This is a genomic window from Streptomyces sp. ME19-01-6 (assembly GCF_033793745.1).
GTDB lineage: Bacteria > Actinomycetota > Actinomycetes > Streptomycetales > Streptomycetaceae > Streptomyces.
Genome location: NZ_JARAXF010000004.1, coordinates 496,193 through 550,071, shown reverse-complemented (window position 1 = coordinate 550,071; position 53,879 = coordinate 496,193). Strand labels below are relative to the sequence as shown.

Below are 53,879 nucleotides of genomic sequence, written 5' to 3'. Positions count from 1 at the left end.
CCAGCATGCGGCGCCCCGTGGCCACCGCCCGGCGCTCCCGCAGCTCCTTCAGCAGGCGCTGCACCATCTCCCGGGAGGCGCCGATGGAACCGGCGAGCTCCTGCTTGCTCAGCGGTACGGCCAGCTCGATGCCCTCCGGGGTCCGTCGGCCGTGGGTCCTGGCCAGGTCGAGCAGCAGCACGGCGAAGCGCTCCCGCACGGTCAGCGAGGCGAAGTCCAGACGGCGCCGGTCGGCGGCGCGCATGCGGTCGGTGGTGAGTTTGAGCAGGGTCAGCGAGGCCTCGGGGGAGTGCCCGAGGAAGTCCCGGAAGCGGTCGTGTTCGACTGCCACGGCTTCGACGGCCTCCAGCGCGGTGACCGTCGCGGCGCGCGGGCGCCCGGTGAGGGCGGAGGACTCGCCGATGATGTCTCCGGGGCCGCGGAGCGCGAGGAGGGCCTCGTAGCCGTTGGCCGCCGCGGCGGTGACCTTGGTCCAGCCGTGGAGGATGAGCAGGATGTGGGACGACGGCTCGTGCTGGTGAATGAGGGGCACCCGAGGGGTGAATCCGAGTACCCTGCCGAGGGCGAGGAGCGCGACGCGGTCGTCCCGCTCCAGCCGGGCCAGGAAGGGCACTCGGTCGTCCAGGCCGCCTTCGAGGCCGCCGTCCTTGAGTATGTCCGCTTGCGCCATGTCATCTCCCCGTCACACGGAGTGCCGCAGAAGAACAACAAGGTACAGAAGCCGACCGACAGGTAATGGCGACACGCCGCGGGGACCTGTGGAGGGGCGAGACGCAGGCGGGCAAATCCGGCGTGTCGGGGCCCGCCGCATTTGTTTTGACCGAAGTCCATGAGGTAGGTACGCTCAGACCTTGTGCCTGGGGTGTGCCCGGGTCCTTGCGTGCGCGCCCCCGCCGACTCAGGTCGGAGGGCGCCAAGTACGCGGGACGCCGAGGCCGACACGCCGATCCGATCGCACTTTCCGCCCCGCGGGAAGCGTGTGGAGATCGCGACACACCCGACCTCGTGGGTCGGAGAAACCCCAGGTTAGCTTTATCGAGACTGGCACACAGAAACCGGAGAAACGGTGCCTACGATCCAGCAGCTGGTCCGCAAGGGCCGGCAGGACAAGGTCGAGAAGAACAAGACGCCCGCGCTCGAGGGTTCCCCCCAGCGCCGTGGCGTCTGCACGCGTGTGTTCACGACCACCCCGAAGAAGCCGAACTCGGCCCTGCGTAAGGTCGCGCGTGTGCGTCTGACCAGCGGCATCGAGGTCACCGCTTACATTCCGGGTGAGGGCCACAACCTGCAGGAGCACTCCATCGTGCTCGTGCGTGGCGGCCGTGTGAAGGACCTGCCGGGTGTTCGGTACAAGATCATCCGCGGCTCCCTCGACACGCAGGGCGTCAAGAACCGCAAGCAGGCTCGCAGCCGCTACGGCGCCAAGAAGGAGAAGTAAGAATGCCTCGTAAGGGCCCCGCCCCGAAGCGCCCGGTCATCATCGACCCGGTCTACAACTCTCCTCTGGTGACGTCCCTCATCAACAAGGTGCTGCTGAACGGCAAGCGCTCCACCGCCGAGCGCATCGTCTACGGCGCCATGGAGGGCCTGCGCGAGAAGTCCGGCAACGACCCGGTCATCACGCTCAAGCGCGCGCTGGAGAACGTGAAGCCGACCCTCGAGGTCCGCTCCCGCCGTGTCGGTGGCGCCACCTACCAGGTGCCGGTCGAGGTCCGCCCCGGCCGCTCCTCCACCCTCGCGCTGCGCTGGCTCGTGGGCTACTCCCGCGCCCGTCGCGAGAAGACCATGACCGAGCGCCTGATGAACGAGCTGCTGGACGCCAGCAACGGTCTGGGCGCCTCCGTCAAGCGTCGCGAGGACACCCACAAGATGGCCGAGTCCAACAAGGCCTTCGCGCACTACCGCTGGTAGTCGCTACCCCATCGAGAACCGAGAGAAGACTGAGCCATATGGCCACCACTTCACTTGACCTGGCCAAGGTCCGCAACATTGGGATCATGGCCCACATCGACGCGGGCAAGACGACCACCACCGAGCGGATCCTGTTCTACACCGGCGTGAGCTACAAGATCGGTGAAGTCCACGATGGCGCTGCCACCATGGACTGGATGGAGCAGGAGCAGGAGCGCGGCATCACGATCACGTCGGCCGCGACGACCTGTCACTGGCCGCTCGAGAACGTCGATCACACCATCAACATCATCGACACCCCGGGCCACGTCGACTTCACCGTCGAGGTGGAGCGCTCGCTGCGCGTGCTCGACGGCGCCGTGACGGTGTTCGACGGTGTGGCCGGTGTGGAGCCGCAGTCGGAGACTGTGTGGCGTCAGGCGGACCGCTACGGCGTGCCGCGTATCTGCTTCGTCAACAAGCTCGACCGCACTGGTGCCGAGTTCCACCGCTGTGTGGACATGATCGTGGACCGCCTGGGCGCGGTGCCGCTGGTCATGCAGCTGCCGATCGGTACCGAGGCCGACTTCAAGGGTGTCGTCGATCTCGTCACCATGAAGGCGCTGGTCTGGTCCGCCGAGGCGACCAAGGGCGAGATGTACGACACCGTCGACATCCCGGACACCCACCTCGAGGCCGCCGACGAGTGGCGCGGCAAGCTCCTCGAGGCCGTCGCCGAGAACGACGAGCAGATGATGGAGCTGTACCTGGAGGGCGAGGAGCCCACCGTGGAGCAGCTGAACGCGGCGATCCGCCGTATCACCATCGCCTCCACCGGCACCGAGGGCTCGCCGACGATCACCCCCGTGTTCTGTGGCACCGCCTTCAAGAACAAGGGTGTTCAGCCGCTGCTCGACGCGGTGGTGCGCTACCTGCCCTCGCCGCTGGACATCGAGGCCGTCGAGGGCCACTCGGTGAAGGACCCCGACGAGGTCCTGAAGCGGAAGCCGTCGGACGACGAGCCCTTCGCGGGCCTGGCGTTCAAGATCATGAGCGACCCGCACCTCGGCAAGCTCACCTTCGTCCGGGTGTACTCGGGCCGCATGGAGACCGGCACCCAGGTGCAGAACTCCGTGAAGGGCAAGAAGGAGCGCATCGGCAAGATCTACCGGATGCACGCCAACAAGCGTGAGGAGATCGACTCGGTGGGTGCCGGCGACATCGTCGCCGTCATGGGTCTGAAGCAGACCACCACCGGCGAGACCCTCTGCGACCCGGCGAACCCGGTGATCCTTGAGTCGATGGACTTCCCGGCCCCGGTCATCGAGGTCGCCATCGAGCCCAAGTCGAAGGGCGACCAGGAGAAGCTGGGTGTGGCCATCCAGCGCCTCGCTGAGGAGGACCCGTCCTTCCGGGTCAAGACCAACGAGGAGACCGGCCAGACCATCATCGCGGGTATGGGCGAGCTGCACCTCGACGTGCTGGTCGACCGTATGAAGCGTGAGTTCAAGGTCGAGGCCAACGTCGGTAAGCCGCAGGTGGCCTACCGCGAGACGCTCCGCAAGAGCGTCGACCGGGTCGACTACACGCACAAGAAGCAGACCGGTGGTTCGGGCCAGTTCGCGAAGGTCCAGATCGCCATCGCGCCGCTCGAGGGCGACGGCTACGAGTTCGAGAACAAGGTCACCGGTGGCCGCATCCCGCGGGAGTACATCCCGTCCGTGGACGCGGGCTGCCAGGAGGCCATGGAGTTCGGCGTGCTCGCGGGCTACCCGCTGACCGGCGTCAAGGTCACGCTCCTCGACGGTGGCTACCACGAGGTCGACTCCTCCGAAATGGCCTTCAAGATCGCCGGCTCGATGGCCTTCAAGGAGGCCGCCCGCAAGGCCTCCCCGGCCCTGCTGGAGCCGATGATGAAGGTCGAGGTCACCACGCCCGAGGACTACATGGGCGACGTGATCGGTGACATCAACTCCCGCCGTGGACAGATCCAGTCCATGGAGGACCGTAGTGGCGCCAAGCTGGTCACCGGCCTGGTTCCGCTGTCGGAGATGTTCGGTTACGTGGGCGACCTGCGGAGCAAGACCTCCGGTCGCGCAAGCTACTCCATGCAGTTCGACTCCTACGCCGAGGTTCCCAAGAGCGTCGCCGAGGAGATCATCGCGAAGGCCAAGGGCGAGTAAGGCGGATTCATCCGCGTTTCTCACCCTTTAGGCTGGAGCAAAGGCATCGGGGCAATCCGCCGCAGATCGCTCATCGTGGCGTCTGTGACGGGCCCCGGCCGCCGGCCCCCACACGAATACGGCGAAGGGGATCCCCCTCGGGGTCCTGGCCGGTTCGGTAAGACCACCTGAACCCATCCGCAAAGTGTGGATGCGTACAGAACCACTCCCCAGGAGGACCCCAGTGGCGAAGGCGAAGTTCGAGCGGACTAAGCCGCACGTCAACATCGGCACCATCGGTCACATCGACCACGGTAAGACGACCCTTACCGCGGCGATCACCAAGGTGCTGCACGACAAGTACCCGGACCTGAACGAGGCCTCGGCCTTCGATCAGATCGACAAGGCTCCTGAGGAGCGCCAGCGCGGTATCACCATCTCCATCGCGCACGTCGAGTACCAGACGGAGTCGCGTCACTACGCGCACGTCGACTGCCCGGGTCACGCGGACTACATCAAGAACATGATCACCGGTGCGGCGCAGATGGACGGCGCCATCCTGGTGGTCGCCGCCACCGATGGCCCGATGCCGCAGACCAAGGAGCACGTGCTCCTGGCTCGCCAGGTTGGCGTTCCGTACATCGTTGTCGCCCTGAACAAGGCCGACATGGTGGACGACGAGGAGATCATGGAGCTCGTCGAGCTCGAGGTCCGTGAGCTCCTCTCGGAGTACGAGTTCCCGGGCGACGACCTCCCGGTCGTCAAGGTCTCGGCGCTCAAGGCGCTCGAGGGCGACAAGGAGTGGGGCGAGTCCGTCCTCAAGCTGATGGAGGCCGTGGACGAGGCCATCCCGCAGCCTGAGCGCGACGTGGACAAGCCGTTCCTGATGCCGATCGAGGACGTCTTCACCATCACCGGTCGCGGTACGGTCGTCACCGGCCGTATCGAGCGTGGTGTCCTGAAGGTCAACGAGACCGTCGACATCATCGGCATCAAGACCGAGAAGACCACCACCACGGTCACCGGCATCGAGATGTTCCGCAAGCTGCTCGACGAGGGCCAGGCCGGTGAGAACGTCGGTCTGCTGCTCCGCGGCATCAAGCGCGAGGACGTCGAGCGCGGCCAGGTCATCATCAAGCCGGGCTCGGTCACCCCGCACACCGAGTTCGAGGCCCAGGCGTACATCCTGTCGAAGGACGAGGGTGGCCGCCACACGCCGTTCTTCAACAACTACCGTCCGCAGTTCTACTTCCGTACCACGGACGTGACGGGCGTTGTGACCCTCCCCGAGGGCACCGAGATGGTCATGCCGGGCGACAACACCGAGATGTCGGTCAGCCTGATCCAGCCGGTCGCCATGGAGGAGGGCCTGAAGTTCGCCATCCGTGAGGGTGGCCGGACCGTCGGCGCCGGCCAGGTCACCAAGATCGTCAAGTGACCTGACGCTTACGCTCTACGGAGCGGGCTGTCCAAGGGCCCCGCACCCCGTCCGCGAGGACGGTGGAGCGGGGCCTTTGGCGTGCCCAGGGCTACGGCGCCTCAATGTGCTCGATCACATGGTCGCGGAACGCCGCGACCGCGGGCGGCAGCACCCGGCGGGCCATGGACTGGATCTGCACGCTGCGGCGGGACAGCTCCGGATTGCTGAGGGGAACGAAGGCCAGCCCCTCGGTGTGCAGCAGGCGCCGGAAGGTGAGATATCCGGCGAGGGTCACGCCCCCGCGGTTCTGTACGAAGCCCTGCAGCGCGCCGGAGTAATTGCTGACGAAGGCCGGCTCGAAGGTCAGCCCCTCCAGGCTGACGCAGATGTCGAACAGCTGCCGGATCGTCGTACCGGGCTCCATGAGGGCGAGGGGGTACGGCAGCAGATCCGCGAGCGACACCTCGTCGCGCTCCGCGAGCGGATGGTCCGCGGGCACCAGGGCATGGATCGGCTGCCGTCGTGAGTACTCCACCCTGACCCCCTCCTCCGGGGCGACGGAGTAGGTGACGGCCAGGTCGGCGGTCCCGTCGCGGACCTCCCGGGTGGCGTCCGCGGGGGAGGCGACGCGCAGCCGGAACCGTACGCGCGGAAATGAAGCGCGGAACGCGACAATGGCTTCCGGGAGAAAGTCCCTCGCGAACCCCTCCGAACTCGCCAGTTTGATGGTGCCCTGGCTCAGGGCATCCAGGCCGCGCAGGTCCGCGAGAATCTGCTCGGATTCCAGCTGGCTGCGGCGCGCATAAGCGGCCAGCATCTCTCCCGCGTCGCTGAGCGCCATGCCGCGCGGCTGCCGCTCGAACAGCGGGACGCCGATGTCGTGCTCCAGCTTGGCTATCTGCCTGCTGATGGCGGAGGCCGCGACCAGCAGCCGCTCCGACGCCTGGCTGATCGAGCCGGTCCGCGCGACCTCCAGGAAGTAGCGCAGCGATGTCGCGGTCAGATCCATGCCGCGCGTCACCCCGACCTCTCGGCTCGATGCCTTGCCCACGGGGCAACGCCGCCTTCGAAATTCGGTCATTGTACCGGCGATCCGGTCTCACTAGCCTCTGGTCGATATCGGAATTCACGTCGTTCCGGTAATTCCCACATTCTGAGAAAGGGGCACGGTGACGCGCTCCACGGCGATCCGGCATGCCTGCGATTACTTCGACTCCGGCGCATTCCGCGCCGATCTGGAGCGGAGGGTCGCCATGCCCACCGAGAGCCAGGACCCCGAGGGGCACGGCCGGTTGCGCGGGTACCTCGAAGCGGAACTGCTCCCGGCCGTGGAGCGGCTCGGCGCCACCGCCCGGATCGTCGACAACCCCGTCCCCGGCGGCGGCCCGTTCCTGCTCGCCGAGCGCCGCGAGGGCGACGGGCTGCCGACCGTGCTGATGTACGGGCACGCCGACGTCGTCCCCGGGGACGCGGAGCACTGGCGGCCCGGCCTCGAACCCTGGCGGCTGGTGGTGGAGGGCGACCGCTGGTACGGGCGCGGCGCCGCCGACAACAAGGGGCAGCACACCATCAACCTGGCGGCGCTCGAACACGTGGCGCGCGCCCGCGGCGGGCGGCTGGGGTTCAACCTCAAGGTCCTCGTCGAGACCGGAGAGGAGATCGGCTCGCCCGGCCTGCGCGCGCTCTGCGCCGAGCGGCGCGCCGAACTCGCCGCCGATCTGCTGATCGCCTCCGACGGGCCCCGCGTCCGCGCGGACCGCCCGACGCTGTTCCTCGGCTCGCGGGGCGGGGTCAACTTCACCCTGCGCGTAGCGCTGCGCGAGGGCGCCCACCACTCCGGGAACTGGGGCGGGCTGCTGCGCAACCCCGCGACCGTGCTGGCCGCGGCCCTGGCGACCCTGGTCGACGGCCGGGGCCGGATCCTCGTCCCCGGGCTGCGGCCGCCCGAGATCCCGCCGAGCGTCAGGCGCGCCCTTGCCGACCTCCCCGTCGGCGGCGGCGCCGACGACCCCGACATCGACGAGGACTGGGGCGAGCCGGGGCTCACCCCGGCCGAGCGGCTCATCGGCTGGAACACCCTCGAAGTGCTGTCCCTGTCCGCCGGGAACCCGGACGTGCCGGTGGGCGCGATCCCCGGCACCGCGACCGCGCACTGCCAGTTGCGCTTCGTGGTCGGCACGGACGCGGCGGGCGCCGGGCAGGCCCTTCGCGACCATCTCGACGCGCACGGCTTCCCCATGGTCGCGGTGGAGGTCGGGCGCGTCATGGCCGCGACCAGGACCGACCCCGATGAGCCGTGGGTGCGGTGGGCCGCGGAATCGGTGGAGCGGACCTGGGGCGGGCGGCCGGCCATCATGCCCAATCTCGGCGGCACCATCCCCAACGACGCTTTCGCCGAGGAACTGGGCCTGTGCACGGTCTGGCTGCCCCACTCCTACCCCGCGTGCGCCCAGCACGCGCCGGACGAGCACCTGCTCGCGCCGCTGGCGCGAGAGGCGCTCCAGATCATGGCCGGTCTCTTCTGGGACCTCGGAGAGCCCCGGGACTGAGAGGGAGAATGTTATGGACACGTCGGCCGCCGACACGAGAGCCGCCGCGGAAACGGACGACCCGCCGGGGCCGGGCATCCCGCCCAAGGCCCATCGGGTGATCATCGCCGCGTCCGTCGGCAACGCGCTCGAATGGTTCGACATCGCGATCTACGGTTTCTTCGCGGCGACCATCGCCAAGCTGTTCTTCCCCTCCTCCGACGACACGGTCTCCCTCCTGCTGGCGTTCGGCACCTTCGGCGTCTCGTACGTCGTACGGCCGCTGGGCGCGGTGGTGCTCGGACGGTACGCCGACCGGGTCGGCCGCAAAGCGGCGCTGATGGTGTCGATCAAGCTGATGATGCTGGGCACACTGCTGATCGCCGCCATGCCGACGTATGACGTCATCGGCGCCGCCGCCCCGGCCGCGATCCTGCTGGCCCGGCTGATCCAGGGCTTCTCGGCGGGCGGCGAGTTCGGCAGCTCGACGGCCTTCCTGGTGGAGCACGCGCCGCGGCTGCGCGGCTTCATGTCCAGCTGGCAGTTCGCCAGCCAGGGGGTCTCCACACTGCTCGCCGCGACATTCGGCACCGTCCTCACCGGCTCGCTGTCCACCGCGCAGATGGAGTCGTGGGGGTGGCGGGTCCCGTTCCTCTTCGGGCTGCTGATCGGCCCGGTCGGGTACTACATCCGCCGCCATGTGGACGAGGCCCCCGCGTTCGTGCGGTCGGCGGACGCGGAGCCCGAGCGGGGGCCGGTGGCGGAGGTGCTGCGGCACCACAAGGGGCGGGTGCTGCTCGCGATCGGCGTGCTCGCCGTGTCGACCGCGATCACGTACCTCATCACGTACATGCCCGTCTACGCGGTCAAGGAGCTGGACCTCCCGGCCTCCACCGGGTTCGCCGCGACCATGGTGACCGGCGCCGTCCTGACCGTCGTCACCCCGCTGATCGGCCTGTGGTCGGACCGGGCGGGCCGGATCCGGATCATGGCGGCCTTCGCCGCACTGATCCTGGCGCTGCTCTACCCGACCTTCGCCTTCCTGGTCGCACACCCCGGCTTCGGGGTGATCCTCGCGGTGATGTTCCTGGTCGGCGTGTTGAAGGCGGGATACTTCGGGGCGCTGCCCGCGCTGCTGTCCGACCTCTTCCCGGTCTCCAGCCGGGCCACGGGGATGTCGCTCAGCTACAACCTGGGCGTGATGCTCTTCGGCGGCACCACTCCCGTGGTGATCGTGTGGCTGGTCGACGCGACCGGCAACAGCCTGGCCATGACCTGGTACCTGTCGGCGCTGGCCCTGCTCAGCCTGGCCTGCGTGCTGCTCGCGCGCCGACGCTACGCCGTGCGCTGACGTCTGCGGCGGGCGCTGTGTCGGCATGGCGGCGGAGGGCGCTCGGTCACGCGCCGGCGGAGAGGACGATCTTTCCGGTGGTGCGGCCGGTTTCCCCCAGCGTGTGGGCGGCGGCGGCTTCCTCAAGAGGGAAGACCGCGTCCGCGATCACGCGCAGGCGCCCGCTCTCGACCAGGTCGCTGATCTCGCGCAGCCCCGTCTGGTCGGGTTCGACGAGCATGAACACCGCGCGCACCCCGGCCGCTTCGGCCTCCGCGCGGGGGAAGGTGTCGTCCAGCGGCAGGATCGAGACCAGCGTTCCGCCCGGGCGCAGGGTGCGCAGGGAGCGGGCCCAGTCGGGGCCGCCGAGGCTGTCCAGGACCACATCCACGTCGCGGACGGTCTCGGCGAAGTCCTGGGTGCGGTAGTCGACGAGTTCGTCGGCGCCGAGCGAGCGCAGCAGGTCGTGCTTGGCGGCGCTGGCGGTGCCGATCACATGGGCGCCCCGGGCCTTGGCGATCTGGACGGCCAGGTGGCCGACGCCGCCCGCGGCGGCATGGATGAGAACGCGTTGGCCGGGCCGGATGTGCGCGGTGTCGACCAGGGCCTGCCAGGCGGTGAGCGAGGCCAGCGGGAGGGCGCCGGCCCGGATGTGGTCCAGGCCCTTGGGGCGCGGGGCGAAATGACGGGTCGGGGCGGTGACGTACTCGGCGTAGGCGCCGGCCGGGTGCGGGAAGCGTGGCATCCCGAAGACCTCGTCACCCACCTGGAAGAGGGTCACGCCGTCGCCGATCTCCGCGACCACCCCGGAGACGTCCCAGCCCAGAGTGAAGGGGGGCTTCGCCCCGTCCGCGAACACACCCCGCTCGCGGGTCTTCCAGTCAGCCGGGTTCACGCCCGCCGCGTGCACCCGGACCAGGATCTCGCCCCGTCCCGGCCGCGGGCGGGGCATCTCGACGGCCTTGAGGACGTCGGGGGCTCCCGGGGCGTCCTGGGAGACGGCGCGCATGGTCGCGGGGGCGGAGCCGGTGGTGGCCTGAGGCATGGTCACGTTCTCTTTCCGGTGGCTTTTCTTGTCGTACGTGCCCGTTTCCTGATTCCTGGGGCTCGGTGGGGCACGTTCTCAGGCTGCCGGAGCCGCGGGCGCCCCAGTAGCGGCCTGATGGTCATGGCCTGAAAGGATCCGGCCATGCATCACGTCGGCGTTCTGGCCCTCGACGGAGTCGTCCCGTTCGAACTCGGCATCCCCGCCCGCATCTTCGGCGCCGCCCGCGACGGGGCGGGCAACCCGCTCTACACCGTGACCACCTGCAGCCTGGACGGCCGCCCGGTACGCGCCGAGGCCGACTACGGCCTCACCGTCGCCCACGACGCCTCCCTGCTGGCCGGCGTCGACACCGTCGTCATCCCGCCCTCCCACGCCCTCGGCCCGATCCGCGAGGAGGGGCGCCTGCCCGGGGCGCTGCGCGACGCCCTGGCCGCCATCCGCCCCGGCACCCGGATCGTGGGCATCTGCACGGCCGCGTACGTCCTGGCCGCCGCCGGGCTGCTCGACCACCGGCCCGCCACCACCCACTGGCGGGAGGCCGACCGGCTGCAGCGGATGTTCACCACCACCCGCGTCGACCCCGACGTCCTGTTCGTCGACGACGGCGACATCCTCACCTCCGCCGGAGTCGCCGCGGGCATCGACCTGTGCCTGCACATCGTCCGCCGCGACCACGGCAGCCGGACCGCCAACGAGGTCGCCCGCTCCTGCGTCGTACCGCCCTGGCGCGACGGCGGCCAGGCCCAGTACATTCAGCGGCCCGTCCCCGACCCCCGGGCCCCCGGCACCGCCGCCACCGCGGCATGGGCCCTGGAACACCTCGCCGAACCCCTCACCCTGGCCGACCTCGCCGCCCACGCCAACATGAGCGTGCGCACCTTCACCCGCCGCTTTCGCGACGAAGTCGGCACCACCCCCGGCCAATGGCTCACCCGCCAACGCGTCGACCTCGCACGCCACTTGCTGGAGACCACCGACTGGCCCGTCGACCTCGTCGCCCACCGCGCCGGCTTCGGCACCGGCGTCTCCCTGCGCCAGCACCTCCACGCCGCCATCGGCGTCACCCCGCAGGCATACCGCCGCACCTTCCGCCCCGCAGCCGCCTGATCGGGGGAGACAGGGCCTACGCGTCGGACGTGGCGCGGGGGCGCCAGATCCAGGGGGTGGCCCCGGGGGACATACCCACCACGCGTACCTCCCCGCCCTCGCCCGCCAGCAGCGCCGGGGCGCCCACCGGCACCAGCCGGCTCGTGGGCCGCAGCGGTTTGGCGGCGGGCGTCGTGCCGTACTGGACCTGGACATCGCCGTTCAGGTCCCGGCCCAGCAGCAGGAGCGGGCCCTGGCGGCCCCCGGACGCGGCCAGGGCGTGGGCGGTGACCAGGCCGTAGCCCTCGAAGTGGCGCAGCGGTACGGAGGTGCCGCCGCTGTGGAGATACGGCACCGCACCGGCGGGCGGGCGGTAGACCAGCGCGATCGACCCGTCCGGGGAGGGCGCCGCGCCCGGCTGTTCGCCCGGCACCGGCAGCCCCGCGAGCGGCCGGAGCATCACGGGGCCGCCCGGCCGGTCCTGGGCCCAGTGGTGCACGGTGTCACGGCCCGCCGCGACGACATGCACCCGCGCCCGCCGGTCCAGCAGCACGGTCAGCCCGTCCTGGACCTCGCCGCCGTCCAGCCGCTGCCAGGGCCCCCAGGCCCCGGCCGCGTCCCGTACCCGGGTGGCCAGGCCCTTGTCGGCGGTGCGTACGAAGAGGTGGACCCGGCCGTCCGGGGTGGCCACGGCCGCCGGGCAGCCGACGCGGCGCCCCTGCTCGGGGTCGGAGTCGGGGGTGCCGAGGCCCGTCCAGGCCCGGAACGGCCCGCCCGGGGTGCGCTGCTCCAGCGCCACCAGCTCGCGGGTGTTGGCGCCGCCCTGCCCGTCCAGCGCGGAGAAGCGCAAGCTCACCAGCACATGGCGGCCGCGGGAGTCCCGCACCGCGCACAGCGCCGGGGCCATTGGCCCCCCGCCCAGGCCCTGCGGGGCGCCGAAGCGCCCGCTGCCGGGTGCGGTCTCACGCCACCGCACGGCCTGCGCGCCCAGCGCGCCGTACGCGACGAGGCGGCCGTCGGCGTCGGTGAGCGGCGTGGGCAGGGCGCTGGGGTAGCGGTAGTGGGTGGAGCGGATCCAGCCCTTGCGGTTGGTCAGCGAGTGGGTGCCGCCCTGGCCGTAGTCGCCGCAGCCGGCCGTGTTGCCGCAGTTCCACAGCGGGCTGCCGCCGTACGCGGCCACGGCGCGGGCCTTCTGCGCGAGCACGGCGGGCGGCAGGTTGTGCGGCCAGCGCTGGTTGTAGTAGCCGCGGAACGCCGTGGTCGTGAAGCGCGGCGCGCGCTTCTCGCGCCGCGCCACCTCGTCCGCCCACTGCGCGATGGCCTTCCAGGTGAACAGCGCGACCGGGGTGTGGTCCCGGTGGTCGGAGCAGCCCGGCTGGTCGTTGTCGCGGGGGTGGGTGGCGTCGTGCACCTGGAAGTCGGGGTCGGGGTCCAGGGTGTGGATCACGGTGGGCCGGTAGCGGTCCATGATCCCGGCGAGGACGTCGACGAGGGTCTGGTGGCGGTAGGTGCTGGGGGTCCGGACCGGCGAGTCGGCGGCGATGAGCGTACGCATGAGGATGCCCGGGAGATCCCACAGCTGTGGGATGCGTACGTTCCCCGCCGACAGCATGGCGATGTTGAGGAAGATCAGCCGCACGCTGCGCCCGCCGTTCCCCAGGACGTTCGTCTCCGCCGTGACGCCGCCGGGCAGCTCCATCGCCGAGCGCCGCCAGCGGGTGAACTTGTCGAGCCCCAGCATCTGTGCGTACGCCTGGCGCAGCCCCTGGTGGCGGGCGGCCGAGTAGGCGGCCTTGTCCGCGCCCGGCCGGGGCGTACCGGCCTCCCGGTTGACCCCCGCCGCCTCGCCCGCCGTGACGTACACGCAGACCACGGGCACCCCGGCGGTCAGCATGTGCTCGGCGTCCGGGTTCATGAAGTACAGGTCGTCGTCGGGGTGGGCGAGGATCTGCAGCAGCAGCGCGTTCTCGGTGTTCGCGAACGACTCCGCGGCGCGCGGCGACAGCGGCCGGGCCGGGACGGCGGAGGTGGGCGAGGCCCCCGAGGAGCCGCTGCAGGCCGCGGTGGTGGCGGCGGTGAGAGCGGCCAGCGCGGCGAGTGCCTGCCTGCGCGTGGCGGCAGGCGCGAAGGATCGAATGTTCAAGCTGGTGACCTTGTCCCGTTGTGCAGCACGGGTGCCTCCGGCTGCTTCTCCGTGCTAGGGGACGGTCGGTGATCTTGGAAGGTTGTCCGTCTTGGGCATGGTGTCGGTCACGAATCGGGCAAGAGTTGGTTTGCGGAGGCCCGGTCCGGGCAAACGAGGCGGCCCCGTCTGCGCTCGGCTGACGCGGCAGGGAGTAGGGGCGGGAGTGACGGCTGCGCCCTCGGCGCCCGGCCGCTACGCTTCGCTCATTCCGCTTGGGGGGCACGAATGGTGGCGCGGGTTCTGGTCGGGCGTTACGAGCTGGTGCGGTTCGTCGGCCGCGGCGGTATGGGCGAGGTGTGGGAGGGCCGTGACCGGGTGATCGGGCGGCGGGTGGCGGTCAAGCTGCTTCCGCACGACAGGAGCGATACCGCCGCTGCCGACTTGTTCCGCCGCGAGGCCAACACCGCCGGAGCGCTGAACCATCCCGCCGTGGTCACCATTCACGACTTCGGTGAGGACGCGGCGGACGGGACGCTGTTCCTGGTCATGGAGTTGCTCGTGGGGCGGGACCTGGCCTCGGTGCTGCGCGAGGACGGCCCCCCGCCGGTGGCCACCGCGGTCGACTGGGTCGCGCAGGCGGCGGCCGGGCTGGCCCGGGCGCACGAGGCAAACGTCATCCACCGGGATCTGAAGCCGGCGAACCTGCATCTGGCCGCGGACGGGCGGGTGAAGATCCTCGATTTCGGCATCGCCCGATTCATGGAGGCGCTGCCGTCGAGCAAGGTGATGGGGACGTTCCCGTACATGCCGCCCGAGCGGTTCGACGGGCACTCCGGCGATCCACGCTCGGACCTGTACTCCCTCGGCTGCGTCCTCCACGAACTTCTCACCGGGCGGCTCCCGTTCCAGGCCACCAGCCCGGCGTCGATGATGAGCGCCCACCTGAACCAGCTCCCCGCGCCCCCGGGGCGGATCCGGCCCGGGGTGTCGGCGGCCCTGGACGACCTCGTCATGGAGTTGCTCGCCAAGGCGCCCGAGGACCGGCCGGTCTCCGCGGCCCAGGTCCACGACCGCCTCCGCGCCGCCCTCTCGTCCCCGACACCCTCCGGCCCGAGCCTGCACGACAGCCTGCATGACATGGCCACGCGCACCGCCGACGCCAGGGGCGCCAGGGATATCGCACCCGCCGGCCCCGCTGCGCCCGCGACGGCGGACGCACTGACCGAGACGGCCGGGCCACCGCACACACCGGGACCGGCCCGGGCAACCACAGGCCGGGCAGGGTTCGTCACCCGGCGCAGGGCCTTGTGGCTCGGTGGCGCCGCCATCGCGGCCGGTGCGGGCGTCACGACCGGCTTCGCCCTTCTCAACGACGGGGCTTCTCCCGACGAGGGGAAGTCTCCCGACCACGGGACGTCGGCAACCGGGGCATGGTTCGCCGCCGGTGGCCAAAAGCTCTCACCCCCGGTGGTGGACGGCAAGGTGGTGTACATCAAGGGGCAGGACATCCAGGACGCCACGGTGTACGCGCTGGACGGGGCCACCGGGAAGAAGAAGTGGTCCCACCCCCTCAAGAACGGGGGCTACGGCCAAGCCGGCGCCAAGGAGGGCGACTCCCTGAACGTCCCGCCTCCGGCGGTGATCGGCGGAGCGGTGTACGTCATGGGCACGGACCAGGAACTCCGCGTTCTGGACGCGGCCACCGGAAAGAAGAAGTGGGATTTCTCCCCCGGCGGCAGCATCACCTGGTTGACGACGGTCGGCAGGACGGTGCAGGTGTACGTCTTGGACGATGACGCCATCCACTCCTTGGACGCGGCCACCGGGACCGAGAAGTGGGCTACGCGACGCGGAATCGGCGGTGTCAAGGACTATCTGGCAGCGGACGACGGGGCGGTGCACGTCTACATCGACGACAAGGGCGACATGCGGGCGCTCGACGCGGCCACCGGCAGGAAGAAGTGGGAGTTCACCGGCCGCTGGGCCGATCGGCTATGGGCGGTCGGCGGGCTGGTGTACACCCGTACGGTCGTCGAGCCCATCAGTATGTATGCGCTGGACGCGGCCACGGGCGCGCGGAAATGGGAGTTCGTCAGTCCCACTAACCAGTTTGCGGGCGGCTCCTCCAGTGCGCACAAGGGCACGGAGGTGGTCGGCGGAGTGGCATATGTCGTCGGGTCCTCCGTCAAGGATTACGACCAGAAGGTACATGCGCTGGATGCTGCCACCGGGAAGCAGAAGTGGTCCGTGTTCCTGGGAGACCACCTGGGCTTCGGCACGCTGACGGCAATCGATGGGGCGTTGTACGTACGTGGGCGCGATCAGACGTATGCTCTGAACGTGGCCTCGGGGAAGACGGAGTGGTCGATCACCAGCCCTGAGCGTCAGACGTTGGTGGGTGCCGACGGGGTGGTGTACGTCAGCCAGACCGCCGACAACCCCCACGTCCAGGCGCTCCATGCGGCCACCGGCACGAAGAAGTGGACCTCGGAGATCAGCGGCAGTTCCCTGCGGATCGCCGGGAAAGTGCTGTATGTCACCAGCAAGAACAAAGAAGCCGTGTATGCCCTGGACGCGGCCACTGGGGCAAGGGCAAGAGCCTGAGATATCGGGCGATGCCATAGGGGAGCCCGGCGGCCGCATGAAGGGCGTCGGCTGTCAGTTCTCCGCCGGGTAGCGGGGGAGGTCGTCCAATCAGCTCGGCGTGGCGTATACGTTGCGCTCTGTCAGGTCCGGGAGGAGACGTGCGGCCGCGCGGAAGTCGGCGTCGTCGTGCAGTACAACAAGGCCGTGGTGCGCGGCCGTGGCACAGATCAGCCAGTCGACAGCGGACAGGCTCTGGTGCTGACCGCGTTGAGCGAGGCGGTATTGGCTGGCTTCGATCCATTTCCAGGCGGTCTTTGGGACAGAGACATCCGGATACAAATCGGCGAACATCGCGTCCATCCCGTCGTACTCGTCGAGACTCCGCGCGGACTGCCTGAATTCTGTGCGCTGTGCGGCGCATGAGCCGATCGCACCCTCGTCGAGTTCGTGTTCCCATAGATCGTTCAACTTGCGATCTCGCTCGAGGCGCCAGACGGCGGTGGAGTCAGCGAGGTAGCGGATCATGGTCAGGCGGCGCCCTTCTCCGTGCTGTCAGCGGCGCCCTTCTCGGCCGCATGGCGCTGCCAGAACCCTTCCTCGTCCCAGTGCTGGGCCGCTTCGAAGTGGCGCAGGCGCGCCTCGGTGCGCGCGCGCCGCTCCGCGTATTCACGCAGGGCGATATTGACCATCTCCTTCTTGGTCCTGGCGCCGGACAGCCGCATGGCTTCCGCGAGGGCTTCGTCATCGATGTCGATCTGGGTGGCTGACACCGCTACCTCCGTAGCATGGGATACATACAAGGCTAGCGGATATTCCATACAATGGGAGAGTGCTTCGCTCAGGTGCCGGATCCGCTCAGGCGGCGACGCGCGTCCGGGCTTGTTGGGCCTCTCGGCAGTCTCGGCAGAGGCCGGGGCGGGGTGCGCGGAAGGCGCGGTCGCAGCCGCCGCAGTTCTGGAGGGGAGCTGGGCGCGACCTGGCTTTGGCTGTCGGCAGAGGTGGCGGGAGCTGCGCGGTGAGGCGGTGGGCGAGGAGCGCGGCCGGGTGGCGCAGGTTGGGTGGGAGGCCGACGGCCAGGGTGCGGCGTACGGCGTCGGGGGCGGCCCCGCGTTCCAGCCAGGCGGCCACGCCCGGGGCGAGGCGGCGTACGTCGCGCTCGGCCAGCAGTAACCGCTCGTCGTCGCGACGCAGCTCGGCGAGGAGCGCGGCGGCGGTGCGGTGGAGCTGCGGCGCGGGTGTATTGGGCTCGGGGAGCGGTGGCGGTGCCGTGGGGGTGGTGACGCTGCTCGGCGGCGGTGGCGGCGTGGTGGCCGCCGGGGGGCGTACGGCGTGCTCGGGCGCGGGCAGGGTGGGCCGCTCGACGACCGGCTCGGTCACGGAGGTCACGGGCTCGGCCGCACGGCGGGTGCCGGTAGCTCCGGGGACGTTGTACGACAGGGTCCGGGTGACGATCCGCCCCTCGGGCGTACGCTCCCGGACCCGCTTGAGATACCCGTGGTCCTCCAACTCCCGCAGCGCGGCGGCGATCCGGTCCCGCCCCTCGTGGAACTTCCCGGCCAGCGTACGGATGTCCACGGCGGCGCCGTCGGGCAGCGACTGGATGTGCGCGCCGAGCCCGATCGCGGTCAGGGAGAGGTCGTGGTGCTGGGTGAGGTGATCGCCGATGATCGTGTACCGCTTGGGCTGGTAGTCGCTGATCTGGGTGACTCCGCCTGCGGATTGGCGAACCACGGAATGGGCGCGCGGGTGCGCGCTAAGCTGCTGCTCAGCCATCGGGAAGGTCTCGCTTCCTCGGTGGTCAGGCCCTCGATCGGGATTGCGAGTCCCGGCCGGGGGCCGTCGCATGTCTTGGGTTGTCGAGCCCGAGCCTGCCTCGCCGAACCGCTTGAGCGCCAGCCCGGTTGGGCGGAATCACCCGCGCGGGTGATGGGGGTGAGGTTTGGTTGGGTTGGGTGGGTTCTTTCCAGCGGTTCTTTGTCTTTGATCGCCCGACGCCGGGGCGCACGGGCCACCGAGGACCGTCTTTCCGGGCTTCGGTGACGCCGCTGTCGGGCCGGGGATTAGGCTCGCTCGACTTAGACTAACTTGACAAAGTCTAACTCTGGAGTATGTCCACCAGGCCTCTTCGACCGCGAGACCGAGTGGGGCGACCTGGAGTGTTTCGTCTGCCCCGCATTCGATCGGGCGGCCGAGGTTGGTCAGGGGCGGAGGGTGAGTTCGGCCCAGACCGTCTTGCAGATCAGTTCGGGCACGACGCCCCAGCGGTCCGCCAACTCCTCGACGAGCAGTAGTCCATGGCCGTTCTCGCCGGGCTCGCTCGCGCCCTCCTTCGGGCGGACGTTCGGCAGCCGTTCCGGGCAGGGGTCCCGCACCTCGATACGGAGGGTCGGGCCGGTCACGCTGAGCGTGAGACGGAAGTTCCGGCCCGGTACGCGGCCGTGCAGCGCGGCGTTGGCGGCCAGCTCGGCGATGACCAGCGCCGCCGTCTCGAACGGCAGTCCCCACGAGCGCAGCCGCTCGGTCGCGAGGAGTCGGGCGAGGCGGGCGCCCTTGCGGGTGGCGGACAGGAGCACGGTGAAGTGGAGGGCGGCGGGGACGGAAACGGAAGTGTCTGTTCGAGTGATTTGTTGGCTCATGTCACTCAGCGTGGCCGCGCGTGCCTAGGCTGAAAAGTAGCGACGCCAATACGGACGGTGACCGTCCGGTGATGGTCCGGCCTTGTCCGGTCCGTACGCCGTGACGTGGCCCGGGGAAAGGCGTTGGGCACGGACGGACATCGGAGGTGGGGCATGGATCAGGAGTGGGATGACGACAGCGGCGCGGTGATGAGGGCGGTCGGCCGCCAGATCAAACTGTGGCGGGAGGCGGCGGGGCTGAAGCAGGCGGAGTTGGGGGTGCTGATCGGTTACGGGGAGGAGCTGGTTTCGGCCGTCGAGCGGGCGCGGCGGATTCCCCGGCCGGAGTTCCTGGACAAGACGGATGAGGTCCTGGGGGCGGGCGGCAAGATCGCGGCGATGAAGAAGGACGTCGCGGAGGCGCGATATCCGAAGAAGGTTCGGGATCTGAAGAAGCTGGAGGATGACGCGGGAGAGCTGTGCGCGTACAACAACTCGGTCATCCACGGGCTGCTGCAGACCGAGGAGTACGCGCGGGCGGTGTTCGGCGGTCGGCGTCCGAGGTTCGCCGAAGATGATCTCGAGCGTCGGGTGGCTGCACGCATGGCCAGGCAGGAGATCATCACCGTCGCCACCGAGCGGCCTGTCTTCAACTTTGTGCAGTGCGAGTCGACGCTGCGCCGCCTCATCGGGGGCAGAATGGTGATGCGTCGACAGCTCGAACACCTGTTGGGGATCGGCCAGTTGCGGAATGTGGACCTTCAGATCCTGCCTCTGAGTCGTGAGGAGAACTCCGGCCTCGGTGGTCCGTTCCGGTTGCTGAGGCTCAAGGATGGAACGACCGTCGGACACACGGAAGTACAGCTTTCCAGTCGTGTGATCGCCGCCCCCAAGGAGATCCATATCCTTGAGATGCGCTATGGGATTATCCGGGCGCAGGCTCTCACGCCGCAGGAGTCGCTGGCCTTCATCGAGAAAGTGCTGGGAGAGACATGACCCTCAAGCCCTTTGAGTGGATAAAGAGCAGCTACAGCACGGACGATGGCCCGGACTGCGTTGAGGTCGCCTGGGCCAAGAGCAGCTACAGCACGCCGGACGGCCCCGCTTGCGTCGAGGTCGCCACCACCCCCGACACCATCCACATCCGCGACTCCAAGACCGCCCCCCAGGGCCCCTCGCTCGCGTTCACCCCGGACGCCTGGACCCGCTTCGTGGCGTACGCGTCCGAGCGCTGATGCGGAGCTCCCGGCGCCGTTCGGGCCGGGAGCTCTCGCGGTGTCGACTCCCGAGAAGGGCCGCCGGTTTTCATAGATCGCTGAACTCGCTGTACATCTCGCACTGCGCGTACATCTCCGAGGCGCGCTCTTCCTCGCCGAAGTCCCTGAGCGCTCCGGCGAACTTGAAGCCGATGTTGTCGACCTGTGGATCGTCGATGCAGCTCTGCACCCACGACAGCGTGAACTGCATGGTTCCGTTCTCGCCAACGGCGAGCACCGCGCGCAGGTCCATGCCCTGCCCGTCGATGACACACCGAACACCGTGACAGGTGTCGGCCAGTAGCTCAGCCAGGTAAACCGAGTACGCCAGAGACTTGACCGCTCGCAGGGACGGTTCCTCGTCGGTGTCCTTCGCCATTGATCCGAGGACTCCCTGGACGAACCAGACGCTCTCGTCGGTGCCGTCGAGGTCCGCGCCCTGCTCCCGCGCCCAGTCCAGGAACCGGTGTGCTTCAGCCAAGAGTTCACTCATCAGCACAAGCTATAACCCCGGCAAGGTGCGGCTACGCCTCGGCCTTCTGCATGATCTCCAGCAGGCTGGAGAAGCTGTCCGCCGCGTGGCCCGCATCCATGCCGCGCCGGACGAGGCCGGCGACGGCGGCCGGGAGGGTGGTGTCGACGCCCGAGTCCGCGTTGGTGTGCAGGACGTGGTCGACGCTGGCCATCCCCATCGCCAGCCGGTCCACGTCGCCGGCGTGGTTGCCCGCGTCGATGCGCTCGGCGTAGAAGGCGAAGAAGCCGGGCAGCGAGTTCGCCGTGTCCGTGGCGTGCTGCAGGATATCGGCCGCCGCCAGGCCGTTGGCCTTGGCGAGGCCGATCGCCTGCCAGTAGCTCAGCATCGAGGTCCAGAACATGACCATGCCGAGCTGGTAGAAGAGCGCGGCGAGCCCCGGGTCCTCGCCCCGGTAGTCGGTGCGGCCGGTCACGACCTCGAGCACGGGCCGGTGCTTCTCGAACACCTCGCGCGGGCCGCTGTAGAAGGTGGACGACTCGGGCTGCCCGACTCCGGAGGGCGGCACGGTGATGCCGCCGGTGAGGTGCACGGCGCCGCGCTCGGCCGCCCAGCGGGCGGCGGCGCGGGCCTGCTCGGGGGTGTCGGAGCTGAGGTTGACCAGGACGCGGCCGGGCAGCGCGGTCTCGGCGGGGCCGAGGACGTCGTACATGGCGGCGTAGTCGGTGAGGCTGAGGATCACCACCTCGTTGGCCGCGAGCGCCTCCGCGACACTCGGCGCGAGTGTCGCGCCGCGGGCCACCAGGGCGTCCGCGCGGGACGGGGTGCGGTTCCACAGGGTGACCTCGTATCCGCGGTCCAGGAAGGCCGTGGCCATCGCCTGGCCCATGGGGCCGAGTCCGATGACGGCGACCGACTGCTGATGGGTGCTGCTGCTCATGTCGAGACCTCTGCTTCTCGCTAAAAAGAACGTTCTACTTAGGGCGCGGCGGAAACGTATCACAGCTCTAGAACGAACGCTCTACTCAGTCGCCCGGTACGGTGACCCCATGCAGACCAGCACCCGCGACCGGATCGTCGTCACAGCAGCGCGCCTCCTGCAGCGGCAGGGCTACGTCGGCACGGGCATCAAGCAGATCGCCAAGGAGGCGCAGGCCACCCTCGGCTCCGTGTACCACTTCTTCCCGGGAGGCAAGGAGGCCGTCGCCGTCGCGGCGATCAAACACGGCGACCAAGAGTTCGCGACGCTGCTCGCGAAGGCGCTGGACGGCGCGGAAGACCCCGCGGAGGCCGTGGAGGGCTGCGCCCGGCAGCTCGCGACGGGGCTGCGCGAGTCGGGCTGGGTCGACGGCTGCCCCGTCACGGCAGCCGCCCTGGAGACGCTCGGCACCGACTCGGAGATCCAGCAGGCGTGTGCGGAGGCGCTGCGCAGCTGGGAGGGGTTGGTCTTGGACAAGCTGCTGCGCTATGGCTTCGAGGCCGAGGACGGACGGGAGTTGGCGACCACGATCATCAGCGCCTTGGAAGGGGCGGAGGTCACGGCGCAGGTCAACCGCAGCGAGGAGCCCTTGCGGGCGGCGGGTCGGCAGCTGGCCCGCCTGGTGCGCTCGTACGACGTCCGGCCACCCCGCTAGCGAGCCTCTATAGTGGCGCTATGGCAACGACGACGATTCAGGTCTCCCGGGATACCCGCGACCATCTGGCCCAGCTTGCGAAGGAACAAGGCCTGAGTCTCGGGCAGTACGTCGAGCAGCTTGCCAAGCAACAGCCCACCGAGGCGCAACGGGCCGAGCGGCTGGCCGCCGACCGTGAGGCACTGCGCGCGCTGACCGGCTGCGACATCAGTGATGACGAGTTCGACCAGGCTCCTGATGTGCTGGGCAACATCTACCGCATCGCCGCGGAGAAGGTCCGGGCCGCGCGGGGCGACGCTGCGTGATCATTCTCGACACCGGCGCGGTGCTCGCTCTTGCCGGTGGGCACAAAGCCCTGAATCTCCTCGTGGGCAACATGGCCCACACCCCGGGTGACCGCCTGCGCGTTCCCGCCCTGTGTCTGATGCAGGCCGAGACACGAGATGAGAAGGCGTCCCGCATCGTGCTCGCCCTCTCCGGGGTGGCCGTCGATGACCTCGACACGATCGCGGCGGTGAGCGTCGGCACAATGATCCGGGATGGCTATGGCGGTCCTGATATCTGCCATGCCCTCTACTGTGCGCTGCCTCGCGCCGAGTTCACGGGTATGTCGATTCTGCTGACGGACAACGAGGACGCGTATCCGCCCGGGGTCCTCACCGTCGATATCGACTCGCCCGGCATGCTGGGCTTCCACTGACTCCGCGCTATGTGCGAGCGCTGATGCTTCACGCCGGCTCGGGGCCTCGGAGGTCGGCGAGCATGGTGTGGGCCTCGCGGGCGCGGCGCAGGTGCTCGGGGTCGAGGTCGGCGACGAGCAGTTCCGCTTCGGTGGGGCCCGCTTCGGCGAGGAGGCGGCCGGTGGGGTCCCAGACGGCGCTGGCGCCGCAGGTGTGCCAGCCGCCGGTGGTGCCGACGTGGTTGGCCAGCAGTGTGTACATGGTGTTGTCGAAGGCGCGGGCGGGAAACCACATGCGGGACTCGTGGTGGCCGTTGCCCACGCTGAACAGGGCGCCGACCAGGTAGGCGTGGCAGCCGTCGAGCGCGGCGGCGCGGGCGTGCTCGGGGAAGCCGGAGTCGTAGCAGATGCCCAGGCCCAGCCGCCATCCGTCGACCTCGACGGAGCACCCTGCGCGTCCCGGCCGGTAAATGTCGCGCTCGGAACGGAACAGCATCTGCTTGTCGTAGCGGGCCGCCCGGCCGCCGTCGGAGTCGATCACCAACGCGGACACGTACAGCTCGCCCGCCTCGTGCACGGCGGCGCCGACGACGGCCACGGTGCCGGTGCCCCGGCACGCCTCCCGCAGTGGGCCCAGCCGCGCGTCACCCCCCGACTGGACCGCGCAGCGCTCCGGGTCCGCGCGGATGAGTTCCGGCTCGTACCCGGTGAGGAACTTCTCCGGGAAGACGATCACGCGCGCCCCCGCCTCGGCGCCCTGGCGCACCATCGCGGAGGCGGTGGTGACATTGACGGCGACATCGCCGGGTGCGGGGCAGGCCTGGGCGGCGGCGACGCGGAGCGGGCGAGCGGGCCAGGAAGCGGGATCGATCACGGACGCCAGAGCCTGTACGTCGCGGTGACGACTCCGGTCGCAGGACCCGGGTTTGCCGTCGGGAAGGCCGACGGAAGGGATCAGGGAGCTCGAGCAGGCGGCCGGGCTCCCCCAACGAGGCGCCTTGCCCGGCGCTTCAGCTCGACCGACGCCGGACGCGCCAGAGGCCGAAGGCCGTCAGGAGGGCGCTGACCGCGAGGTAGAGCGCCGTCTCCATCCATTGGAACGGCCAATAGCGTTCCTTGGGGTGGTACGAGACGTCGACGTGGAGGTCGAGTGCGCCGAGGCACACCGCGGTGTCCCCGAACCTGCCGTCGGCGCCCGTCTCCGGTGGGTCGTCGAGGCACTTGTTGAACACCGCCTCGCCGAGTGACCGGCCGTCCGCGGTGCGCAGCGGGCTCGTGTGGCTGATCCAGGCGCCGGGGGCGTCGGGCAGCTCCAGGCCACCGATGACGACGCCGCCGCTGATGCTGCCCAAATTTTCGGCCTCGTTGATGGCCTGGGTGGTCATGGGCAGCGACGCCGACTCGGGGGACATGAGGTGGGGTCGCACGAAGTTGGGCACCAGGAATTGGAGCGCGAGGAAAGCCACGAGGGTGAGTGCCATCGCGGGCAGGGTCCGGCGCAGCAGAAGCCCGATGACGGCGCCGAGCACGACGGCGAGGGCGGCGTAGCCGATGGGCACGATGCCGCGGGCGCCGAACACCAGGGCCTCGAAACGGTCCTGGGCGACCTGGTCGAACGGGCTGGTCGCCCAGGTGAGCAGCGCACTGGCCGCGCCCGTCACGGCCATGGCGGCCAGACCGACAACCAGGAGCTTGGTCAGGAGCCATCGGCGGCGGGTGACGCTCTGGTTCCACACCAGCCGGTGGGTGCCGGCTTCGAGCTCCCGGGCGATGAGCGGCGCGCCCCAGAACGCGCCGATGACGGCGGGGACCAGCGCGAGCCCACAGGCGAGGAACAGCAGCGTGTTCTTGTAGGCGCTTTGGAACTGGGCCGCGGCCTCGGCGCAGTCACCCGCGTTCCGGCACCGTGCCTGGTACGCGTCGTGGGCGTCGCGGATGTCCAGGCCGAGATACCCCAGGTAGGCGGCGGCCAGAGCCAACGCGACGATGGCGACGAGCGCCTGGGCGCGGAACTGCCGCCAGCTCAGCCAGATCATCGCTCGTTCCTTCCCGTGGTGGCCCCGACGCGGGCGGCGGGCCCGGTCGCCCGGGTCATGTAGGCGAGGACGAGCTCTTCGAGCGTGACGGGCTCGACCGAGCCGGGCACCGGCAGCGGCGGCCCTCCCGCCTCGCCGCGTACGAGCGCGCTGACGCGCCGCCCGCCGTCCTCGTCCGTCACCTGGATGACCTCGACCCCGGCGGGCAGCCGGTCGAGTGCGTCGCGCGGTGCGACCAGCCGGTGGTGGGCGGCCAGCAGGTCGGGGATGTCGCCGGCGAGCTGCACCCGGGAGGCGCACAGCACGATGAGGTGGTCGCAGACCCGCTCGATGTCGCCGAGAAGGTGTGATGACAGCACCGCGCCGGCGCCGAGCTCGGTGACGAACTCCATCAGATTCGCGAGGAACGCCTGTCGTGCCAGCGGATCGAGCGCGGCGGCCGGCTCGTCGAAGATCAGCAGCTCGGGGCGGGTCGCGGCCGCGATCGTCAGCGCCAGCTGCGCGCGCTGGCCGCCGGAGAGCCGCCCGGCCTTCTGGGCCGGGCCCAGCCCGACCTGCGCGATCCGCCGCTCGGCCAGGGCCTGGTCCCACGAGGGGTTCAGCCGCGCGCCCAGGCGCAGGTGATCGGCCACGCTGAACGACCCGTACACGGGTGTGTCCTGCGCTACGAACCCCACCCTCGCCAGGTGCGAGGCGCTGGCCGCCGGGCGGGATCCCAGCACGTCGAGCCGGCCGGACGTCGGCTCGGTCAGCCCGCAGGCCAGGTGCAGCAGTGTCGACTTGCCGGCCCCGTTCGGGCCGACCAGACCGATGACGCGGCCGGGGGGAACGGTGAGGTTGATGTCGTTCAGCGCCGTGCGGCGGCCGTACCTCTTGGTCAGGCCCTGGGCCTGAAGTACCGGTGGGGATTGCTCGTTGGGCATGGCCCCATCCTGGAAACCGGTGCCGTTCCCCGGCACCGGCCCAAAGCACGGTCCTGGCCGCTGGTGACCGGTCTTTCGGCCGGTCTTTCCCGGGGAGCCGGGCCGGTCGTGTTTTTGTTCGGGGAGGAGGAGAGGGCCGCTACGTGGTACTCACCACGACGCGGTTCTCCCAGGCCCAGGCGGCGATCGCGACCCGGTTGCGCACCCCGAGCTTGCGCTGGATGACGGACAGATGGCTCTTGACCGTGCTCAGGGAGATGAACAACTCTGTCCCGATCTCCTGGTTGGTGCGGCCGCGCGCGATGGCCCGCACGACTTGGAGCTCGCGCTCGGACAGCGGCAGTGGCTCCTTGCCGGCGGAGCCCGGCGCCCCGGAGGCCGCCAGGTGCCGCAGCAGCCGAACGGTGACGGATGGTGAGACCAGCGCTTCACCGTTCGCGGCCGCCCGGATGGCCTCGACCAGCAGGGCGGGGCCGGCGTCCTTGAGGACGAAGCCCACCGCACCGCCGCGCAGCGCGCCGTACACGTACTCGTCCAGGTCGAAGGTGGTGACCACGACGACCCGCAGCGGGTCGCGCACACCGGGGCCGGCGAGCGCGCGGGTGACGTCGATTCCGTCGAGGCGGGGCATTCTGACGTCCACGAGGCACACGTCCGGGCGCAGCCGTCGGGCCAGGGAGACGGCCTCGGCACCGTCCGCGGCCTCCGCGACGACGCTGATGTCGGGCTGGTCCTCGAGGATGAGTCGCAGACCGCTGCGGATCATGGCCTGGTCGTCGGCGATCAGGACGTTGATGGTCATGATGGCTCCCCCGTGGGAATGGGCAGGGTGGCCCGCACGGACCAGCCGGCGCCGTGGCGAGGGCCGGCGGACAGCGTGCCGCCGAGTGATTCGACCCGCTCGCGCATACCGATCAAACCGTACCCACCGCGGTGTGCGGGCCGTCCGGGGCCGGGCGGGGCGTCGTCGACGACCTCGACGGTGACGAGTCGCGGGCCGTGGCCGACGGTGACCGACACCGAGCCGGCCTGCGGCGCGTGGCGCTGGACGTTCGTCAGAGCTTCGCGAACGATCCGGTACACGGTGCTGGTCACCTCCGGTGGCCACGCCGCTTCACCGTCGGAGCTGTCGGGCATCCGCAAACAGACCCGCGGGCCTTGGTGGTTGAAGCGCTCGACCAGTGCGCTGAGCCTCTCGGGGCCCGGCGAGGCGGGCGCCGCGTCGTCGCGCAGCAGCCCCACGACCCGGCGCATGGCGGTGAGGGCGTCGGAGGCACAGGCCTCGATGTCGGCCAGGGAGTCCGCCACCTTCCCGGGGTCCTTGCGCCCGACGAGCTGAGCGGCCTGGGCCTGGATCAGCATGCCGGTGATGTAGTGGGCCACAACGTCGTGCAACTCCCGGGCCAGCTCAAGACGCTCATCCCGGCGCACCCTCTCGGCGGTGGCCAGAGCCCGGCCGTCGAGTAACCGCAGCGAGAGCCCCACGACGACGGCGGCCAGCCAGGCCAGGCCGTTCACTCCGGTCACTCCCGTGATGCCGGAGGTGGCCGGTCGGGCGGCGAACTGGCCGCCGACCACCACCGTGAGCCCCGCGGCGGCGATGGCCCCGGCGGGTACGGGCGGCAGGGTCCGGATCGCGGTGCCCACGAGCACGGAAAGGCCGAGCGCTGTGGCGGGGCTCGGCTCCTGCGGCAGGTCGGCGAGCCCGGACACCGTGATGGCGGCGGCCGCGACGGCCAAGCCCGCGACCGCGAACCAAGCCCGCTGCCGACGACACAGCAGTGCGAGCAGGCACACCGTCACCGCGGTGACGGCGCCGGGGAGCCAGTACCGGGCGCCCCAGCTCTGCGCGATGGCGACGGCCTGGGTGACGAGCGCCGCGAGAAACAGGGCACCGAGTCCGGTGGCGGAGGCGATCCTGGCGCCGCGGTCCAGCATGGTCACCGTGCTCACGCTACAGATCCGCCGACTACCGGCCGTGCCGCTCGGCGGGGCCGCGGTGGCCCTTGCCGAGGGTCCGCAGGCCAACGCCCGTCACCAGGGCGGCGATCCAGGCCAGTGTGGCCAGCACCGGGATGGCACCGGCTCCGAAGATCCAGGCGCCCGCCACCACCGCGAGCCCCGCCAAGGCGATCCCGCCGGCCTGTGCGGGCGGCAGGGTCCGGATCGCGGAGCCGATGAGCACGGAAAGGCCGAGCGCTGTGGCGGGGCTCGGCTCCTGCGGCAGGTCGGCGAGCCCGGACACCGTGACGGCGGCGGCCGCGACGGCCGAGCCCGCGACCGCGGTCCGCGCCCGCTGCCGCTCGCGAAGCAGGGCGAGGGAGCACACCCCCACGCCGACGCCGGTCGTGAACACCCAGGAGGCCCCGCCCCAACTGCGGATCAGCATGAAGGCCGTGAAGGCGATCCCCAGCGCGAACACTGCGCCGAGCCCGGCGTTGACCGCGCCTCCGCCCGGCCTCGTGCGCCCGGCCGTGTTACCCGTATCCATACCGCTGACGCTAGAAACCGAGGGTGCAGGGCGGACCGGCCGAAAGTACGGTAACGGCCGCCAGGAGCCGTGCTTTGGTCTGATCCTCGTGTGACGCCGACAAGCGGCCCTCGAGATCCTGCCACCACACCCCCAGGCCCGCTCAGCGGTGGCGGGGTCGCGGAGGTCGGCGAGCATGGTGTGGGCTCCGCGGCGGCGCAGCCGATACTCCGGTCAGCCGTCAACCTCGTGCGATGCGTTTCCTCCGTATGTGCGGCTTTGTCGCAGGCTGGGGCGCTGCCTTGGGTACACGGTCGAAGATCTCGCCCATGCAAGCACCGACCACACGGCTACACCGTGGACGATCTCTTCAATGGGCCCGACCTCCCGCGACACACCGAGCTGATCGACGGGAACCTGATCGTTGCCGGCCCGTCGTCCTGGGCCCCCGTGACGCCCCGGACCTGACCCAGATCGATCACATGTAGTCGTCATGGGACCGCCGGGCCCTCGATGTACCGGCCTTTCGCGTCGTAGGGCCACTCGTTCGCGACACAGCCCTTGAGTCCGTATATCTGCTGCATCATCACCGGCGCCCGTCTGCCCTTCCCCGGGCAGGTCTCGTGGCCGTGGCCGATGCGGTGGCCGACCTCGTGGTTGACGATCAGCGCCCGGTAGCCGCTGATGGGGCCGGAGAACTCGGGCGAGCCGGTGTTCCAGCGCTTGAGGTTGACCATGATCTGGGTTCCGGCGTCGCAGTTGACCTCGCCGTGGGTGTCCAGGCCCACGGCGCCGCAGATCTTGTCGACCGTGTCCGGGGTGGCGATCTTGACCTCGAAGTCGGAGGGGCCGTCGGCGACCAGCCGGAAGGAGTGCTCGCCGTCGTTGGTCCAGCCGCGCTTGTCGGCCAGGACGGCGGAGATCTCGGCGGCGGCCCGCTTCGGGTCGACGCCGGTGCCCTTCTCCACCATGACCTTGAACCGCAGCAGGTCGCTTCCCTCGCCGATCACCGCGCCGGAGGACTTCGCGGTGACGAACACGCCGGTCGCGGTGGCGGGAGAGCCCGGGCGAGGGGGTCTGGAGGTGGCCGAGATGGCGTCGGGCAGCGGGGTCGCCGGGTCCGCGGCGCGGGGCGTGCCGCCGTCTCCGCCGCCGTCGCGTAACGCGAACACCACCCCGGCGATCAGGGCCGCGCCGGCGGCCAGCGCCACAGCCATGTTCCGGGGGCGGGTGCTCCGGGTGCGCCGTCGCCGTGGGGGCGAGGCGGGCCGCTTGCGGGCCTGCGCGGTGAAGGTCATGGGGGCACTTCCAGCGGGTGTCAGCGGGGCGGGCGTATCGGCCGCGTGAGCATGTCCGTGCCCCGGAGTCCGTCGTGTGTTCCCCCGGAGAGAGACGCGCGGGGAGTGGCGCGGGTTGGGCCGCGCACCCTGCTGTGCCCGGGGTCACATTCGGTGACATCCTGGTGAGGGCACAGTGACACGTGTCCGTGTGCTGGGGCCTCGGGCGCGCGCAGAGTTTGAAGAGCCCCCCTCAGGGGGTACGCTTCCCCGCTTCCCAATTGGCATCCGGCATGGTCCGTGTGGCAGACTGTCCGGGTTGCTCGGTTGAGTGCCGATGCTGCGCGCCTCCCGCCGGGAGGACCGGAAGCGAGTCCCACAGTACTCGTCGCCTCTTATCAGGGGCGGACGTACGGGAATCTTCCGGGAAGTGTCAGCGGGGCCCCGGCCAGGCACCCGGTGGGTGTTCTTCCCCCACAACCCTCTTCCATAAGGGATTTCTCCTGCGGAGATTTGCTGGAGGGGGCGCGACACGCCCGACCGCGTGGGTCGGAGGTGAGGCGGGGAAGGGCGGGAGCCGACCGGGTTCCGGAGCGTTACGAGAGACAGGACTACGAAGTAGCCATGGCGGGACAGAAGATCCGCATCCGGCTCAAGGCCTACGACCACGAGGTCATCGACTCCTCGGCGAAGAAGATCGTCGAGACGGTGACCCGCACTGGTGCGTCGGTCGCGGGCCCGGTGCCGCTGCCCACAGAGAAGAACGTGTACTGCGTCATCAAGTCGCCGCACAAGTACAAGGACTCGCGCGAGCACTTCGAGATGCGTACGCACAAGCGCCTCATCGACATCCTCGACCCCACGCCGAAGACCGTCGACTCGCTGATGCGTCTCGACCTGCCGGCCGGCGTCGACATCGAGATCAAGCTCTGAGGTGACGCGCGAGATGGCTAAGCAGATCAAGGGCGTCCTGGGCGAGAAGCTCGGCATGACGCAGGTGTGGGACGAGAACAACCGCATCGTCCCGGTCACCGTCGTCAAGGCCGGTCCCTGTGTCGTGACCCAGGTCCGTACCGCTGACTCGGATGGCTACGACGCCGTCCAAATCGCCTTCGGCGAGATCGACCCGCGCAAGGTGAACAAGCCCCTCAAGGGCCACTTCGCCAAGGCCGACGTCACCCCGCGCCGCCACCTGGTGGAGCTGCGTACCGCTGACAGCAGCGAGTACACGCTCGGCCAGGAGGTCACCGCCGAGGTGTTCGAGTCCGGTGTGAAGGTCGATGTGACCGGCACCAGCAAGGGCAAGGGCACCGCCGGTGTCATGAAGCGCCACGGCTTCAAGGGCCTGGGCGCCGGCCACGGCACCCAGCGCAAGCACCGCTCGCCGGGCTCCATCGGTGGCTGCGCCACCCCGGGCCGCGTGTTCAAGGGCCTGCGCATGGCCGGCCGCATGGGCAACGAGCGGGTCACCACCCAGAACCTGACCGTCCACGCCGTTGACGCGGAGAAGGGCCTGCTCCTGATCAAGGGAGCGGTTCCTGGTCCGAACGGCGGCCTCGTCCTGGTCCGTACCGCGGCCAAGGGGGCCTGAGGTAACCGATGAGCACCATTGACATCCTTTCGCCGGCAGGCGACAAGGCCGGGACCGTCGAGCTCCCCGCGGAGATCTTCGACGCGCAGGTCAGCGTTCCGCTGATCCACCAGGTCGTCGTCGCCCAGCTGGCCGCTGCCCGCCAGGGCACGCACAAGACCAAGACCCGTGGCGAGGTCCGCGGCGGTGGCAAGAAGCCGTACCGCCAGAAGGGCACCGGCCGCGCCCGTCAGGGCTCGACCCGCGCGCCGCAGTTCGCCGGCGGTGGCGTCGTGCACGGCCCCGTGCCGCGCGACTACAGCCAGCGCACCCCGAAGAAGATGAAGGCCGCCGCGCTGCGCGGTGCCCTCTCGGACCGGGCGCGCCACAGCCGCATCCACGTCGTGACCGGCGTGATCGAGGGCGAGGTCTCCACCAAGGCCGCCAAGACCCTGTTCGGCAAGATCAGCGAGCGCAAGAACCTGCTCCTGGTCGTCGAGCGGAGCGACGAGGCCGCGTGGCTGTCCGCCCGCAACCTGCCCCAGGTGCACATCCTGGAGCCGGGCCAGCTGAACACGTACGACGTGCTCGTCTCCGATGACGTGGTCTTCACCAAGGCCGCCTTCGAGTCCTTCGTGGCTGGTCCCAAGGCCGCTGAGAAGACCGAAGGGAGCGCCGCCTGATGAGTGAGGCGACCGCTGTCACCAGCAAGACCTTCACGGACCCCCGCGACGTTCTCGTCAAGCCGGTCGTGTCCGAGAAGAGCTACGCGCTGCTCGACGAGAACAAGTACACGTTCATCGTCGCGCCCGGCGCCAACAAGACCCAGATCAAGCAGGCCGTCGAGGCGGTCTTCTCGGTCAAGGTCACCGGGGTCAACACGATCAACCGGCAGGGCAAGCGCAAGCGGACCCGCACCGGTTTCGGCAAGCGCAAGGACACCAAGCGCGCCATCGTGACCCTCGCCGAGGGCGACCGAATCGACATCTTCGGCGGCCCGGTCTCCTAACGGAGATCGGAGCGTCCAGAAGTCCGGAATCTTCCGAGGACTGAGAAATGGGTATCCGCAAGTACAAGCCGACGACCCCGGGCCGTCGTGGCTCCAGCGTCGCCGACTTCGTCGAGATCACGCGGTCCACGCCGGAGAAGTCGCTGGTCCGCCCGCTGCACAGCAAGGGTGGTCGTAACAACGCCGGCCGCATCACGGTCCGCCACCAGGGTGGCGGTCACAAGCGTGCGTACCGCGTGATCGACTTCCGCCGTCATGACAAGGACGGCGTCCCGGCGAAGGTCGCACACATCGAGTACGACCCCAACCGCACCGCGCGCATCGCGCTGCTGCACTACGCCGACGGCGAGAAGCGCTACATCATCGCGCCGCGCGGCCTGTCGCAGGGCGACCGGGTCGAGAACGGCCCCGGGGCCGACATCAAGCCGGGCAACAACCTGGCGCTGCGCAACATCCCGGTCGGTACCACGATCCACGCCATCGAGCTGCGGCCCGGCGGCGGCGCGAAGTTCGCCCGCTCCGCGGGTGCCTCCGTGCAGCTGCTGGCCAAGGAGGGCTCCTTCGCGCACCTGCGCATGCCCTCCGGTGAGGTCCGCCTGGTCGACATCCGCTGCCGCGCCACCGTCGGCGAGGTCGGCAATGCCGAGCAGTCGAACATCAACTGGGGCAAGGCCGGCCGTATGCGCTGGAAGGGCGTTCGCCCGACCGTGCGTGGTGTCGTGATGAACCCGGTCGACCACCCGCACGGTGGTGGTGAGGGCAAGACCTCCGGTGGCCGCCACCCGGTTTCCCCGTGGGGCCAGAAGGAAGGTCGTACTCGCTCGCCGAAGAAGGCCAGCAACAAGTACATCGTCCGCCGCCGCAAGACGAACAAGAAGCGCTAGGAGCGGGTTTAGATGCCGCGCAGTCTCAAGAAGGGGCCCTTCGTCGACGACCACCTGATCAAGAAGGTGGATGTCCAGAACGAAGCCGGCACCAAGAACGTCATCAAGACCTGGTCCCGCCGCTCGATGATCGTCCCGGCCATGCTCGGCCACACGATCGCGGTGCACGACGGCCGCAAGCACGTCCCGGTGTTCGTCACCGAGTCGATGGTCGGCCACAAGCTCGGCGAGTTCGCGCCGACCCGCACCTTCCGCGGCCACGAGAAGGACGACCGCAAGTCGCGTCGTCGCTGATCAGCGGAACAAGCGAATGACTCAGACAGACACCGAAGGGACAACCATGGAAGCCAGGGCCCAGGCGCGGTACATCCGCGTCACGCCCATGAAGGCCCGCCGCGTGGTGGACCTCATCCGTGGCATGAACGCCACGGAGGCTCAGGCGGTCCTGCGATTCGCTCCGCAGGCCGCGAGCGTGCCGGTCGGCAAGGTGCTGGACAGCGCCATCGCCAACGCCGCGCACAACTACGACCACACCGACGCCGACAGCCTCGTCATCTCCGAGGCGTACGTCGACGAGGGCCCGACTCTGAAGCGGTTCCGTCCGCGCGCCCAGGGCCGCGCCTACCGGATCCGCAAGCGGACCAGCCACATCACCGTGGTCGTCAGCAGCAAGGAAGGAACCCGGTAATGGGCCAGAAGGTTAACCCGCATGGGTTCCGGCTCGGCATCACCACGGACTTCAAGTCCCGCTGGTACGCCGACAAGCTGTACAAGGACTACGTCAAGGAAGACGTCGCCATCCGCCGGATGATGACGAAGGGCATGGAGCGCGCCGGTATCTCCAAGGTGGAGATCGAGCGCACCCGTGACCGCGTCCGCGTCGACATCCACACCGCCCGGCCGGGCATCGTCATCGGCCGCCGCGGCGCCGAGGCCGACCGCATCCGCGGCGAGCTGGAGAAGCTCACCGGCAAGCAGGTCCAGCTGAACATCCTCGAGGTCAAGAACCCCGAGGTGGACGCTCAGCTGGTGGCCCAGGCCGTCGCCGAGCAGCTTTCCTCCCGCGTCTCCTTCCGTCGTGCGATGCGCAAGTCGATGCAGAGCACGATGAAGGCCGGCGCCAAGGGCATCAAGATCCAGTGTGGTGGCCGTCTCGGTGGCGCCGAGATGTCCCGTTCGGAGTTCTACCGTGAGGGCCGCGTGCCCCTGCACACGCTCCGCGCGAACGTCGACTACGGCTTCTTCGAGGCCCGTACGACCTTCGGCCGCATCGGCGTGAAGGTCTGGATCTACAAGGGCGACGTCAAGAACATCGCCGAGGTCCGCGCTGAGAACGCCGCCGCCCGTGCGGGCAACCGCCCGTCGCGTGGTGGTGGCAGCGACCGCCCGCAGCGCCGTGGTGGCGAGCGCGGTGGCCGCGGCCGTAAGCCGCAGCAGCAGAACGCCGCCGCCGAGGCCCCCAAGGCCGAGGCCGCCGCCGCTGCTCCGGCTGCTGAGAGCACCGGAACGGAGGCCTGACCGACATGCTGATCCCTCGCAGGGTCAAGCACCGCAAGCAGCACCACCCGAAGCGGTCGGGTATGGCCAAGGGCGGCACCGAGCTGGCGTTCGGCGAGTACGGCATTCAGGCCGTCACCCCGGCGTACGTCACCAACCGTCAGATCGAGGCCGCGCGTATCGCGATGACCCGCCACATCAAGCGTGGCGGCAAGGTCTGGATCAACATCTACCCGGACCGTCCGCTGACGAAGAAGCCCGCCGAGACCCGCATGGGTTCCGGTAAGGGCTCGCCGGAGTGGTGGATCGCGAACGTCAAGCCCGGTCGGGTGATGTTCGAGCTGTCCTACCCGAACGAGAAGACTGCGCGTGAGGCGCTCACCCGCGCTGCTCACAAGCTCCCGATGAAGTGCCGGATCGTGCGGCGCGAGGCAGGTGAGTCGTGATGGCGGCCGGTACCAAGGCGTCCGAGCTGCGTGAGCTGAACAACGAGGACCTCGTTGCCAAGCTGCGTGAGGCCAAGGAAGAGCTGTTCAACCTCCGCTTCCAGGCGGCGACCGGACAGCTCGAGAACCACGGCCGGCTGAAGGAGGTCCGCAAGGACATCGCCCGGATCTACACCCTGATGCGGGAGCGCGAGCTTGGCATCGAGACGGTGGAGAGCGCCTGATGAGCGAGACGAATGTGACTGCAGAAACGAACGAGCAGCGCGGCTTCCGCAAGACCCGTGAGGGTCTGGTCGTCAGCGACAAGATGGACAAGACCGTCGTCGTCGCCGTCGAGGACCGCGTCAAGCACGCGCTGTACGGCAAGGTCATCCGCCGTACGAACAAGCTCAAGGCGCACGACGAGCAGAACGCCGCGGGTATCGGCGACCGCGTCCTCCTGATGGAGACCCGGCCGCTGTCCGCGACCAAGCGCTGGCGCGTCGTCGAGATCCTCGAGAAGGCCAAGTAATTTCCTGAGGGCAGCAGCCCCCAGGCCAGTTCCGCCAGGCTCGGCAGGGGCCCGTAACAGGGCCCTTGCCGGGAACCGGCAGACGATCAGGAGATAGACGTGATCCAGCAGGAGTCGCGACTGCGCGTCGCCGACAACACGGGCGCGAAGGAGATCCTTTGCATCCGTGTTCTCGGTGGTTCCGGTCGCCGCTACGCGGGCATCGGTGACGTCATCGTCGCCACCGTCAAGGACGCGATCCCCGGTGGCAACGTGAAGAAGGGCGAGGTCGTCAAGGCGGTCATCGTGCGCACCGTCAAGGAGCGCCGCCGCCCGGACGGCTCGTACATCCGCTTCGACGAGAACGCGGCCGTCATCCTCAAGAACGATGGCGACCCCCGCGGCACCCGTATTTTCGGCCCGGTGGGCCGTGAGCTGCGCGAGAAGAAGTTCATGAAGATCGTCTCGCTCGCGCCGGAGGTGCTGTAACCGATGAAGATCAAGAAGGGCGACCTGGTTCAGGTCATCACCGGCAAGGACAAGGGCAAGCAGGGCAAGGTCATCCAGGCCTACCCCCGCGAGGACCGCGTCCTGGTCGAGGGTGTCAACCGGGTCAAGAAGCACACCAAGGCCGGCCAGACCGCTCGTGGCTCGAAGACCGGCGGCATCGTGACGACCGAGGCCCCGATCCACGTGAGCAATGTTCAGCTCGTGGTGGAGAAGGACGGTAAGAAGGTCGTCACCCGCGTCGGATACCGCTTCGACGACGAGGGCAACAAGATCCGCGTTGCCAAGCGGACCGGTGAGGACATCTGATGACTGCCACCACCACTGCACCGCGCCTCAAGCTGCGCTACCGCGAAGAGATCCAGGGCAAGCTGAAGGACCAGTTCTCCTACGAGAACGTCATGCAGATCCCGGGTCTCACCAAGATCGTGGTCAACATGGGTGTGGGCGACGCCGCCCGCGACTCCAAGCTGATCGAGGGCGCCATCCGTGACCTCGCCACGATCACCGGCCAGAAGCCGGCCGTCACCAAGGCCCGTAAGTCCATCGCGCAGTTCAAGCTGCGCGAGGGCCAGCCGATCGGTGCCCACGTCACCCTCCGCGGTGACCGCATGTGGGAGTTCCTGGACCGCCTGCTGTCGCTCGCGCTGCCGCGCATCCGCGACTTCCGTGGTCTGTCGCCCAAGCAGTTCGACGGCCGGGGCAACTACACCTTCGGTCTCACGGAGCAGGTCATGTTCCACGAGATCGACCAGGACAAGATCGACCGGGTACGGGGCATGGACATCACCGTGGTGACCACGGCGTCCAACGACGAGGAAGGCCGTGCCCTGCTTCGTCTCCTCGGCTTCCCGTTCAAGGAGAACTGACCGTGGCGAAGAAGGCTCTGATCGCGAAGGCCGCCCGTAAGCCGAAGTTCGGTGTGCGCGGGTACACCCGCTGCCAGCGCTGCGGCCGGCCCCACTCCGTCTACCGCAAGTTCGGCCTGTGCCGCGTGTGCCTTCGTGAGATGGCTCACCGTGGCGAGCTGCCGGGCGTGACCAAGAGCTCCTGGTAATCCCCGAATCGGGATGAACCAGGACTCTCGGTAAGCAAATGGATGGCGGGAGCCCGCCCCACAATCCCGTAAGCTTGTGGGGTTGGGCCCCCGCTGCCCACATCGTCCGCGGGCGTAGCCCGCTGTATGACGCTTACTACGCCGTAGGTCCCCGCGCCGCACCCGTGCCCACCAGTGAGTGGGTGAGAGGGATGGCGCAGATAGGAAACCCCGGCGAGAGAGGCCGAAGGCCATCATGACCATGACCGATCCGATCGCAGACATGCTGACCCGTCTGCGAAACGCGAACTCGGCATACCACGACTCCGTCGTGATGCCGCACAGCAAGATCAAGTCGCACATCGCGGAGATCCTCCAGCAGGAGGGCTACATCACCGGCTGGAAGGTCGAGGACGCCGAGGTCGGCAAGAGCCTCGTCCTCGAGCTGAAGTTCGGCCCCAACCGCGAGCGCTCGATCGCCGGCATCAAGCGGATTTCGAAGCCGGGTCTGCGGGTCTACGCAAAGTCCACCAACCTGCCGAAGGTGCTCGGCGGCCTGGGCGTGGCGATCATCTCCACGTCACACGGGCTCCTCACCGACAAGCAGGCAGGCAAGAAGGGTGTGGGCGGGGAAGTCCTCGCCTACGTCTGGTAACCAGGGAACGGAGGAAGAGCCATGTCGCGAATTGGACGGCTGCCCATCCAGGTTCCCGCTGGTGTGGACGTCACCATCGATGGCCGTACGGTCGCAGTGAAGGGCCCCAAGGGTTCTCTCTCGCACACCGTCGCCGCGCCCATCGAGGTCGCCAAGGGTGAGGACAACACGCTCGTTGTCATCCGCCCGAACGACGAGCGTCAGAACAAGGCCCTGCACGGCCTGTCCCGCACGCTGGTGGCGAACATGATCACCGGCGTGACCCAGGGCTACAGCAAGGCGCTCGAAATCAGCGGTGTCGGTTACCGCGTCCAGGCGAAGGGCTCCAACCTGGAGTTCGCCCTGGGCTACAGCCACCCGATCGTGGTTGAAGCCCCTGAGGGCATCTCCTTCAAGGTGGAGTCCCCGACCAAGCTGAGCGTCGAGGGCATCGACAAGCAGAAGGTCGGCGAGGTCGCCGCGAACATCCGCAAGCTGCGCAAGCCCGACCCGTACAAGGCCAAGGGCGTGAAGTACGCGGGCGAGGTCATCCGCCGCAAGGTCGGAAAGGCTGGTAAGTAAGCCATGGCATACGGTGTGAAGATCGCCAAGGGCAACGCCCGCAAGGCCGCTGCCGTCAAGCGCCGTCACATCCGCGTCCGCAAGCGGATCTCCGGTACCTCCGAGCGCCCCCGCCTCGTCGTGACGCGCTCCAACCGTCACATGGTGGCGCAGGTCATCGACGACATCGCGGGCCACACGCTGGCCTCGGCGTCGACGCTGGACACGTCCATCCGTGGCGCTGAGGGTGACAAGAGCGCGCAGGCCAAGCAGGTCGGCGCCCTGGTGGCCGAGCGGGCCAAGGCGGCGGGTGTCGAAGCCGTCGTCTTCGACCGCGGTGGCAACCAGTACGCCGGGCGGATCGCCGCTCTGGCGGACGCCGCCCGCGAGGCCGGGCTGAAGTTCTAGCCCAGGTCCCTACGCACAGCGGACATAAACGAGAGAGGTAATTCCAATGGCTGGACCCCAGCGCCGCGGTGGCGGCGCCGGTGGCGGCGAGCGGCGGGACCGGAAGGACCGGCGGGACGGCGGCGCAGCTGCCGAGAAGACCGCTTACGTCGAGCGCGTTGTCGCGATCAACCGCGTCGCCAAGGTTGTGAAGGGTGGTCGTCGCTTCAGCTTCACCGCGCTGGTCGTGGTGGGCGACGGTGACGGCACCGTGGGTGTCGGTTACGGCAAGGCCAAGGAGGTGCCGGCCGCCATCGCCAAGGGTGTGGAGGAGGCCAAGAAGCACTTCTTCAAGGTCCCCCGGATCGCCGGCACCATCCCGCACCCGATTCAGGGCGAGAAGGCCGCGGGCGTCGTGCTGCTCAAGCCGGCTTCGCCCGGTACCGGTGTGATCGCCGGTGGCCCGGTGCGCGCCGTGCTGGAGTGCGCGGGCATCCACGACGTGCTCAGCAAGTCGCTCGGCTCGTCGAACCCGATCAACATCGTGCACGCCACGGTGACCGCTCTTCAGGGCCTTCAGCGCCCCGAGGAGATCGCCGCCCGTCGTGGTCTGCCGCTCGAGGACGTCGCCCCCGCAGCTCTGCTGCGGGCGCGTGCCGGGGTGGGTGCGTGAGCATGGCCCGCCTGAAGATCACGCAGACGAAGTCGTACATCGGCAGCAAGCAGAACCACCGCGACACCCTGCGCTCGCTCGGCCTGAAGCGGCTGGGCGACACGGTTGTCAAGGAGGACCGCCCCGAGTTCCGCGGCATGGCCCAGACCGTGCGGCACCTCGTGACGGTCGAGGAGGTCGACTGACATGGCGGACAGCAACAACCCGCTGAAGGTCCACAACCTCCGGCCCGCCCCGGGCGCCAAGACCGCCAAGACCCGTGTCGGTCGTGGTGAGGCGTCCAAGGGTAAGACCGCTGGTCGTGGCACCAAGGGCACCAAGGCCCGCTACCAGGTTCCGGAGCGCTTCGAGGGTGGGCAGATGCCCCTCCACATGCGGCTCCCGAAGCTCAAGGGCTTCAAGAACCCGTTCCGCACCGAGTACCAGGTCGTGAACCTGGACAAGCTGGCCGCGCTCTACCCGCAGGGTGGCGAGGTCACGGTGGCCGACCTGGTCGCCAAGGGCGCGGTGCGCAAGAACCAGCTCGTCAAGGTGCTGGGCACCGGCGAGGTCTCCGTGGCGCTCCAGGTGACGGTCGACGCCGTCTCCGGCTCCGCCAAGGAGAAGATCACCGCCGCTGGAGGCACGGTCACCGAGCTCGTCTGAGAACGGTGGCACACCTGGCCGGGGATGCCCCAGATACGGGGCATCCCCGGTTGGTCGTTCCAAGGGGGGCCAGGTCGCCGGTAAGGTGGCGTGCGTTGTTACCTTCCGCGCGGTCTGTGCTCGCGCGGGCCTTGCCCTATAAGTACTCGCCGTAACTTATTCGTCGATCCTCAAGACCGTCACCTCTCGCGCCTGACGCGGGGGGCGCAGGAGGCACCGTGCTCACCGCGTTCGCCCGGGCGTTCAAGACGCCCGACCTGCGCAAGAAGCTGCTGTTCACGCTGGGCATCATCGTGTTGTTCCGGCTCGGGCAACATATCCCGATCCCGGGCATCGACTACAAGAACGTCCAGACCTGTATCGATCAGGCGAAGGGTCAGCAGGGGCTCTTCGGCCTGGTGAACATGTTCAGCGGCGGCGCGCTGCTGCAGATCACCATCTTCGCGCTCGGGATCATGCCGTACATCACGGCGAGCATCATCCTGCAGCTGCTGACCGTGGTGATCCCGCGCCTCGAAGCCCTCAAAAAAGAGGGCCAGTCGGGTCAGGCGAAGATCACACAGTACACCCGCTACCTGACCGTGGCGCTCGCGATTCTGCAGGGCACCGGCCTGGTGGCCACCGCCCGCAGTGGCCAGCTGTTCCAGGCATGCGACGTCGGCAACCAGATCGTCAAGGACGACGCGATCTTCACCACAGTCGTGATGGTCATCACGATGACCGCGGGCACGGCGCTCATCATGTGGCTCGGTGAGCTGGTGACCGACCGCGGCATCGGCAACGGCATGTCCATCCTGATGTTCGTCTCCATCGCGGCCGGCTTCCCGAGCGCCATGTGGGCGATCAAGCAGCAGGGCAAGATCATGGGCGGCTGGCTGGAGTTCAGCCTGGTCGTCGCGTGTGGTCTGGTCATGGTCGGCCTGGTGGTCTTCGTCGAGCAGGCGCAGCGCCGCATCCCGGTCCAGTACGCCAAGCGCATGATCGGCCGTCGCTCGTACGGCGGAACCTCGACCTACATTCCGATGAAGGTCAACCAGGCGGGTGTGATTCCCGTCATCTTCGCGTCCTCGCTGCTGTACATTCCCGCGCTGATCGTTCAGTTCAGCGGGTCCAAAGCGGGCTGGGCCCAGTGGATCGAGACCAATTTCGTCAGGGGCGATCACCCGTACTACATCGCCACCTACTTCCTGCTCATCGTCTTCTTCGCTTTCTTCTATGTGGCCATCTCCTTCAACCCCGAAGAAGTTGCCGACAACATGAAGAAGTATGGTGGGTTCATTCCGGGCATCCGGGCAGGTCGTCCCACAGCTGAGTATCTGAGCTACGTGCTGAACCGCATCACGTGGCCCGGCTCTCTCTACCTGGGGCTGATCGCCCTGGTGCCCACGGTGGCGCTGGTGACGCTCAAAGCCAATCAGAACTTCCCGTTCGGCGGGACCAGCATCCTGATCATCGTGGGTGTCGGCCTGGAGACCGTGAAGCAGATCGAGAGCCAGCTTCAGCAGCGACATTACGAAGGGTTCCTCCGCTGATGCGAATCGTCCTCGTCGGGCCTCCTGGGGCTGGCAAGGGTACGCAGGCCGCGTACCTCGCCAAGAACCTGTCGATCCCGCACATCTCCACGGGCGACCTCTTCCGCGCGAACATCAGCCAGGGCACGCCCCTCGGCCGACAGGCGCAGGAGTACATGCGGGCCGGGCAGCTGGTGCCGGACGAGGTCACCATCGGCATGGCCGAAGACCGGATGCGCCAGCCGGACGCCGCGCAGGGCTTCCTGCTGGACGGCTTCCCGCGCAATCTCGCGCAGGCCGAGGCGCTGGACGCATTCCTCCGGGAGAACCAGATCTCGCTGGACGCGGTGCTGGACCTGGAGGTCCCCGAGGACGAGGTCGTCCGGCGCATCGCCGGGCGGCGCATCTGCCGCAACGCCAGCAGCCATGTCTTCCACGTCACCGGCGCTCCGCCGAAGACCGAAGGCGTATGCGACGAGTGCGGCGGTGAGCTGTACCAGCGCGAGGACGACAGCGAGGAGACCGTCCGCAAGCGGCTGGAGGTCTACCACCGCGAGACGGAGCCGATCATCGACTACTACAAGGCCAAGGGCCAGGTTGTGACGATCCCGGCGCTGGGCAAGGTCCCCGAGGTCACTCGGCGGGCCATGGACGCGCTGGCGGCCAAGGCGGCCTGAGGGCGGTCTGGAGTCGATCCGGCCAACGGCCGCGGTGCCCCTCGGGCGTCGCGGCCGTACTGTTGAGCAGACACTGTTGAGCAGACGGCGTCGCCAATGGTGAACGACAGCAGCGACGGAAACGCGGGAAGGCAGTCCTAGTGGTGGAGATAAAGACCCCCGAGCAGATCGCGAAGATGCGTGAGGCGGGACTGGTCGTCGCGGCCATCCACCAGGCGACACGTGAGGCGGCCGTCCCCGGCGCGTCGACGAAGGACCTGGACGACGTCGCCCGCAAGGTGATCGCCGACCACGGCGCCAAATCGAACTTCCTCGGCTACGGGGGCTTCCCCGCGACCATCTGCACCTCGGTGAACGACGTCGTGGTGCACGGCATCCCGGACCGCGAGACCGTCCTGAAGGACGGCGACATCATCTCCATCGACGCGGGCGCGATCGTGGACGGCTGGCACGGCGACGCCGCCTTCACCGCCTTCGTGGGCGAGGGCCACGCGCCCGAGCTGCACGAGCTGAGCCGGGTGACCGAGGAGTCCATGTGGGCCGGCATCGCCGCGGTCCGCAAGGGCAACCGCCTGGTCGACATCTCCAAGGCCATCGAGGGCTACATCCGGCGCCAGCCGCGCCCGGCCTCCGGCAAGTACGGGATCGTCGAGGACTACGGCGGCCACGGCATCGGCAGCCAGATGCACATGGACCCGCACCTGCTGAACTACGTCTCGAAGAAGCGCGGCAAGGGCCCTCGGCTGGTGCCCGGGTTCTGCATCGCGATCGAGCCCATGGTGAGCCTGGGCACCGCGAAGACCCACGTGCTGTCCGACGACTGGACGGTCAAGACGGACGACGGCACCTGGTCCAGCCACTGGGAGCACACCGTCGCGCTGACCGAGGACGGCCCGCTGGTGCTGACCGCCGTGGACGGCGGAGCGGCCAAGCTCGCCGAGTACGGCGTACAGACGGCCCCGGACCCCCTGGCGTAAGATCCCGAGCGGCTTAATGATCTCGGTATTCGGGCATACTGCCCCGGATTCGTGTTTCCCGATGCGCTGACGTAGACTGACACGTCGGCTCACGCATGTCCTTCGGCATGTCGCGAACCGATCAAGGTAGCCGATCCCGAAAGCAGGACATGGCCAAGAAGCAAGGCGCCATCGAAATCGAGGGCACCGTGATCGAGTCTCTCCCGAACGCGATGTTCAAGGTGGAGCTCCAGAACGGTCACAAGGTCCTCGCGCACATCAGCGGCAAGATGCGTATGCACTACATCCGCATCCTGCCCGATGACCGGGTCGTCGTGGAGCTGTCTCCGTACGACCTGACGCGCGGACGGATCGTCTACCGCTACAAGTAGATCTCACGACCCGGAGAACCTCACACCCATGAAGGTCAAGCCGAGCGTCAAGAAGATCTGCGACAAGTGCAAGGTGATCCGCCGCCACGGTCGGGTCATGGTCATCTGCGACAACCTGCGCCACAAGCAGCGCCAGGGCTGACGCACGCCTGACCGCACGACCTGCACCTCGCAGTACTTCGCGCGACGCATACACATACGTACATACGCAGTCATCCGTTCCCGCCTTCGCGGGGACGACACCCCCGGTCGGAGGCCGGGGACCCGGCGGCCGCCGCGCGGCGGCCGGGAGTGATGCTGCGGAAGACCTCCGACAACCATCTGGAGCCAGATTCATGGCACGCCTCGCAGGCGTTGACCTCCCGCGCGACAAGCGCGTCGAGGTCGCCCTCACCTATGTCTTCGGCATCGGCCGCACCCTTGCCCAGCAGACCCTCGCCACCACCGGCGTGAACCCGGACACCCGCGTTCGCGACCTGGCCGAGGAGGACCTGGTCAAGATCCGCGAGTACGTGGACAACAACATCAAGACCGAGGGTGACCTCCGTCGCGAGATCCAGGCCGACATCCGCCGCAAGGTCGAGATCGGCTGCTACCAGGGTCTGCGTCACCGCCGCGGCCTGCCGGTCCACGGCCAGCGCACCAGCACCAACGCCCGCACCCGCAAGGGCCCGCGTCGCGCCATCGCCGGTAAGAAGAAGCCGGGCAAGAAGTAGTCCGCACCGGACGCTGATCAAGCGGTCCGGCTGTAGGACCGACCACCTCCACGGGAGATACACCGAATGCCTCCGAAGAGCCGTACGGCCGGCGCCAAGAAGGTGCGCCGCAAGGAGAAGAAGAACGTCGCCCACGGGCACGCTCACATCAAGAGCACGTTCAACAACACCATCGTCTCGATCACCGACCCGACCGGGAACGTGATCTCTTGGGCCTCGGCCGGCCACGTCGGCTTCAAGGGCTCGCGCAAGTCCACTCCGTTCGCCGCGCAGATGGCCGCCGAGTCGGCCGCCCGCCGCGCGCAGGAACACGGCATGCGCAAGGTCGACGTGTTCGTCAAGGGTCCGGGCTCCGGCCGTGAGACCGCGATCCGCTCGCTCCAGGCCACCGGCCTGGAGGTGGGTTCGATCCAGGACGTCACTCCGACTCCGCACAACGGATGCCGCCCGCCCAAGCGTCGGCGCGTCTGACCAGCTGAAGTAGGAGACAAACTACAAAATGGCGCGTTACACCGGGGCCGACTGCAAGCGATGCCGTCGGGAGAAGCAGAAGCTCTTCCTCAAGGGGAGCAAGTGCGAGAGCGCGAAGTGCCCGATCGAGATCCGTCCTTACCCCCCGGGTGAGCACGGTCGCGGGCGCACCAAGGACAGCGAGTACCTTCTGCAGCTCCGTGAGAAGCAGAAGGCCACCCGCATCTACGGTGTCCTTGAGAAGCAGTTCCGTGGTTACTACGCGGAGGCGAACCAGAAGTCCGGCAAGACCGGTGAGAACCTGCTTCGCATCCTCGAGTCGCGGCTGGACAACGTGGTCTACCGGGCCGGCTTCGCCAAGTCCCGCGACCACGCCCGGCAGCTGGTCCGCCACGGGCACATCAATGTGAACGGCCGCAAGACCGACATCCCGTCGGCCCGCGTCGCCGTGAACGACATCATCGAGGTCCGCCCGAAGTCCCGGACTCTGACCCCCTTCCAGGTGGCTCAGGCCGAGGCCGGCGAGCGCACCGTGCCGGCGTGGCTGGAGGCCATTCCGTCGCAGCTGCGGATCCTCGTCCACTCGCTGCCCGAGCGCCAGGTGATCGACACCCAGGTGCAGGAGCAGCTGATCGTCGAGCTCTACTCGAAGTAAGTACTCCCCGTAGTACTACTGGACGTAGTAGCTCCGGCTACGGGCGGTACGAGCCGTTTGGCCCGTGCCGCCCGTACCATCGTCAGTACAGAGGGCGTCATATAGCGGGCGCCCACGACTGAAGGATCAAACACCATGCTGATCGCTCAGCGTCCTTCGTTGACCGAAGAGGTCGTCGACGAATTCCGCTCCCGGTTCGTGATCGAGCCGCTGGAGCCGGGCTTCGGCTACACCCTCGGCAACTCCCTGCGTCGTACGCTCCTCTCCTCGATCCCCGGTGCGGCTGTCACCAGCATCCGGATCGACGGGGTCCTGCACGAGTTCACCACCGTGCCGGGCGTCAAGGAGGACGTCACCGACCTCATCCTCAACATCAAGCAGCTGGTCGTCTCCTCCGAGCACGACGAGCCGGTCGTGATGTACCTGCGCAAGCAGGGCCCCGGCCTGGTCACCGCCGCCGACATCGCCCCGCCGGCCGGTGTCGAGGTGCACAACCCCGACCTGGTCCTGGCCGCGCTGAACAGCAAGGGCAAGCTGGAGATGGAGCTGACCGTCGAGCGCGGTCGCGGCTATGTCTCCGCCGTCCAGAACAAGCAGGTCGGCCAGGAGATCGGCCGGATCCCGGTCGACTCCATCTACTCGCCGGTGCTCAAGGTCACCTACAAGGTCGAGGCGACCCGTGTCGAGCAGCGCACCGACTTCGACAAGCTGATCGTCGACGTCGAGACCAAGCAGGCCATGCGCCCGCGTGACGCCATGGCCTCGGCCGGCAAGACCCTGGTCGAGCTGTTCGGCCTGGCCCGCGAGCTGAACGTGGACGCCGAGGGCATCGACATGGGCCCGTCCCCGACGGACGCCGCCCTGGCCGCCGATCTGGCGCTGCCGATCGAGGAGCTCGAGCTCACCGTCCGTTCGTACAACTGCCTCAAGCGCGAGGGCATCCACTCCGTGGGTGAGCTCGTGGCGCGGTCCGAGGCGGACCTGCTCGACATCCGCAACTTCGGCGCCAAGTCGATCGACGAGGTCAAGGCCAAGCTGGCCGGTATGGGCCTGGCGCTCAAGGACAGCCCGCCCGGATTCGACCCGACCGCGGCCGCGGACGCGTTCGGCGCGGACGACGACGCGGACGCCGGTTTCGTCGAGACCGAGCAGTACTGAGCCACGGGGCCCCGAGCTCTGAGTTCGGGGCCCTCGGTTCTGCCTGAAACTTCCGGCGGGCACTCGCCCGTCGGTGACTGACACCGGTACCTCATACGGCCGGTGCAGACCGAAGGAGAAACACATGCCGAGGCCCACCAAGGGCGCCCGTCTGGGCGGCAGCGCTGCGCACGAGCGGCTCATGTTGGCGAACCTGGCCACCTCGCTGTTCGAGCACGGCCGGATCAAGACCACCGAGGCGAAGGCCCGCCGCCTGCGCCCGGTCGCGGAGAAGCTGATCACCAAGGCGAAGAAGGGCGACCTTCACAACCGCCGTCTGGTGCTGCAGACCATCCGCGACAAGAGCGTGGTGCACACCCTCTTCACGGAGATCGGTCCGCGCTACGAGAACCGGCCGGGCGGCTACACCCGCATCACGAAGATCGGCAACCGTCGTGGCGACAACGCCCCGATGGCGATCATCGAGCTGGTCGAGGCGCTGACCGTGCAGCAGGAGGCCGTCGGCGAGGCCGAGGCCGCCACCAAGCGCACCGCGAAGGACGCTGCCGGCGACCAGGCGATCGAGGGCCTGAAGAAGGACGAGGCTGCCGAGGCTCCGGCCGAGGCTGCCGAGGCCGAGGCCCCGGCGGAAGAGTCCAAGGACGCCTGAGCGTTCTGACGGCTTTGAGGTGACGGGCCCGCCCCAGCGACTTGGGGGCGGGCCCGTTCCCTATGGAGACGAGATTCAGCGAGATCGATGGAGGAACCGCGGGTGACGGACGAGGCGCCCGAAGGCTACGTACGCGTCCGGCTGGACCTGTCGTACGACGGCACGGACTTCTCAGGCTGGGCCAAGCAGCGCGGCCGGGACACGGTGCGCACCGTGCAGGGCGAGCTGGAGAGCGCCCTGCAGGTCGTCATGCGCATGCAGGACCTGGTGCAGCTGACGGTCGCGGGCCGCACCGACGCCGGCGTCCACGCGCGCGGCCAGGTCGCCCACGTCGACCTCCCGGAGCCCATCTGGGCCGAGCACCGCGAGAAGCTGCTGCGCCGCCTGGCCGGCCGGCTCCCGCACGACATACGCGTCTGGTCCGTCACCGAGGCCCCGCCCGGCTTCAACGCCCGCTTCGCCGCCATCTGGCGCCGCTACGCCTACCGCGTCGTCGACCACCCCGGCGGCGTCGACCCGCTGCTGCGCGGCCATGTGCTGTGGCACGACTGGCCGTTGGACGTGGACGCCATGAACGAGGCCGCGCAGCAGCTGCTCGGCGAGCACGACTTCGCGGCGTACTGCAAGAAGCGCGACGGCGCCACCACCATCCGCACCCTCCAGCACCTCAGCTGGGAGCGCGGCCCCGACGGCATCATCACGGCGACCGTCCGAGCTGACGCCTTCTGCCACAACATGGTCCGCTCCCTGGTCGGCGCCCTCCTCTTCGTCGGCGACGGCCACCGCCCGACCGACTGGCCCGCCAAGGTCCTGGCCGCCGGGGTCCGCGACTCCGCGGTCCACGTCGTCCGCCCCCACGGCCTGACCCTCGAAGAGGTCGGCTACCCCGCCGACGACCAACTCGCCGCCCGCAACCGCGAGGCACGCAACAAGCGGACGCTGCCGCTGGTGGGCCCGGCGGCGGGGGCGGGGTGCTGCTGAGCGCTACTGGGGGACGGTGACGGCCAGATTGTTGGCCTTGGTGAGGTAGGGGCGGATCCCGTCGGTGGCCGGGTAGAGGTCCGTTCTGTTGCGTTCGACGATGTCGCCGATGATCCGGCCGACGCGGAGCGGAGCTCCGGTGTCCGGGGCGTCCGTGTTCGGGGCCAGACGTAACGTCAGGTCCCACACCGGCGCCTTGGCTGACGCCGCGTGGGTCTCGCGGATCCGGTCGTAGGGGATGGCGAAGCGGAACTCGGCCGGGCCGAGGGCCGTGACGGGGGTGGTGAAGGGGCGGGACGGGCCGCCGCGGGGGATGGCCCAGATGGTGGGGGTCGCGTTCGCCGGGAAGGTGGTGCCGTGCAGGGTGCCCGCCACGTTGATCGCCTCGGCGTCGGCGTGGAGCGTCCGGGCCTCGGCGTGGGCCCGGCGGTGCCAGGTGCGCAGGGTCAGATGGCCGCCCGTGGTGCGGTACGGGATCCACCAGGAGAAGGGGGCGTCGGGCAGCGGCTCCAGGCCGAGCAGGCCGCGCCCTTCCGCGAAGCGGCAGTGCACCCGGCGGCGGGCGCCGTCGGCGGGTCGTATGACGTGCAGGTCCCAGCGGCCCTCGGAGAGGGTGAGGGCGCGGCGGTCGAGCAGCGCGGTCCAGGGGGCGTCGTCGGTGGCGGGGGGCCGCAGGGGCAGGGTGACGGGGGCGGCTCCCTGGCCGTCGCAGTCGTCGCGGCGGGTGAGGGTGAGTGCGAGGTCGGAGCCGCGCACGTCCGTACGGTCGATCAGGACGGTCAGGTTGCCGTCCGGGGTGACGCGGCAGGAGGCGGTGGGGCGCAGGGGTTTGCGGATCAGCTGCTTGACCGCGCCCTTGAGGGTGGTCTTCAGGGGCGCCATCGCCAAGGGGGTGCGGAGCCCCAGCAGCGGGCCGCGTCCGCGCCGGGTGGCGGGGGCGGCCGCGCCGCGTGCCTCGTACAGCTCCGTGAACAGCTGCTCGTACGCCTTGGCCACGTGCTCCGGCGCGTACCGCTGCGCCGCCGTGCGCGCCGCCGCGCCCATCGAGCGGCGCAGCTCGTCGTCCTCGATCAGGCTCAGCAGCCCCTTGGCGATGGCGTCGCTGTCGCCGACCGGTACGAGGAGGCCGTCCTGGCCGTGCGTGATGATCTCGCCGGGCCCGTGGGGGCAGTCGGTGGCGACGACGGGCACACCGCAGTGCATGGCCTCCACGATCGTCATGCCGAACGACTCCTCGCGCGAGGTGACGGCGGCGATCGAGCCCTTGGCCCACTCGGCCTCGATGGGGGAGTGGGCGCCCATGAGCGTGATGTGGTCGGCCAGGCCGAGTTCGTCGATCCGGCGGCGGAGTATGGGCTGTTGGGGGCCTCGGCCGTAGAGGCGCAGATGCCAGTCGGGGTGCTTGGCGGCGACCGTCTCCCAGGCCTCCACCAGCAGGTCGTACCGCTTGACGGGGATGAGCCGCCCGGCCGCCACGACCAGCTTCGCCGAGCCGTCGGAGGGCTCGACCTCCGTGGCGGGGACCCCGTTGGGCAGCCCGACGATACGGGTGGCCACGTCGGGCAGATGGGCGCGGTGCGTCCCGGCGTCGGCCTCCGAGACGGTGGTGTAAGCGTCCAGGCCGGCGATGGCGGCGTCGCAGGCGGCGCGGAGCTCTGCCTGGTGCGTGCCGTAGATCCGGTGCTCCTGCCCGATCCGCAGATAGCGGCGCTGCCCGAACTCGGCGAGGTAGATCACCAGACCGGGGCGGGTCGCGATGACCACATCCGCGTCGGTGTCCGCGAGGTACGCGGCGATGCGCTGGTCGGTCAGCGCGTTGAAGTTCGTGGTGCCCTTCGCCTCGGCGGCGGGGATGTGCGAGGTGGGCTGGTGGAGAAGGGGGTTGTCCGCGTCGCTCGCCTTCTCGTCCGGGCGCCGGTCGATCAGCGGTGTGATCCGGACGGCGGGGTGGAGGGGGAGGCTGGGCGCGTCGTGGGTCCGCATGACGGTGACGATCTCGACCGTGTGGCGGGCGGCGAGTGCGCCGGCCATGTTGAAGGTCGTGCGGATGGTGCCGCCTATTCCGTACGCGTTGTGCAGCAGGAATGAGATCTTCATGGTGATGTACGCGCGGCCGGTGCGTACCGTCGCGCCGCTGCCTCCCCTTCGGCTCTCCGTAATGCGCTCAACTCACAAACCACTCTGAAATAGGCCCACATGAGGTCGGCATGGGGCTGGTATGGGTTCGGTAAGGGTTGATCGGTCGTTAAGACCGTTGGGCGCGGGAAAGGTTGCTTATGCGTGTGGTGATATGAGATGGCCCACATCTGGTCCGCGTGATGCAACCTTTGGTGGGGCTTGGCTGTCTGAGGTCTGACGCGCGGCGGTTTGTGGTGGGGATGAGACGGCGACACGCCGAGGCGTCGCCGCCGGGCCGTTGCGATCTCGTGATCCGGCGTTGTGCAACCTTTTCGGCGATATCGGATCGTCACGGAAACCTCTGTTCGATCCGGCGCGACCCGATGTTTGATGACCCCAACCGCGATCGCGGGAGAGTCAACAAAGGGTGGATCAAAAAGTGAGTAAGTCTGTGTCGCGCGTCGTGTTGGCGGTCACGGCCGTGGCGGCGCTGGGGTTGGTGACCGCGTGTGGCGGTGACTCCGACGAGGACAAGAAGTCCGGCAAGTCGGCTGAGCAGACGGTCGAGAAGACGCCGGGGGCCGACAAGCAGGCCGCGCCGCTCTCGAAGGCCGCGCTGGAGAAGGCCGTGCTCGCTAAGGCCGACGTCAAGGGCTTCGAGATCGAGAAGATGACGGAGAAGGAGTTCACGGACGGCGGGGAGGCGAAGGCCGCGAAGGCCGAATGCCAGCCGGTGGCGCAGCTGATGGGCGCCAAGACGGCCCCGGCGCCGAAGGCTTCGGCGTACGTCACGTTCGCCTCTGCCGGCGCGCTGGGGACCGAGGACAAGGCGCCGTCGGGCGGCACGGGCATGATCCGGTTGTCCTCGTACGCGGACTCCGGCGCCGAGCAGACCTTGAAGGACCTGAAGGGTGCCATCGAGGCCTGTGCCGGCGGGTTCGCCGCTACCGACGGGACCGGCACGAAGGCGGACGTCGCGAAGGTGGAGTCGCTGACCGCGCCGAAGCTCGGCGACGAGGCGCTGGCCTTCACCATCACGGACGCGGACAAGAAGGACGGCGGCACGGTGAAGTTCACGGTCGTGCGCTCCGGTGCGCACGTGTCCGTGCTCTTCGGTGTCGACCTCATGAACCCCGCCAAGCCCGTCCTCCCGGACGCCGTGGTCTCGGCGCAGATCACCAAGTTGGAGAAGGCGCTGAAGGCTTGAGGCAACCACCGCCCGCCCGGCCCGGCCGCGGAAGCGGGGTACGGGCGGGCGGTGAGACGGCTGTCAGGGTGTGGGGCCTTTAGCCGGTGGCCGTCGCCGCCGCCGACGCCTGCTGGTTGCCGCGCTCCAGGATGCGGCGGAAGGCGTAGTCCGCGATGTCGCGTCCCGCCCCCACCGCCTTGGTGTCGCCAGTGGTCACGTCCGCGCCGGAGGTGTAGCCGGCGATGGTGAAGTAGGCGTAGCGGCCGATGGCGTTGGTGGAGGCCTGGCAGTCCGCCTGGCGGCAGAAGACGGGCACGCCGCCGCCGGAGAGGGACGCCACATTGGGCGCCGCCTGCTGCTTGGCCCGCTCCGCCGCCGCCTTGGTGTCGAAGACGGCGATGCCGACGGTGACCGCGACGCCGTCCTTGGAGTAGGTCGCGCGGAACAGCTGGCGGCAGCCGTTGTTGGTGAGGACGGAGGCGAGGCCGCCCTGGGCCGCCGTCGCGCAGCTCTTCGTGGCGGCGGTCGCGGCCTTGGTGTACTCGTGGCCGTTCCCGACGGCCTTCTTGGGGAAGAGCGTGCCGGTGCTGATGGGCGCCGTGTCCCGCTTCGCGCTGGAGATGATGTCCAGGGGCTTCGGCGGGGCCGGCGGGGCCACGTCGGAGAAGGTGGGCTCGGGGGTGGGGGACTCGCTGGGCAGGTCCTGGGGCGAGGGCAGCTGACTGGCGGACTTGTCCGACTTGTGGGAGGACTTGCCCTTGTCGCCGCTGCTGATCACGGCCGTGGCGACGATCGCCCCGATGGCGGCCGTCGCGAGCACACCGCCGCCGATGAAGAGCAGCTTGCGGCGGCGGCCGCGCCTGGCGCTGTCGTCGGCGAGCGCCGCCCAGTCCGGCGTCGGCGGCTGAGAACCCCCGGGCCCGTAGCCTCCCCCGGGCCCATACGGCCCCCCTTGCCCAAAGCTCATGCCCGGCATTTTAATCCGCGCAGGTGGTAAACCGGTTGGTCCGGTACCCGTCCGGAGGTCACAATCCGGGTCATGGGTCATGTGGAGGCGGGTCATCTCGAGTACTACCTGCCGGACGGGCGGGTGCTGCTCGGGGATGTGTCGTTCCGGGTCGGTGAGGGCGCCGCGGTCGCGCTGGTGGGGGCCAACGGCGCGGGGAAGACCACGCTGCTGAGACTGATCGCGGGGGCGTTGCAGCCGCACGGCGGATCGGTGACGGTCAGCGGCGGGCTCGGGGTGATGCCGCAGTTCGTGGGGTCCGTGCGGGACGAGCGGACGGTACGGGATCTGCTGGTGTCGGTCGCGCGGCCGGGGATCAGGAAGGCCGCCGAGGCGGTGGACGCGGCCGAGTACGCGATCATGACGCGGGACGACGAGCCCGCGCAGATGAGTTACGCGCAGGCGCTCAGCGACTGGGCCGAGGCCGGGGGGTACGAGGCCGAGACGGTCTGGGACATGTGCGCCATGGCCGCGCTCGGCGTCCCGTACGAGCGGGCGCAGTGGCGCCAGGTGCGGACTCTGTCGGGCGGCGAGCAGAAGCGGCTGGTGCTGGAGTCGCTGCTGCGCGGCGCCGACGAGGTGCTGCTGCTGGACGAGCCGGACAACTATCTGGACGTCCCCGGCAAGCGGTGGCTGGAGGAGCGGCTGCGGGAGACGAAGAAAACGGTGCTGTTCGTCTCCCACGACCGGGAGCTGCTGGCGCGCTCCGCCGAGAAGATCATCAGCGTGGAGCCGGGCCCGGCGGGCAGCGACGTCTGGGTGCACGGCGGCGGCTTCGGCACGTACCACCAGGCCCGTAAGGAGCGCTTCGCCCGCTTCGAGGAGCTGCGGCGGCGCTGGGACGAGGAGCATGCCAAGCTCCGGCAGCTGATGCTCACCTTCAAGCAGAAGGCGGCGTACAACTCGGACATGGCCAGCCGCTACCAGGCCGCGAAGACCCGGCTGCGGAAGTTCGAGGAGGCGGGCCCGCCGCAGGAGCCGCCGCGCGAGCAGGACATCCGGATGCGGCTGAAGGGCGGCCGGACCGGGGTGCGCGCGGTGACCTGCCAGGGGCTGGAGCTCACCGGGCTGATGAAACCGTTCGACCTGGAGGTCTTCTACGGGGAGCGGATGGCCGTGCTCGGCAGCAACGGGTCGGGGAAGTCGCACTTCCTGCGGCTGCTGGCGGGGGACGGGGTCGCGCATACGGGCGCGTGGAAGCTGGGGGCGCGGGTGGTGCCCGGGCACTTCGCGCAGACCCACGCGCACCCCGAGCTGGACGGGCGCCCCCTCGTCGACATCCTGTGGACCGAGCACGCCAAGGACCGGGGCGGCGCGATGAGCGCGCTGCGCCGGTATGAACTGGAGCGCCAGGGCGACCAGCGCTTCGACAAGCTGTCGGGCGGGCAGCAGGCCCGCTTCCAGATCCTGCTGCTGGAGCTCGCGGGGGCCACCGCGCTGCTGCTGGACGAGCCGACGGACAATCTGGACCTGGAGAGCGCGGAGGCGCTGCAGGAGGGGCTCGAGCGGTACGAGGGCACGGTG

At 69.3% G+C, this 53,879-nt stretch carries 66 protein-coding genes (1 of these 66 cut by a window edge); 47 read left to right on the top strand and 19 right to left on the bottom strand.

The window, feature by feature from the left end:
• Positions 1-670, bottom strand: partial view of a Crp/Fnr family transcriptional regulator gene (locus tag PV419_RS12555; RefSeq protein WP_319688039.1) — the 5' portion only. Its footprint begins 47 nt before the window's first position; only the first 670 of its 717 coding nucleotides appear in the window; it begins with the start codon at positions 668-670; its stop codon lies off the left edge, out of view.
• Positions 671-1,066: 396 nt separating this feature from the next.
• Here PV419_RS12555 and rpsL point away from each other — a divergent pair, with 396 nt between their 5' ends.
• The 4 genes from rpsL to tuf all read left to right on the top strand — a co-directional run bounded on the left by rpsL (position 1,067) and on the right by tuf (position 5,490).
• Positions 1,067-1,438, top strand: a complete 372-nt coding sequence (gene rpsL, locus PV419_RS12550) for a 30S ribosomal protein S12 (RefSeq protein ID WP_003948652.1) — start codon at positions 1,067-1,069, stop codon at positions 1,436-1,438.
• Between the two features lie 2 nt (positions 1,439-1,440).
• On the top strand, positions 1,441-1,911 hold the full coding sequence (rpsG, locus tag PV419_RS12545) for a 30S ribosomal protein S7 (protein WP_014178748.1): 471 nt from the start codon (positions 1,441-1,443) through the stop codon (positions 1,909-1,911).
• Positions 1,912-1,949: 38 nt separating this feature from the next.
• Entirely contained in the window at positions 1,950-4,073 is a 2,124-nt protein-coding gene (fusA, locus tag PV419_RS12540) for an elongation factor G (RefSeq protein WP_319688038.1), read from the top strand.
• A 223-nt stretch (positions 4,074-4,296) separates the two neighbouring features.
• Positions 4,297-5,490, top strand: coding sequence for an elongation factor Tu (gene tuf / locus PV419_RS12535; RefSeq protein WP_319688037.1), 1,194 nt, complete (start codon positions 4,297-4,299; stop codon positions 5,488-5,490).
• A gap of 91 nt (positions 5,491-5,581) precedes the next feature.
• Here tuf and PV419_RS12530 read toward each other — a convergent pair whose 3' ends face one another.
• Positions 5,582-6,481, bottom strand: a complete 900-nt coding sequence (locus tag PV419_RS12530; RefSeq protein ID WP_319688036.1) for a LysR substrate-binding domain-containing protein — start codon at positions 6,479-6,481, stop codon at positions 5,582-5,584.
• 160 nt (positions 6,482-6,641) lie between these two features.
• On the opposite strand from PV419_RS12530, the gene PV419_RS12525 reads away from it, so the two are divergent.
• Complete coding sequence (locus PV419_RS12525; RefSeq protein ID WP_319688035.1) at positions 6,642-8,021, top strand: M20 family metallopeptidase; 1,380 nt, start codon at positions 6,642-6,644, stop codon at positions 8,019-8,021.
• A gap of 13 nt (positions 8,022-8,034) precedes the next feature.
• Positions 8,035-9,351: an MFS transporter gene (locus tag PV419_RS12520; RefSeq protein ID WP_319688034.1), complete on the top strand. Its 1,317-nt coding sequence runs from the start codon at positions 8,035-8,037 to the stop codon at positions 9,349-9,351.
• A gap of 46 nt (positions 9,352-9,397) precedes the next feature.
• Here the strand turns inward: PV419_RS12520 and PV419_RS12515 are convergent, their stop codons facing one another.
• Entirely contained in the window at positions 9,398-10,375 is a 978-nt protein-coding gene (locus PV419_RS12515; RefSeq protein WP_319688033.1) for an NADP-dependent oxidoreductase, read from the bottom strand.
• A 144-nt stretch (positions 10,376-10,519) separates the two neighbouring features.
• Here PV419_RS12515 and PV419_RS12510 point away from each other — a divergent pair, with 144 nt between their 5' ends.
• Positions 10,520-11,485, top strand: coding sequence for a GlxA family transcriptional regulator (locus PV419_RS12510; RefSeq protein ID WP_319688032.1), 966 nt, complete (start codon positions 10,520-10,522; stop codon positions 11,483-11,485).
• 16 nt (positions 11,486-11,501) lie between these two features.
• Here PV419_RS12510 and PV419_RS12505 read toward each other — a convergent pair whose 3' ends face one another.
• Positions 11,502-13,607 carry a PIG-L family deacetylase gene (locus tag PV419_RS12505; protein ID WP_319688031.1) on the bottom strand — a complete coding sequence of 702 codons (2,106 nt, stop codon included), beginning with the start codon at positions 13,605-13,607 and terminating at the stop codon, positions 11,502-11,504.
• A 267-nt stretch (positions 13,608-13,874) separates the two neighbouring features.
• On the opposite strand from PV419_RS12505, the gene PV419_RS12500 reads away from it, so the two are divergent.
• A complete protein-coding gene (locus tag PV419_RS12500) occupies positions 13,875-16,193 on the top strand; it encodes a serine/threonine-protein kinase (protein WP_319688030.1) in 2,319 nt (772 codons plus the stop codon).
• 90 nt (positions 16,194-16,283) lie between these two features.
• Here PV419_RS12500 and PV419_RS12495 read toward each other — a convergent pair whose 3' ends face one another.
• The 4 genes from PV419_RS12495 to PV419_RS12480 all read right to left on the bottom strand — a co-directional run bounded on the left by PV419_RS12495 (position 16,284) and on the right by PV419_RS12480 (position 18,811).
• The gene (locus PV419_RS12495; RefSeq protein ID WP_319688029.1) at positions 16,284-16,700 is read right to left on the bottom strand and encodes a PIN domain-containing protein; all 417 of its coding nucleotides are present in this window, start codon (positions 16,698-16,700) and stop codon (positions 16,284-16,286) included.
• A 2-nt stretch (positions 16,701-16,702) separates the two neighbouring features.
• Positions 16,703-16,945 carry a type II toxin-antitoxin system VapB family antitoxin gene (locus tag PV419_RS12490; protein WP_319688028.1) on the bottom strand — a complete coding sequence of 81 codons (243 nt, stop codon included), beginning with the start codon at positions 16,943-16,945 and terminating at the stop codon, positions 16,703-16,705.
• An 85-nt stretch (positions 16,946-17,030) separates the two neighbouring features.
• The gene (locus PV419_RS12485; RefSeq protein WP_319688027.1) at positions 17,031-17,948 is read right to left on the bottom strand and encodes a helix-turn-helix domain-containing protein; all 918 of its coding nucleotides are present in this window, start codon (positions 17,946-17,948) and stop codon (positions 17,031-17,033) included.
• Between the two features lie 425 nt (positions 17,949-18,373).
• Positions 18,374-18,811 carry an ATP-binding protein gene (locus PV419_RS12480; protein ID WP_319688026.1) on the bottom strand — a complete coding sequence of 146 codons (438 nt, stop codon included), beginning with the start codon at positions 18,809-18,811 and terminating at the stop codon, positions 18,374-18,376.
• A gap of 153 nt (positions 18,812-18,964) precedes the next feature.
• Between PV419_RS12480 and PV419_RS12475 the strand changes: the two genes are divergently transcribed.
• Both PV419_RS12475 and PV419_RS12470 read left to right on the top strand, forming a co-directional pair.
• Positions 18,965-19,786 (top strand): helix-turn-helix transcriptional regulator, encoded by an 822-nt coding sequence (locus tag PV419_RS12475; protein ID WP_319688025.1) that lies wholly within the window; start codon positions 18,965-18,967, stop codon positions 19,784-19,786.
• Positions 19,783-20,025 (top strand): DUF397 domain-containing protein, encoded by a 243-nt coding sequence (locus PV419_RS12470; RefSeq protein WP_319688024.1) that lies wholly within the window; start codon positions 19,783-19,785, stop codon positions 20,023-20,025. Before PV419_RS12475 ends, PV419_RS12470 begins: the two co-directional genes overlap by 4 nt.
• 70 nt (positions 20,026-20,095) lie before the next feature.
• On the opposite strand, the gene PV419_RS12465 is transcribed toward PV419_RS12470, so the two are convergent.
• Positions 20,096-20,539: a hypothetical protein gene (locus PV419_RS12465; RefSeq protein WP_319688023.1), complete on the bottom strand. Its 444-nt coding sequence runs from the start codon at positions 20,537-20,539 to the stop codon at positions 20,096-20,098.
• A 31-nt stretch (positions 20,540-20,570) separates the two neighbouring features.
• Complete coding sequence (locus PV419_RS12460) at positions 20,571-21,518, bottom strand: NAD(P)-dependent oxidoreductase (RefSeq protein WP_319688181.1); 948 nt, start codon at positions 21,516-21,518, stop codon at positions 20,571-20,573.
• Between the two features lie 49 nt (positions 21,519-21,567).
• Here PV419_RS12460 and PV419_RS12455 point away from each other — a divergent pair, with 49 nt between their 5' ends.
• From PV419_RS12455 to PV419_RS12445, 3 genes are read left to right on the top strand one after another with little or no spacing between them, the layout of a single operon-like run.
• Positions 21,568-22,152 carry a TetR/AcrR family transcriptional regulator gene (locus tag PV419_RS12455; protein WP_319688022.1) on the top strand — a complete coding sequence of 195 codons (585 nt, stop codon included), beginning with the start codon at positions 21,568-21,570 and terminating at the stop codon, positions 22,150-22,152.
• Positions 22,153-22,172: 20 nt separating this feature from the next.
• Positions 22,173-22,457, top strand: a complete 285-nt coding sequence (locus PV419_RS12450) for a hypothetical protein (protein WP_319688021.1) — start codon at positions 22,173-22,175, stop codon at positions 22,455-22,457.
• The gene (locus tag PV419_RS12445) at positions 22,454-22,852 is read left to right on the top strand and encodes a hypothetical protein (protein ID WP_319688020.1); all 399 of its coding nucleotides are present in this window, start codon (positions 22,454-22,456) and stop codon (positions 22,850-22,852) included. Before PV419_RS12450 ends, PV419_RS12445 begins: the two co-directional genes overlap by 4 nt.
• A gap of 28 nt (positions 22,853-22,880) precedes the next feature.
• Here the strand turns inward: PV419_RS12445 and PV419_RS12440 are convergent, their stop codons facing one another.
• From PV419_RS12440 to PV419_RS12410, 7 genes are all read right to left on the bottom strand, one after another.
• Complete coding sequence (locus PV419_RS12440; protein ID WP_319688019.1) at positions 22,881-23,705, bottom strand: carbon-nitrogen hydrolase family protein; 825 nt, start codon at positions 23,703-23,705, stop codon at positions 22,881-22,883.
• A gap of 136 nt (positions 23,706-23,841) precedes the next feature.
• Positions 23,842-24,867 (bottom strand): ABC transporter permease subunit, encoded by a 1,026-nt coding sequence (locus tag PV419_RS12435; protein WP_319688018.1) that lies wholly within the window; start codon positions 24,865-24,867, stop codon positions 23,842-23,844.
• Complete coding sequence (locus PV419_RS12430) at positions 24,864-25,790, bottom strand: ABC transporter ATP-binding protein (RefSeq protein ID WP_319688017.1); 927 nt, start codon at positions 25,788-25,790, stop codon at positions 24,864-24,866. The genes PV419_RS12435 and PV419_RS12430 overlap by 4 nt, the downstream gene beginning before the upstream one ends.
• Before the next feature lie 139 nt (positions 25,791-25,929).
• Positions 25,930-26,592: a response regulator transcription factor gene (locus tag PV419_RS12425; RefSeq protein WP_319688016.1), complete on the bottom strand. Its 663-nt coding sequence runs from the start codon at positions 26,590-26,592 to the stop codon at positions 25,930-25,932.
• A complete protein-coding gene (locus tag PV419_RS12420) occupies positions 26,589-27,743 on the bottom strand; it encodes a sensor histidine kinase (protein ID WP_319688015.1) in 1,155 nt (384 codons plus the stop codon). Before PV419_RS12420 ends, PV419_RS12425 begins: the two co-directional genes overlap by 4 nt.
• Positions 27,744-27,759: 16 nt before the next feature.
• Positions 27,760-28,281 carry a metal transporter gene (locus tag PV419_RS12415; protein ID WP_319688014.1) on the bottom strand — a complete coding sequence of 174 codons (522 nt, stop codon included), beginning with the start codon at positions 28,279-28,281 and terminating at the stop codon, positions 27,760-27,762.
• Positions 28,282-28,751: 470 nt separating this feature from the next.
• Complete coding sequence (locus PV419_RS12410; RefSeq protein WP_319688013.1) at positions 28,752-29,558, bottom strand: DUF3152 domain-containing protein; 807 nt, start codon at positions 29,556-29,558, stop codon at positions 28,752-28,754.
• Between the two features lie 603 nt (positions 29,559-30,161).
• Between PV419_RS12410 and rpsJ the strand changes: the two genes are divergently transcribed.
• From rpsJ to truA, 32 genes are all read left to right on the top strand, one after another.
• Positions 30,162-30,470 (top strand): 30S ribosomal protein S10, encoded by a 309-nt coding sequence (rpsJ, locus tag PV419_RS12405; RefSeq protein WP_003948644.1) that lies wholly within the window; start codon positions 30,162-30,164, stop codon positions 30,468-30,470.
• A 13-nt stretch (positions 30,471-30,483) separates the two neighbouring features.
• Positions 30,484-31,128, top strand: a complete 645-nt coding sequence (gene rplC, locus PV419_RS12400; protein WP_319688012.1) for a 50S ribosomal protein L3 — start codon at positions 30,484-30,486, stop codon at positions 31,126-31,128.
• Positions 31,129-31,136: 8 nt separating this feature from the next.
• Entirely contained in the window at positions 31,137-31,790 is a 654-nt protein-coding gene (gene rplD / locus PV419_RS12395) for a 50S ribosomal protein L4 (protein WP_014178769.1), read from the top strand.
• Positions 31,790-32,116: a 50S ribosomal protein L23 gene (rplW, locus tag PV419_RS12390; RefSeq protein WP_065962994.1), complete on the top strand. Its 327-nt coding sequence runs from the start codon at positions 31,790-31,792 to the stop codon at positions 32,114-32,116. The genes rplD and rplW overlap by 1 nt, the downstream gene beginning before the upstream one ends.
• A gap of 47 nt (positions 32,117-32,163) precedes the next feature.
• Positions 32,164-33,000, top strand: coding sequence for a 50S ribosomal protein L2 (gene rplB / locus PV419_RS12385; RefSeq protein ID WP_065962996.1), 837 nt, complete (start codon positions 32,164-32,166; stop codon positions 32,998-33,000).
• Between the two features lie 12 nt (positions 33,001-33,012).
• On the top strand, positions 33,013-33,294 hold the full coding sequence (gene rpsS / locus PV419_RS12380; protein ID WP_014178772.1) for a 30S ribosomal protein S19: 282 nt from the start codon (positions 33,013-33,015) through the stop codon (positions 33,292-33,294).
• Between the two features lie 46 nt (positions 33,295-33,340).
• Complete coding sequence (gene rplV, locus PV419_RS12375; protein ID WP_044571671.1) at positions 33,341-33,688, top strand: 50S ribosomal protein L22; 348 nt, start codon at positions 33,341-33,343, stop codon at positions 33,686-33,688.
• Positions 33,688-34,518 carry a 30S ribosomal protein S3 gene (gene rpsC / locus PV419_RS12370; protein WP_319688011.1) on the top strand — a complete coding sequence of 277 codons (831 nt, stop codon included), beginning with the start codon at positions 33,688-33,690 and terminating at the stop codon, positions 34,516-34,518. Before rplV ends, rpsC begins: the two co-directional genes overlap by 1 nt.
• A gap of 5 nt (positions 34,519-34,523) precedes the next feature.
• Positions 34,524-34,943, top strand: a complete 420-nt coding sequence (rplP, locus tag PV419_RS12365) for a 50S ribosomal protein L16 (protein ID WP_014178774.1) — start codon at positions 34,524-34,526, stop codon at positions 34,941-34,943.
• Positions 34,943-35,167 carry a 50S ribosomal protein L29 gene (gene rpmC / locus PV419_RS12360; protein WP_319688010.1) on the top strand — a complete coding sequence of 75 codons (225 nt, stop codon included), beginning with the start codon at positions 34,943-34,945 and terminating at the stop codon, positions 35,165-35,167. The genes rplP and rpmC overlap by 1 nt, the downstream gene beginning before the upstream one ends.
• Positions 35,167-35,454, top strand: coding sequence for a 30S ribosomal protein S17 (gene rpsQ, locus PV419_RS12355; RefSeq protein ID WP_319688009.1), 288 nt, complete (start codon positions 35,167-35,169; stop codon positions 35,452-35,454). The genes rpmC and rpsQ overlap by 1 nt, the downstream gene beginning before the upstream one ends.
• 99 nt (positions 35,455-35,553) lie before the next feature.
• A complete protein-coding gene (gene rplN, locus PV419_RS12350; RefSeq protein ID WP_014178776.1) occupies positions 35,554-35,922 on the top strand; it encodes a 50S ribosomal protein L14 in 369 nt (122 codons plus the stop codon).
• Positions 35,923-35,925: 3 nt separating this feature from the next.
• The gene (rplX, locus tag PV419_RS12345; protein ID WP_319688008.1) at positions 35,926-36,249 is read left to right on the top strand and encodes a 50S ribosomal protein L24; all 324 of its coding nucleotides are present in this window, start codon (positions 35,926-35,928) and stop codon (positions 36,247-36,249) included.
• Complete coding sequence (rplE, locus tag PV419_RS12340; RefSeq protein ID WP_311726661.1) at positions 36,249-36,809, top strand: 50S ribosomal protein L5; 561 nt, start codon at positions 36,249-36,251, stop codon at positions 36,807-36,809. The genes rplX and rplE overlap by 1 nt, the downstream gene beginning before the upstream one ends.
• 2 nt (positions 36,810-36,811) lie before the next feature.
• Positions 36,812-36,997: a type Z 30S ribosomal protein S14 gene (locus PV419_RS12335; RefSeq protein WP_003948630.1), complete on the top strand. Its 186-nt coding sequence runs from the start codon at positions 36,812-36,814 to the stop codon at positions 36,995-36,997.
• A gap of 235 nt (positions 36,998-37,232) precedes the next feature.
• On the top strand, positions 37,233-37,631 hold the full coding sequence (rpsH, locus tag PV419_RS12330) for a 30S ribosomal protein S8 (protein ID WP_089509690.1): 399 nt from the start codon (positions 37,233-37,235) through the stop codon (positions 37,629-37,631).
• A 21-nt stretch (positions 37,632-37,652) separates the two neighbouring features.
• A complete protein-coding gene (rplF, locus tag PV419_RS12325) occupies positions 37,653-38,192 on the top strand; it encodes a 50S ribosomal protein L6 (protein ID WP_089509689.1) in 540 nt (179 codons plus the stop codon).
• A gap of 3 nt (positions 38,193-38,195) precedes the next feature.
• Positions 38,196-38,579 (top strand): 50S ribosomal protein L18, encoded by a 384-nt coding sequence (gene rplR, locus PV419_RS12320; RefSeq protein WP_319688007.1) that lies wholly within the window; start codon positions 38,196-38,198, stop codon positions 38,577-38,579.
• A gap of 46 nt (positions 38,580-38,625) precedes the next feature.
• The gene (rpsE, locus tag PV419_RS12315) at positions 38,626-39,231 is read left to right on the top strand and encodes a 30S ribosomal protein S5 (protein WP_311726664.1); all 606 of its coding nucleotides are present in this window, start codon (positions 38,626-38,628) and stop codon (positions 39,229-39,231) included.
• A gap of 2 nt (positions 39,232-39,233) precedes the next feature.
• On the top strand, positions 39,234-39,416 hold the full coding sequence (gene rpmD / locus PV419_RS12310; protein ID WP_311726665.1) for a 50S ribosomal protein L30: 183 nt from the start codon (positions 39,234-39,236) through the stop codon (positions 39,414-39,416).
• Position 39,417: 1 nt separating this feature from the next.
• Complete coding sequence (gene rplO / locus PV419_RS12305; RefSeq protein ID WP_089509687.1) at positions 39,418-39,876, top strand: 50S ribosomal protein L15; 459 nt, start codon at positions 39,418-39,420, stop codon at positions 39,874-39,876.
• Between the two features lie 218 nt (positions 39,877-40,094).
• Positions 40,095-41,408, top strand: a complete 1,314-nt coding sequence (gene secY / locus PV419_RS12300) for a preprotein translocase subunit SecY (protein WP_319688006.1) — start codon at positions 40,095-40,097, stop codon at positions 41,406-41,408.
• On the top strand, positions 41,408-42,064 hold the full coding sequence (locus tag PV419_RS12295) for an adenylate kinase (protein ID WP_319688005.1): 657 nt from the start codon (positions 41,408-41,410) through the stop codon (positions 42,062-42,064). The genes secY and PV419_RS12295 overlap by 1 nt, the downstream gene beginning before the upstream one ends.
• A 140-nt stretch (positions 42,065-42,204) precedes the next feature.
• Complete coding sequence (gene map / locus PV419_RS12290; RefSeq protein ID WP_319688004.1) at positions 42,205-43,041, top strand: type I methionyl aminopeptidase; 837 nt, start codon at positions 42,205-42,207, stop codon at positions 43,039-43,041.
• A gap of 149 nt (positions 43,042-43,190) precedes the next feature.
• Complete coding sequence (infA, locus tag PV419_RS12285) at positions 43,191-43,412, top strand: translation initiation factor IF-1 (protein WP_003956442.1); 222 nt, start codon at positions 43,191-43,193, stop codon at positions 43,410-43,412.
• Between the two features lie 28 nt (positions 43,413-43,440).
• A complete protein-coding gene (rpmJ, locus tag PV419_RS12280) occupies positions 43,441-43,554 on the top strand; it encodes a 50S ribosomal protein L36 (RefSeq protein ID WP_003956441.1) in 114 nt (37 codons plus the stop codon).
• 193 nt (positions 43,555-43,747) lie between these two features.
• Positions 43,748-44,128: a 30S ribosomal protein S13 gene (gene rpsM, locus PV419_RS12275; RefSeq protein ID WP_014178788.1), complete on the top strand. Its 381-nt coding sequence runs from the start codon at positions 43,748-43,750 to the stop codon at positions 44,126-44,128.
• Positions 44,129-44,194: 66 nt separating this feature from the next.
• Positions 44,195-44,599, top strand: a complete 405-nt coding sequence (gene rpsK / locus PV419_RS12270; protein WP_009715860.1) for a 30S ribosomal protein S11 — start codon at positions 44,195-44,197, stop codon at positions 44,597-44,599.
• A 28-nt stretch (positions 44,600-44,627) separates the two neighbouring features.
• Entirely contained in the window at positions 44,628-45,254 is a 627-nt protein-coding gene (gene rpsD, locus PV419_RS12265; RefSeq protein WP_319688003.1) for a 30S ribosomal protein S4, read from the top strand.
• Between the two features lie 135 nt (positions 45,255-45,389).
• Positions 45,390-46,412: a DNA-directed RNA polymerase subunit alpha gene (locus PV419_RS12260; protein ID WP_319688002.1), complete on the top strand. Its 1,023-nt coding sequence runs from the start codon at positions 45,390-45,392 to the stop codon at positions 46,410-46,412.
• A gap of 124 nt (positions 46,413-46,536) precedes the next feature.
• The gene (rplQ, locus tag PV419_RS12255) at positions 46,537-47,061 is read left to right on the top strand and encodes a 50S ribosomal protein L17 (RefSeq protein WP_319688001.1); all 525 of its coding nucleotides are present in this window, start codon (positions 46,537-46,539) and stop codon (positions 47,059-47,061) included.
• A gap of 87 nt (positions 47,062-47,148) precedes the next feature.
• The gene (gene truA, locus PV419_RS12250) at positions 47,149-48,042 is read left to right on the top strand and encodes a tRNA pseudouridine(38-40) synthase TruA (protein ID WP_415925290.1); all 894 of its coding nucleotides are present in this window, start codon (positions 47,149-47,151) and stop codon (positions 48,040-48,042) included.
• Positions 48,043-48,045: 3 nt separating this feature from the next.
• Here the strand turns inward: truA and PV419_RS12245 are convergent, their stop codons facing one another.
• A complete protein-coding gene (locus tag PV419_RS12245; protein WP_319687999.1) occupies positions 48,046-50,139 on the bottom strand; it encodes a glycosyltransferase family 4 protein in 2,094 nt (697 codons plus the stop codon).
• Positions 50,140-50,599: 460 nt separating this feature from the next.
• Here PV419_RS12245 and PV419_RS12240 point away from each other — a divergent pair, with 460 nt between their 5' ends.
• The gene (locus PV419_RS12240) at positions 50,600-51,367 is read left to right on the top strand and encodes a hypothetical protein (RefSeq protein ID WP_319687998.1); all 768 of its coding nucleotides are present in this window, start codon (positions 50,600-50,602) and stop codon (positions 51,365-51,367) included.
• A 79-nt stretch (positions 51,368-51,446) separates the two neighbouring features.
• Here the strand turns inward: PV419_RS12240 and PV419_RS12235 are convergent, their stop codons facing one another.
• Positions 51,447-52,316, bottom strand: coding sequence for a hypothetical protein (locus tag PV419_RS12235; protein ID WP_319687997.1), 870 nt, complete (start codon positions 52,314-52,316; stop codon positions 51,447-51,449).
• 72 nt (positions 52,317-52,388) lie between these two features.
• On the opposite strand from PV419_RS12235, the gene PV419_RS12230 reads away from it, so the two are divergent.
• Positions 52,389-53,879: ATP-binding cassette domain-containing protein (locus PV419_RS12230; protein WP_319687996.1), on the top strand; the 1,491-nt coding region annotated here is incomplete at its 3' end.

Bases quoted from the DNA above. Each gene is read 5' to 3' on its own strand.
- rpsG (WP_014178748.1), top strand. From the start codon at position 1,441: ATGCCTCGTAAGGGCCCCGCCCCGAAGCGCCCGGTCATCATCGACCCG.
- fusA (WP_319688038.1), top strand. From the start codon at position 1,950: ATGGCCACCACTTCACTTGACCTGGCCAAGGTCCGCAACATTGGGATC.
- PV419_RS12530 (WP_319688036.1), bottom strand. From the start codon at position 6,481: ATGGATCTGACCGCGACATCGCTGCGCTACTTCCTGGAGGTCGCGCGG.
- PV419_RS12520 (WP_319688034.1), top strand. From the start codon at position 8,035: ATGGACACGTCGGCCGCCGACACGAGAGCCGCCGCGGAAACGGACGAC.
- PV419_RS12515 (WP_319688033.1), bottom strand. From the start codon at position 10,375: ATGCCTCAGGCCACCACCGGCTCCGCCCCCGCGACCATGCGCGCCGTC.
- PV419_RS12510 (WP_319688032.1), top strand. From the start codon at position 10,520: ATGCATCACGTCGGCGTTCTGGCCCTCGACGGAGTCGTCCCGTTCGAA.
- PV419_RS12500 (WP_319688030.1), top strand. From the start codon at position 13,875: ATGGTGGCGCGGGTTCTGGTCGGGCGTTACGAGCTGGTGCGGTTCGTC.
- PV419_RS12495 (WP_319688029.1), bottom strand. From the start codon at position 16,700: ATGATCCGCTACCTCGCTGACTCCACCGCCGTCTGGCGCCTCGAGCGA.
- PV419_RS12485 (WP_319688027.1), bottom strand. From the start codon at position 17,948: ATGGCTGAGCAGCAGCTTAGCGCGCACCCGCGCGCCCATTCCGTGGTT.
- PV419_RS12480 (WP_319688026.1), bottom strand. From the start codon at position 18,811: ATGAGCCAACAAATCACTCGAACAGACACTTCCGTTTCCGTCCCCGCC.
- PV419_RS12475 (WP_319688025.1), top strand. From the start codon at position 18,965: ATGGATCAGGAGTGGGATGACGACAGCGGCGCGGTGATGAGGGCGGTC.
- PV419_RS12470 (WP_319688024.1), top strand. From the start codon at position 19,783: ATGACCCTCAAGCCCTTTGAGTGGATAAAGAGCAGCTACAGCACGGAC.
- PV419_RS12465 (WP_319688023.1), bottom strand. From the start codon at position 20,539: ATGAGTGAACTCTTGGCTGAAGCACACCGGTTCCTGGACTGGGCGCGG.
- PV419_RS12455 (WP_319688022.1), top strand. From the start codon at position 21,568: ATGCAGACCAGCACCCGCGACCGGATCGTCGTCACAGCAGCGCGCCTC.
- PV419_RS12450 (WP_319688021.1), top strand. From the start codon at position 22,173: ATGGCAACGACGACGATTCAGGTCTCCCGGGATACCCGCGACCATCTG.
- PV419_RS12435 (WP_319688018.1), bottom strand. From the start codon at position 24,867: ATGATCTGGCTGAGCTGGCGGCAGTTCCGCGCCCAGGCGCTCGTCGCC.
- PV419_RS12430 (WP_319688017.1), bottom strand. From the start codon at position 25,790: ATGCCCAACGAGCAATCCCCACCGGTACTTCAGGCCCAGGGCCTGACC.
- PV419_RS12425 (WP_319688016.1), bottom strand. From the start codon at position 26,592: ATGACCATCAACGTCCTGATCGCCGACGACCAGGCCATGATCCGCAGC.
- PV419_RS12415 (WP_319688014.1), bottom strand. From the start codon at position 28,281: ATGGATACGGGTAACACGGCCGGGCGCACGAGGCCGGGCGGAGGCGCG.
- PV419_RS12410 (WP_319688013.1), bottom strand. From the start codon at position 29,558: ATGACCTTCACCGCGCAGGCCCGCAAGCGGCCCGCCTCGCCCCCACGG.
- rpsJ (WP_003948644.1), top strand. From the start codon at position 30,162: ATGGCGGGACAGAAGATCCGCATCCGGCTCAAGGCCTACGACCACGAG.
- rplC (WP_319688012.1), top strand. From the start codon at position 30,484: ATGGCTAAGCAGATCAAGGGCGTCCTGGGCGAGAAGCTCGGCATGACG.
- rplD (WP_014178769.1), top strand. From the start codon at position 31,137: ATGAGCACCATTGACATCCTTTCGCCGGCAGGCGACAAGGCCGGGACC.
- rplW (WP_065962994.1), top strand. From the start codon at position 31,790: ATGAGTGAGGCGACCGCTGTCACCAGCAAGACCTTCACGGACCCCCGC.
- rplB (WP_065962996.1), top strand. From the start codon at position 32,164: ATGGGTATCCGCAAGTACAAGCCGACGACCCCGGGCCGTCGTGGCTCC.
- rpsS (WP_014178772.1), top strand. From the start codon at position 33,013: ATGCCGCGCAGTCTCAAGAAGGGGCCCTTCGTCGACGACCACCTGATC.
- rplV (WP_044571671.1), top strand. From the start codon at position 33,341: ATGGAAGCCAGGGCCCAGGCGCGGTACATCCGCGTCACGCCCATGAAG.
- rpsC (WP_319688011.1), top strand. From the start codon at position 33,688: ATGGGCCAGAAGGTTAACCCGCATGGGTTCCGGCTCGGCATCACCACG.
- rplP (WP_014178774.1), top strand. From the start codon at position 34,524: ATGCTGATCCCTCGCAGGGTCAAGCACCGCAAGCAGCACCACCCGAAG.
- rpmC (WP_319688010.1), top strand. From the start codon at position 34,943: ATGGCGGCCGGTACCAAGGCGTCCGAGCTGCGTGAGCTGAACAACGAG.
- rpsQ (WP_319688009.1), top strand. From the start codon at position 35,167: ATGAGCGAGACGAATGTGACTGCAGAAACGAACGAGCAGCGCGGCTTC.
- rplX (WP_319688008.1), top strand. From the start codon at position 35,926: ATGAAGATCAAGAAGGGCGACCTGGTTCAGGTCATCACCGGCAAGGAC.
- rplE (WP_311726661.1), top strand. From the start codon at position 36,249: ATGACTGCCACCACCACTGCACCGCGCCTCAAGCTGCGCTACCGCGAA.
- rpsH (WP_089509690.1), top strand. From the start codon at position 37,233: ATGACCATGACCGATCCGATCGCAGACATGCTGACCCGTCTGCGAAAC.
- rplF (WP_089509689.1), top strand. From the start codon at position 37,653: ATGTCGCGAATTGGACGGCTGCCCATCCAGGTTCCCGCTGGTGTGGAC.
- rplR (WP_319688007.1), top strand. From the start codon at position 38,196: ATGGCATACGGTGTGAAGATCGCCAAGGGCAACGCCCGCAAGGCCGCT.
- rpsE (WP_311726664.1), top strand. From the start codon at position 38,626: ATGGCTGGACCCCAGCGCCGCGGTGGCGGCGCCGGTGGCGGCGAGCGG.
- rpmD (WP_311726665.1), top strand. From the start codon at position 39,234: ATGGCCCGCCTGAAGATCACGCAGACGAAGTCGTACATCGGCAGCAAG.
- rplO (WP_089509687.1), top strand. From the start codon at position 39,418: ATGGCGGACAGCAACAACCCGCTGAAGGTCCACAACCTCCGGCCCGCC.
- PV419_RS12295 (WP_319688005.1), top strand. From the start codon at position 41,408: ATGCGAATCGTCCTCGTCGGGCCTCCTGGGGCTGGCAAGGGTACGCAG.
- infA (WP_003956442.1), top strand. From the start codon at position 43,191: ATGGCCAAGAAGCAAGGCGCCATCGAAATCGAGGGCACCGTGATCGAG.
- rpmJ (WP_003956441.1), top strand. From the start codon at position 43,441: ATGAAGGTCAAGCCGAGCGTCAAGAAGATCTGCGACAAGTGCAAGGTG.
- rpsM (WP_014178788.1), top strand. From the start codon at position 43,748: ATGGCACGCCTCGCAGGCGTTGACCTCCCGCGCGACAAGCGCGTCGAG.
- rpsK (WP_009715860.1), top strand. From the start codon at position 44,195: ATGCCTCCGAAGAGCCGTACGGCCGGCGCCAAGAAGGTGCGCCGCAAG.
- rpsD (WP_319688003.1), top strand. From the start codon at position 44,628: ATGGCGCGTTACACCGGGGCCGACTGCAAGCGATGCCGTCGGGAGAAG.
- PV419_RS12260 (WP_319688002.1), top strand. From the start codon at position 45,390: ATGCTGATCGCTCAGCGTCCTTCGTTGACCGAAGAGGTCGTCGACGAA.
- rplQ (WP_319688001.1), top strand. From the start codon at position 46,537: ATGCCGAGGCCCACCAAGGGCGCCCGTCTGGGCGGCAGCGCTGCGCAC.
- truA (WP_415925290.1), top strand. From the start codon at position 47,149: ATGGAGGAACCGCGGGTGACGGACGAGGCGCCCGAAGGCTACGTACGC.
- PV419_RS12245 (WP_319687999.1), bottom strand. From the start codon at position 50,139: ATGAAGATCTCATTCCTGCTGCACAACGCGTACGGAATAGGCGGCACC.
- PV419_RS12235 (WP_319687997.1), bottom strand. From the start codon at position 52,316: ATGAGCTTTGGGCAAGGGGGGCCGTATGGGCCCGGGGGAGGCTACGGG.